53 protein-coding genes and 1 pseudogene (2 of these 54 only partly in view) are annotated in these 56,985 nt (G+C 64.4%); 38 read left to right on the forward strand and 16 right to left on the reverse strand.

The window, feature by feature from the left end:
- The 4 genes from DFR51_RS15405 to DFR51_RS15420 all read left to right on the forward strand — a co-directional run.
- Positions 1–5, forward strand: the 3' portion of a protein-coding gene (locus DFR51_RS15405) for an FAD binding domain-containing protein (protein ID WP_160119249.1). Its footprint begins 760 nt before the window's first position; 5 of the gene's 765 nt are visible here — the last part of the coding sequence; its start codon lies beyond the left edge, outside the window; the stop codon is at positions 3–5.
- Positions 2–472, forward strand: a complete 471-nt coding sequence (locus DFR51_RS15410; RefSeq protein ID WP_121052832.1) for a (2Fe-2S)-binding protein — start codon at positions 2–4, stop codon at positions 470–472. Before DFR51_RS15405 ends, DFR51_RS15410 begins: the two co-directional genes overlap by 4 nt.
- Entirely contained in the window at positions 469–2,775 is a 2,307-nt protein-coding gene (locus DFR51_RS15415) for a xanthine dehydrogenase family protein molybdopterin-binding subunit (protein WP_121052834.1), read from the forward strand. Before DFR51_RS15410 ends, DFR51_RS15415 begins: the two co-directional genes overlap by 4 nt.
- Before the next feature lie 101 nt (positions 2,776–2,876).
- Positions 2,877–4,643 carry a CocE/NonD family hydrolase gene (locus DFR51_RS15420; RefSeq protein WP_160119248.1) on the forward strand — a complete coding sequence of 589 codons (1,767 nt, stop codon included), beginning with the start codon at positions 2,877–2,879 and terminating at the stop codon, positions 4,641–4,643.
- A gap of 7 nt (positions 4,644–4,650) precedes the next feature.
- Here the strand turns inward: DFR51_RS15420 and DFR51_RS15425 are convergent, their stop codons facing one another.
- Positions 4,651–5,787, reverse strand: coding sequence for an aminotransferase class I/II-fold pyridoxal phosphate-dependent enzyme (locus tag DFR51_RS15425; protein ID WP_121052838.1), 1,137 nt, complete (start codon positions 5,785–5,787; stop codon positions 4,651–4,653).
- A gap of 113 nt (positions 5,788–5,900) precedes the next feature.
- Here DFR51_RS15425 and DFR51_RS15430 point away from each other — a divergent pair, with 113 nt between their 5' ends.
- Genes DFR51_RS15430 through ettA form a run of 4 tightly spaced genes read left to right on the forward strand, consistent with a single transcriptional unit; the run spans position 5,901 to position 11,342 of the window.
- Positions 5,901–7,421: an MBOAT family O-acyltransferase gene (locus tag DFR51_RS15430; RefSeq protein ID WP_121052841.1), complete on the forward strand. Its 1,521-nt coding sequence runs from the start codon at positions 5,901–5,903 to the stop codon at positions 7,419–7,421.
- An 11-nt stretch (positions 7,422–7,432) separates the two neighbouring features.
- Complete coding sequence (locus DFR51_RS15435; RefSeq protein ID WP_121052843.1) at positions 7,433–8,608, forward strand: hypothetical protein; 1,176 nt, start codon at positions 7,433–7,435, stop codon at positions 8,606–8,608.
- Entirely contained in the window at positions 8,605–9,615 is a 1,011-nt protein-coding gene (locus DFR51_RS15440) for a polysaccharide deacetylase family protein (protein ID WP_121052845.1), read from the forward strand. The genes DFR51_RS15435 and DFR51_RS15440 overlap by 4 nt, the downstream gene beginning before the upstream one ends.
- Positions 9,616–9,659: 44 nt before the next feature.
- Positions 9,660–11,342 (forward strand): energy-dependent translational throttle protein EttA, encoded by a 1,683-nt coding sequence (gene ettA, locus DFR51_RS15445; protein WP_121052848.1) that lies wholly within the window; start codon positions 9,660–9,662, stop codon positions 11,340–11,342.
- Positions 11,343–11,352: 10 nt separating this feature from the next.
- Here the strand turns inward: ettA and DFR51_RS15450 are convergent, their stop codons facing one another.
- The 3 genes from DFR51_RS15450 to DFR51_RS15460 are packed head-to-tail and all read right to left on the reverse strand — an operon-like array spanning position 11,353 to position 14,482.
- Entirely contained in the window at positions 11,353–12,015 is a 663-nt protein-coding gene (locus tag DFR51_RS15450; RefSeq protein ID WP_338068332.1) for a TadE/TadG family type IV pilus assembly protein, read from the reverse strand.
- Complete coding sequence (locus DFR51_RS15455; RefSeq protein WP_121052852.1) at positions 12,012–12,620, reverse strand: TadE/TadG family type IV pilus assembly protein; 609 nt, start codon at positions 12,618–12,620, stop codon at positions 12,012–12,014. Before DFR51_RS15455 ends, DFR51_RS15450 begins: the two co-directional genes overlap by 4 nt.
- Positions 12,621–12,628: 8 nt before the next feature.
- Positions 12,629–14,482: a pilus assembly protein TadG-related protein gene (locus DFR51_RS15460; RefSeq protein WP_121052854.1), complete on the reverse strand. Its 1,854-nt coding sequence runs from the start codon at positions 14,480–14,482 to the stop codon at positions 12,629–12,631.
- A 91-nt stretch (positions 14,483–14,573) separates the two neighbouring features.
- On the opposite strand from DFR51_RS15460, the gene DFR51_RS15465 reads away from it, so the two are divergent.
- Positions 14,574–15,224 (forward strand): squalene/phytoene synthase family protein, encoded by a 651-nt coding sequence (locus DFR51_RS15465; RefSeq protein ID WP_121052856.1) that lies wholly within the window; start codon positions 14,574–14,576, stop codon positions 15,222–15,224.
- A 57-nt stretch (positions 15,225–15,281) separates the two neighbouring features.
- Positions 15,282–15,728: an EF-hand domain-containing protein gene (locus DFR51_RS15470; protein WP_121052858.1), complete on the forward strand. Its 447-nt coding sequence runs from the start codon at positions 15,282–15,284 to the stop codon at positions 15,726–15,728.
- Here the strand turns inward: DFR51_RS15470 and trmFO are convergent.
- Entirely contained in the window at positions 15,725–17,053 is a 1,329-nt protein-coding gene (gene trmFO / locus DFR51_RS15475; protein ID WP_121052860.1) for a methylenetetrahydrofolate--tRNA-(uracil(54)-C(5))-methyltransferase (FADH(2)-oxidizing) TrmFO, read from the reverse strand. The two genes, DFR51_RS15470 and trmFO, sit on opposite strands and share 4 nt — an antisense overlap.
- A 77-nt stretch (positions 17,054–17,130) precedes the next feature.
- Between trmFO and DFR51_RS15480 the strand changes: the two genes are divergently transcribed.
- From DFR51_RS15480 to DFR51_RS15515, 8 genes are all read left to right on the forward strand, one after another.
- A complete protein-coding gene (locus tag DFR51_RS15480; protein ID WP_121052862.1) occupies positions 17,131–18,393 on the forward strand; it encodes a glycosyltransferase in 1,263 nt (420 codons plus the stop codon).
- A gap of 31 nt (positions 18,394–18,424) precedes the next feature.
- The gene (locus DFR51_RS15485) at positions 18,425–18,652 is read left to right on the forward strand and encodes an AbrB/MazE/SpoVT family DNA-binding domain-containing protein (protein ID WP_121052864.1); all 228 of its coding nucleotides are present in this window, start codon (positions 18,425–18,427) and stop codon (positions 18,650–18,652) included.
- Positions 18,649–19,056: a type II toxin-antitoxin system death-on-curing family toxin gene (locus DFR51_RS15490; RefSeq protein ID WP_121052866.1), complete on the forward strand. Its 408-nt coding sequence runs from the start codon at positions 18,649–18,651 to the stop codon at positions 19,054–19,056. The genes DFR51_RS15485 and DFR51_RS15490 overlap by 4 nt, the downstream gene beginning before the upstream one ends.
- Before the next feature lie 77 nt (positions 19,057–19,133).
- Complete coding sequence (gene gyrA / locus DFR51_RS15495) at positions 19,134–21,848, forward strand: DNA gyrase subunit A (RefSeq protein ID WP_170151794.1); 2,715 nt, start codon at positions 19,134–19,136, stop codon at positions 21,846–21,848.
- Positions 21,845–22,156, forward strand: coding sequence for a DUF952 domain-containing protein (locus tag DFR51_RS15500; protein ID WP_121052868.1), 312 nt, complete (start codon positions 21,845–21,847; stop codon positions 22,154–22,156). The genes gyrA and DFR51_RS15500 overlap by 4 nt, the downstream gene beginning before the upstream one ends.
- Positions 22,157–22,279: 123 nt before the next feature.
- Positions 22,280–22,831 (forward strand): GbsR/MarR family transcriptional regulator, encoded by a 552-nt coding sequence (locus DFR51_RS15505; protein ID WP_121052870.1) that lies wholly within the window; start codon positions 22,280–22,282, stop codon positions 22,829–22,831.
- Positions 22,832–22,916: 85 nt separating this feature from the next.
- Positions 22,917–23,288 carry a hypothetical protein gene (locus DFR51_RS15510; RefSeq protein ID WP_121052872.1) on the forward strand — a complete coding sequence of 124 codons (372 nt, stop codon included), beginning with the start codon at positions 22,917–22,919 and terminating at the stop codon, positions 23,286–23,288.
- A 53-nt stretch (positions 23,289–23,341) separates the two neighbouring features.
- Positions 23,342–23,752, forward strand: a complete 411-nt coding sequence (locus DFR51_RS15515) for a hypothetical protein (RefSeq protein ID WP_126494870.1) — start codon at positions 23,342–23,344, stop codon at positions 23,750–23,752.
- Here the strand turns inward: DFR51_RS15515 and DFR51_RS15520 are convergent.
- Positions 23,749–24,390, reverse strand: a complete 642-nt coding sequence (locus tag DFR51_RS15520) for a lysoplasmalogenase family protein (RefSeq protein WP_121052876.1) — start codon at positions 24,388–24,390, stop codon at positions 23,749–23,751. The two genes, DFR51_RS15515 and DFR51_RS15520, sit on opposite strands and share 4 nt — an antisense overlap.
- Before the next feature lie 217 nt (positions 24,391–24,607).
- Here DFR51_RS15520 and DFR51_RS15525 point away from each other — a divergent pair, with 217 nt between their 5' ends.
- From DFR51_RS15525 to DFR51_RS15565, 9 genes are all read left to right on the forward strand, one after another.
- Positions 24,608–25,891: a tetratricopeptide repeat protein gene (locus tag DFR51_RS15525; RefSeq protein ID WP_121052878.1), complete on the forward strand. Its 1,284-nt coding sequence runs from the start codon at positions 24,608–24,610 to the stop codon at positions 25,889–25,891.
- 94 nt (positions 25,892–25,985) lie between these two features.
- Positions 25,986–26,753 (forward strand): molybdate ABC transporter substrate-binding protein, encoded by a 768-nt coding sequence (gene modA, locus DFR51_RS15530; protein WP_121052880.1) that lies wholly within the window; start codon positions 25,986–25,988, stop codon positions 26,751–26,753.
- On the forward strand, positions 26,753–27,442 hold the full coding sequence (gene modB, locus DFR51_RS15535) for a molybdate ABC transporter permease subunit (RefSeq protein ID WP_121052882.1): 690 nt from the start codon (positions 26,753–26,755) through the stop codon (positions 27,440–27,442). The genes modA and modB overlap by 1 nt, the downstream gene beginning before the upstream one ends.
- On the forward strand, positions 27,432–28,049 hold the full coding sequence (locus tag DFR51_RS15540; protein WP_121052884.1) for an ATP-binding cassette domain-containing protein: 618 nt from the start codon (positions 27,432–27,434) through the stop codon (positions 28,047–28,049). The genes modB and DFR51_RS15540 overlap by 11 nt, the downstream gene beginning before the upstream one ends.
- Positions 28,050–28,113: 64 nt before the next feature.
- Complete coding sequence (locus DFR51_RS15545) at positions 28,114–28,536, forward strand: flagellar biosynthesis repressor FlbT (RefSeq protein WP_121052886.1); 423 nt, start codon at positions 28,114–28,116, stop codon at positions 28,534–28,536.
- A 99-nt stretch (positions 28,537–28,635) separates the two neighbouring features.
- A complete protein-coding gene (locus DFR51_RS15550) occupies positions 28,636–30,180 on the forward strand; it encodes a M28 family peptidase (RefSeq protein ID WP_121052888.1) in 1,545 nt (514 codons plus the stop codon).
- Positions 30,181–30,242: 62 nt separating this feature from the next.
- Positions 30,243–31,715 (forward strand): IMP dehydrogenase, encoded by a 1,473-nt coding sequence (guaB, locus tag DFR51_RS15555; RefSeq protein ID WP_121053162.1) that lies wholly within the window; start codon positions 30,243–30,245, stop codon positions 31,713–31,715.
- Between the two features lie 9 nt (positions 31,716–31,724).
- Complete coding sequence (locus DFR51_RS15560) at positions 31,725–32,891, forward strand: RsmB/NOP family class I SAM-dependent RNA methyltransferase (RefSeq protein ID WP_121052890.1); 1,167 nt, start codon at positions 31,725–31,727, stop codon at positions 32,889–32,891.
- Positions 32,892–32,929: 38 nt separating this feature from the next.
- On the forward strand, positions 32,930–33,430 hold the full coding sequence (locus tag DFR51_RS15565; RefSeq protein ID WP_121053164.1) for a tetratricopeptide repeat protein: 501 nt from the start codon (positions 32,930–32,932) through the stop codon (positions 33,428–33,430).
- Here DFR51_RS15565 and rsmA read toward each other — a convergent pair.
- The 4 genes from rsmA to DFR51_RS15585 form a co-directional block, all read right to left on the reverse strand.
- Complete coding sequence (gene rsmA, locus DFR51_RS15570) at positions 33,423–34,274, reverse strand: 16S rRNA (adenine(1518)-N(6)/adenine(1519)-N(6))-dimethyltransferase RsmA (RefSeq protein ID WP_243445437.1); 852 nt, start codon at positions 34,272–34,274, stop codon at positions 33,423–33,425. The genes DFR51_RS15565 and rsmA overlap by 8 nt on opposite strands.
- Positions 34,267–35,253 carry a 4-hydroxythreonine-4-phosphate dehydrogenase PdxA gene (gene pdxA / locus DFR51_RS15575; RefSeq protein WP_121052892.1) on the reverse strand — a complete coding sequence of 329 codons (987 nt, stop codon included), beginning with the start codon at positions 35,251–35,253 and terminating at the stop codon, positions 34,267–34,269. Before pdxA ends, rsmA begins: the two co-directional genes overlap by 8 nt.
- Positions 35,250–36,572, reverse strand: coding sequence for a peptidylprolyl isomerase (locus DFR51_RS15580; protein WP_121052894.1), 1,323 nt, complete (start codon positions 36,570–36,572; stop codon positions 35,250–35,252). The genes pdxA and DFR51_RS15580 overlap by 4 nt, the downstream gene beginning before the upstream one ends.
- 138 nt (positions 36,573–36,710) lie before the next feature.
- A complete protein-coding gene (locus DFR51_RS15585; protein ID WP_243445436.1) occupies positions 36,711–38,927 on the reverse strand; it encodes an LPS-assembly protein LptD in 2,217 nt (738 codons plus the stop codon).
- Positions 38,928–39,078: 151 nt separating this feature from the next.
- Between DFR51_RS15585 and DFR51_RS15590 the strand changes: the two genes are divergently transcribed.
- The 3 genes from DFR51_RS15590 to ndk all read left to right on the forward strand — a co-directional run bounded on the left by DFR51_RS15590 (position 39,079) and on the right by ndk (position 41,529).
- Positions 39,079–40,569 (forward strand): leucyl aminopeptidase, encoded by a 1,491-nt coding sequence (locus DFR51_RS15590; RefSeq protein ID WP_121052896.1) that lies wholly within the window; start codon positions 39,079–39,081, stop codon positions 40,567–40,569.
- Positions 40,566–41,021: a DNA polymerase III subunit chi gene (locus DFR51_RS15595; protein ID WP_160119246.1), complete on the forward strand. Its 456-nt coding sequence runs from the start codon at positions 40,566–40,568 to the stop codon at positions 41,019–41,021. Before DFR51_RS15590 ends, DFR51_RS15595 begins: the two co-directional genes overlap by 4 nt.
- Before the next feature lie 85 nt (positions 41,022–41,106).
- Entirely contained in the window at positions 41,107–41,529 is a 423-nt protein-coding gene (gene ndk / locus DFR51_RS15600) for a nucleoside-diphosphate kinase (RefSeq protein ID WP_121052901.1), read from the forward strand.
- On the opposite strand, the gene DFR51_RS15605 is transcribed toward ndk, so the two are convergent.
- The 3 genes and pseudogenes from DFR51_RS15605 to purM all read right to left on the reverse strand — a co-directional run bounded on the left by DFR51_RS15605 (position 41,526) and on the right by purM (position 44,144).
- A complete protein-coding gene (locus DFR51_RS15605) occupies positions 41,526–42,131 on the reverse strand; it encodes a hypothetical protein (RefSeq protein WP_121052902.1) in 606 nt (201 codons plus the stop codon). The two genes, ndk and DFR51_RS15605, sit on opposite strands and share 4 nt — an antisense overlap.
- Positions 42,121–43,060: pseudogene (gene purN / locus DFR51_RS19410) on the reverse strand (phosphoribosylglycinamide formyltransferase). Before purN ends, DFR51_RS15605 begins: the two are co-directional and overlap by 11 nt.
- On the reverse strand, positions 43,050–44,144 hold the full coding sequence (purM, locus tag DFR51_RS15615; protein ID WP_121053170.1) for a phosphoribosylformylglycinamidine cyclo-ligase: 1,095 nt from the start codon (positions 44,142–44,144) through the stop codon (positions 43,050–43,052). Before purM ends, purN begins: the two are co-directional and overlap by 11 nt.
- Before the next feature lie 70 nt (positions 44,145–44,214).
- On the opposite strand from purM, the gene DFR51_RS15620 reads away from it, so the two are divergent.
- The 5 genes from DFR51_RS15620 to DFR51_RS15640 all read left to right on the forward strand — a co-directional run bounded on the left by DFR51_RS15620 (position 44,215) and on the right by DFR51_RS15640 (position 50,969).
- A complete protein-coding gene (locus DFR51_RS15620; protein WP_121052904.1) occupies positions 44,215–45,516 on the forward strand; it encodes a heavy-metal-associated domain-containing protein in 1,302 nt (433 codons plus the stop codon).
- A complete protein-coding gene (locus DFR51_RS15625; RefSeq protein WP_121052906.1) occupies positions 45,513–46,607 on the forward strand; it encodes an AI-2E family transporter in 1,095 nt (364 codons plus the stop codon). The genes DFR51_RS15620 and DFR51_RS15625 overlap by 4 nt, the downstream gene beginning before the upstream one ends.
- Complete coding sequence (locus tag DFR51_RS15630) at positions 46,604–47,239, forward strand: HdaA/DnaA family protein (protein WP_121052908.1); 636 nt, start codon at positions 46,604–46,606, stop codon at positions 47,237–47,239. Before DFR51_RS15625 ends, DFR51_RS15630 begins: the two co-directional genes overlap by 4 nt.
- On the forward strand, positions 47,226–49,388 hold the full coding sequence (locus DFR51_RS15635; protein WP_121052910.1) for an RNA degradosome polyphosphate kinase: 2,163 nt from the start codon (positions 47,226–47,228) through the stop codon (positions 49,386–49,388). The genes DFR51_RS15630 and DFR51_RS15635 overlap by 14 nt, the downstream gene beginning before the upstream one ends.
- Positions 49,389–49,457: 69 nt before the next feature.
- Positions 49,458–50,969 (forward strand): Ppx/GppA family phosphatase, encoded by a 1,512-nt coding sequence (locus DFR51_RS15640; RefSeq protein ID WP_121052912.1) that lies wholly within the window; start codon positions 49,458–49,460, stop codon positions 50,967–50,969.
- On the opposite strand, the gene rnd is transcribed toward DFR51_RS15640, so the two are convergent.
- Positions 50,966–52,129 (reverse strand): ribonuclease D, encoded by a 1,164-nt coding sequence (gene rnd, locus DFR51_RS15645; protein ID WP_121052914.1) that lies wholly within the window; start codon positions 52,127–52,129, stop codon positions 50,966–50,968. The two genes, DFR51_RS15640 and rnd, sit on opposite strands and share 4 nt — an antisense overlap.
- Positions 52,130–52,231: 102 nt before the next feature.
- Here rnd and aspS point away from each other — a divergent pair, with 102 nt between their 5' ends.
- From aspS to DFR51_RS15660, 3 genes are all read left to right on the forward strand, one after another.
- Positions 52,232–54,019: an aspartate--tRNA ligase gene (aspS, locus tag DFR51_RS15650; RefSeq protein WP_121052916.1), complete on the forward strand. Its 1,788-nt coding sequence runs from the start codon at positions 52,232–52,234 to the stop codon at positions 54,017–54,019.
- Between the two features lie 4 nt (positions 54,020–54,023).
- Positions 54,024–54,818, forward strand: a complete 795-nt coding sequence (locus tag DFR51_RS15655; RefSeq protein ID WP_121052918.1) for a polyphosphate kinase 2 family protein — start codon at positions 54,024–54,026, stop codon at positions 54,816–54,818.
- Positions 54,819–54,888: 70 nt separating this feature from the next.
- Positions 54,889–55,905 (forward strand): hypothetical protein, encoded by a 1,017-nt coding sequence (locus DFR51_RS15660; protein ID WP_126494866.1) that lies wholly within the window; start codon positions 54,889–54,891, stop codon positions 55,903–55,905.
- Here the strand turns inward: DFR51_RS15660 and DFR51_RS15665 are convergent.
- Entirely contained in the window at positions 55,899–56,381 is a 483-nt protein-coding gene (locus DFR51_RS15665; protein WP_121052922.1) for a GreA/GreB family elongation factor, read from the reverse strand. The genes DFR51_RS15660 and DFR51_RS15665 overlap by 7 nt on opposite strands.
- Before the next feature lie 4 nt (positions 56,382–56,385).
- Positions 56,386–56,985: the 3' end of a lytic transglycosylase domain-containing protein gene (locus tag DFR51_RS15670; RefSeq protein ID WP_126494864.1), read on the reverse strand. The gene runs 1,458 nt beyond the window's last position; 600 of the gene's 2,058 nt are visible here — the last part of the coding sequence; its start codon lies beyond the right edge, outside the window — the gene reads right to left on this strand; the stop codon is at positions 56,386–56,388.

The following is a 56,985-nucleotide window of genomic DNA, read 5'->3' on the forward strand; positions in this document are numbered from 1 at the left end:
CGTGAACGACATTCCCATCAATCTGCGCATCAATGGTGCAGCCGTCGCGGCGCGTGTCGCGCCGGACCTCACGCTTGCGGATTTCCTGCGCGGCGATCAGGCGTTGAAGGGTACGCACGTCGGCTGCGAAGAGGGCGTTTGCGGAAGCTGCACGGTGCTTGTGAACGGAGAGACGCTGCGGTCCTGCCTGACGCTCGCCGCGCAGATGGATGGCGGCGATGTTACGACCGTCGAGGGTTTCGATGATCCGGCGGGCGCCCGGCTCCGCAAGGCGTTCGCCGAGAATTTCGCGGCGCAGTGCGGTTTCTGCACCGGGGGCATGATGGCAGTGGCACGCGAATTCCTTGCGGACGATACCATCGCTAATCACCGCGACGAGGCCGCGATCCGTTCCCGCCTCGATGCGGTCGTCTGCCGCTGCACGGGCTATCAGGCCATTGTCGCCGCCGTTCGCGCCTCGGTGCCGGAATGAGCGTGATCGGCCAATCGGTGCGCCGCACGGCGCTCGATCGCTTCGCGTCTGGGCGCGGCCGCTATGTGGGCGACATTGATCTGCCCGGCATGGCGACGGTCGCCTTCGTGCGCAGCCCCGTCGCGCACGCCGAACTGCTCGGTGTCGACACGGAAGCCGCACGCGCCATGCCCGGCGTTCTCGCCGTCATCACAGGCGATGACATTGCGAGCTTCGCGCCGCAGCCGTCGCTGTGGAATCCGCCCGGCCAGAATCATTCGGGCCTGAAGGCGCTGGCAACGGATCGGCTCCGCTACGTGGGCCAGCCTTTCGCGGCCGTTGTCGCCGTCGATCGCCGCACGGCCGAAGCGGCAGTCCGCGCGATCGTTCCCCAGTACCGCGCGCTCCCGATCATCGCAGACATGGATGCCGCGCTCCGCAGCGCCGCGCCGCGCCTCTACGATCACTGGTCCGACAACATCGTCGCTCGCCCCCGCTGGCAGGCAGGCGACATCGCCGCCGCGTTCGACAACGCCGCGCTCGTCGTCAGCGACCGCTTCACGACCCAGCGCGTGCATCCCTGTTCGCTCGAACCGCGCGGCGTTGTCGTTGCGCCCGATCTCGACGGGGAGAGCGTCACGGTGTGGCTCTCCACCCAGTCGATCCACCAGGTACGCGCCGGCATCTCCGAATGTCTCGGCCTCCCCGAGCACCGCATCCGCGTCATCGCGCCGGACGTAGGCGGATCGTTCGGGATGAAGGCCTGCATCTACGGCGAGGAAGTGATCCTCGCCTTCCTCACGCATCATGTCGGTCGTCCGCTTCGCTGGATCGAAACCCGCGCCGAAGCCTTCGTTGCCTCCACCCATGGCCGCGACGAACGCGTCGACCTCGCCGTTGCCTTCGGCCCCGACGGCCGCATCCGCGCCCTCCGTTCCACCATCGTGCTCGACAAGGGTGCCGATCCTTACGCGACCTCGATGGGCACCGCCTGGATCTCCGGCGCCGTCATGACCGGCCCATACAGGATCGACACGATCGACATCGAAGCCCTCGCCGTCGTCACCAACAAGACCCCGACTGGCGCCTATCGCGGCTTCGGCCAGCCGGAGGCGAACTTCGCGCTCGAACGCGCGCTCGACATGGCCGCGCCCCGCCTCGGCCTCGATCCTGCGGAGCTTCGCCGCCGCAACCTCGTCGCGCCTTCCGAAATGCCGTACCCCACGCCGACCGGCATCGTGCTCGATAGCGGGCGCTACGCCGATCTCCTTGATACGACCCTCGAAAGATTCGGCTATGGCGATGCGCGGCCTGCGCAGTCGTCGTCGCGCCGCCGCACCGGCGTCGGCATCGCCTGCTACGCCGAAACGACGAATTTCGGCCCATCGCCGCTTTGCAAGCTGATCGGCGTCGACAGCGGCGGGTTCGATATCACGGCGATCCGTATGGAGCCGAGCGGTCATGTGCGCGTCTTCGTCGGCCAGACGCCGATGGGGCAGGGCATCGAAACTGTGCTCATGCAGGTCGCCGCCGACGAACTCGGGCTCCCGATCGAGGACATCTCCATCGTCCACGGCGACACGGTTTCCTCCGCCTACACCGCTTATGCGAGCGGCGGCAGTCGCGGCGCGGGGGTCGCGGGCGGCTCGACCGCGCTTGCGGCGCGGCGACTGCGGGCGCGCATCCTCCGCTGGGGCGCGCATCTTCTGGACGCGCTGCCCGAAAGCGTCCGCTTCATGCAGGGCGGCGTCGAGGTGATCGACGTGCCGTCGCGCCGCGTCGGTATCGCGGAGATCGCAGCGGCGGCGTACAAGGCGTTCTCAACGCCCGAAGGTTTGGAGCCCGGTCTTGAGGACAGGGCTGCCTACGATCCGCCCGCGCTCGCCATCGCCTACGGCTGCGTCGTGGCAGAGGTCGCCGTCGATATCGATACGGGCAAGATCGCCGTGGAGCGTATCGTCTTCGGTCACGATTGCGGCGTGCAGATCAATCCCGCAATCGTGGAGGGACAGGTGATCGGCGGTCTCGCGCAGGCGCTTGGCGCGACCCTGTTCGAAGAGGTGCGCTACGATGCCGACGCGCGGCCGCTCACCCTGTCTCTACAGGATTATCTGCTGCCGCTGGCCTCGGACGTGCCGCACGTCGAGCTCGTGCATTTCGAAACGCCGTCTCCGTTCTCTCCCATCGGCGCAAAGGGGGTCGGCGAAAGCGGCACGATCGGTGTGCCTGCCGCCATCGCCAATGCAGTGCAGAATGCGCTCGGGGCGGCATCGCCGCTCGTGACGCTGCCACTCACCGGCGAGCGTGTTTTGGCTGCCCTGTAAGGCGACAGCGCGCCGTCACGCTCTCGCGGTTGACATATCCCGCCTGGAAAATGATGATCCTGATCAGGATTGTTTCCAGGGATGGGTCAGGGAGTCGCGCGATGAAGGCAGCACTGGTTTTGGGCGTGGCGCTTGCCGCCGGTTTCGCGCAGGTCGCCGCTGCAGAGGCGCCGACCGATGCCAGCAAGGTGGAGATGCGCTGGGGCGAACGCATTCCGCTGCGCGACGGCGTCAAGCTCAGCGCCACTGTCTACCTGCCGAAGGGGCAGGCGGCCCCCGCGCCCTGTATTTTCACGCTGACGCCCTACATCGCGCAGAGCTACCACGATCGCGGCGTCTATTTCGCGGCGCACGGCCTGCCGTTCCTCACCGTAGACGTGCGCGGGCGCGGCAACTCCGAAGGCGAATTCCGTCCCCTCATCCAGGAGGCGAAGGACGGCCACGACGTCGTCGAATGGCTCGCGAAGCAGCCCTATTGCAACGGCAAGGTTTCGATGTGGGGCGGATCTTACGCCGGGTACAACCAATGGGCGACGGCGAAGGAAGCGCCGCCGCACCTCGCCACGATCGTGCCCGTCGCCTCGCCCTATCCGGGCGCCGATTTCCCGTCGCGCAACAACATCTCCTATCCCTATCTGATGCAGTGGCTGACCTTCACGGATGGCAAGGCCTCGCAGGGTAACATTTTCGGCGATTCTGCCTTCTGGGCATCGATCGCCCGCGAACGCTTCGAAAAGGGTGAGGCATTCAGCACGCTGCCCCGCATCTTCGGCGGCGAGCAGAAGACGCTTGTGGAATGGATTTCGCATCCCGCCGTCGATGCGTGGTATGACAGTTACGCACCGACCCCCGAGCAATTCCGGGCGTTCGACATGCCGATCCTCTCCATCACCGGCAGCTACGATGGTGACCAGCCCGGCGCGTTCGAATTCTACAAGACGCACATGAAGCTGGGCTCGGAGAAGGCCCGCGCGAACCACTATCTGATCGTCGGACCGTGGGACCACGCGGGCACGCGCACGCCGCAGGCGAAGGTCGGCGGGCTGACCTTCGGCCCGGCGAGCCTCGTCGACCTGCCGAAGCTGCATGTAGAGTGGTACAACTGGACGATGGCGGGCGGCGCGAAGCCGGATTTCCTGCAAAAGCGCGTCGCTTATTACGTAATGGGCGCCGAACGCTGGCGCTACGCGGACACGCTGGAAGGTGTCACGGCCGAGGAAAAGCCGTTCTTCCTCGATTCCACCGCCAACGCCAACCGTGTGATGGCATCGGGATCGCTCTCGCCGGTATCAGCAGGCAAGGGCAGCGCCGACAGCTACGTCTACGATCCGCGCGACGTGTCGGGCGCCGCGCTCGAAGCCGACCTCGATCCAAGCCTCCTCACCGACCAGACGCTGGTGCTCGCGGCGGACGGCAAGCAACTCGTCTATCACAGCACGCCTTTCGACAAGCCAACCGAGGTTTCCGGCTTCTTCCGCCTGTCCGCGTGGATCTCGATCGATCGGCCGGATACGGACTTTCAGGCGTCGGTCTACGAGATCACGCCCGACGGCGGCAGCATCCTGCTGACGAACGACATCCTGCGCGCGCGCTACCGCGAGTCGCTGCGCGAAGCGAAGCTCGTCACCTCAAAGGCGCCGCTCCGTTATGATTTCAACCGCTTCACCTTCGTCTCGCGGCAGATCGCCAAGGGTAGCCGCTTGCGCCTCGTCGTCGGGCCGATAAATTCGATCAACACGCAGAAGAACTACAATTCTGGCGGCGTGGTCGCGGACGAAACCATGGCGGATGCGCGGCCGGTTACGGTAAAACTGCTCCACGACAAGGCGCACCCGAGCGCGCTCTACATCCCCTTCGGCCAGCCGTAAGGAGGGGTCAGCGCGCGTTTAGCTTTGCGAACCATGGTTCGAGGAGCGCGATTGCGCGTTCCACGCGGTCCGTGGAAACGGCGAAGCTGATGCGCATGAAGTGGTGGCCTTCCACCGGATCGAAATCGATGCCGGGCGCCGTGGCGATGCCCGTGTCTTCAAGGATGCGCATGCAGAAGGCCATGGCGTCGTCAGTCAGGTGGCTGATGTCGGCATAGATGTAGAAGGCCCCATCCGGCGGCGCGATGCGGCGCAGGCCCATTTTCGGCAGCGCCTCCAGCAACAGGTCGCGGTTCCGCGTGTAGGTGGCGATGTGCCCCTCCAGCTCGTCGCGGCACTCGAAGGCGGTGAGCCCGGCATGCTGCGCGAGCGACGGCGGTGTCAGGAACAGGTTGCCCATGCGCGCCCGCGCCGCGCCGATCAGCTCCGGCGGCACCACCAGCCAGCCGAGCCGCCAGCCCGCCATGCTGAAGTATTTGGAGAAGCTGTTGACCACCAGCGTGTCGGCCGAGAACTCTAGCATCGAGTGCGCCGGGCCCACGTAGCTGATGCCGTGGTAGATCTCGTCAGAGATGATGCGGATGCCGCGGCGGCGGCACACTTCGGTGATCGCTGCGAGTTCGTCCTTCGGGATGATCGTGCCGGTGGGATTGGCGGGGCTCGCGACGATCAGGCCTTCGGGCGCGGGCTCCAGCGCCTCTATCGCTGCGGCGGTGATCTGGTAGCGCTCCGCCTCGCCGCAGGGCAGCTCCACCGGCACCATGTGCAGCGCCTTCAGCGTGTTGCGGTAGGCGACATAGCCCGGCCGTGCGAGCGCGACGCGCGCGCCGGGGGCGAACAGGCAGGAAAGCGCCATAACGAACGCGGGCGATGCGCCGTTCGTCAGGATGATCTGCTCGGGGTCGAGCGCGATTCCGTAGGTTTCCTGATAGTGGCGGGCGATGCGCGTCTTGAGCGGAATACTCTCCCAATAGCCCATGCCGTCCGTATCGAGGATGCGGTGCGCCTCGGCGATGGCTTTGGCCGGCGCGCCGGTCGAAGGCTGGCCGAACTCCATGTGGATGACCTCGCGCCCCTCCGCCGAAAGGCGGTGCGCAAGGCGGCTGATGGCAAGGGCGTGAAAGGGATCGATTTCAGCAGTCATGGCTGCGGGTTAGAGAGGCGTGGAGATACGCGCAAGGGCGGTGAGCGCGGTCCGCGCTTGCAAAGTACATCTCTTGGCAGGACTTTCCGCGCTATAGAGGCGCGGACAAGACGATGCTTTTCAACAGCTACGAATTCATCCTGCTGTTCCTGCCGATCGCCGTGGCGGGCTTCTTCGTGCTTGCGGGCGCGAGCACGCGGGCGGCGATGGGCTGGCTCGTGGCTGTGTCGCTCTTCTTCTATGGGTGGTGGAACCCTGCTTATCTGCCGCTTCTCATCGGCATCGCGGCGTTCAACTACGTCGTCGGCCGCGCCTTGTCCCGCCGCCCGTCGCGCTGGCTGCTCGGGCTGGGCATCGCTGTCGATCTCGGAACGCTCGGCTATTTCAAATATGCCGGTTTCTTCGTGTCGACGGTCGATTCGCTCACCGGCGCGGATTGGGCGATCGGCCCCATCGTCCTGCCGCTCGCCATCTCCTTTTTCACCTTCCAGAAGATCGCCTTCCTCGTGGACAGCCACCGTGGCCTCGCGCGCGATGTGGGTCCGCTCGAATACGCCTTGTTCGTGGCGTTCTTCCCGCAGCTCATTGCCGGGCCGATCGTCCACTACCGCGATGTGGTGCCGCAGTTCCGGTTGTCGGAAACGTTCCGGCCCATCGCCGAAAACTTCGCGGTGGGCATCACCATCTTCGCGATCGGCCTGTTCAAGAAGGCGGTGCTGGCAGATGGCATCGCGGTCTACGCAACGCCGGTGTTCGATGCAGCGGAGGCTGGCCGCTCGCCCGACCTCCTCACCGCGTGGAGCGCGGCGCTCGCCTACACGTTCCAGCTCTACTTCGACTTTTCGGGCTACTCGGACATGGCGATCGGCGCCGCGCGCCTGTTCGGCATCCGGCTGCCGCTCAACTTCAATTCGCCATACAAGGCGGCAAACATCATCGATTTCTGGCGCCGCTGGCACATGACGCTGTCGCGGTTCCTGCGCGATTATCTCTACGTTCCGCTCGGCGGCAACCGGAAGGGACGGGCGCGCCGCCATGCCAATCTGCTCGCGACGATGCTCCTCGGCGGCCTCTGGCATGGCGCGGGTTGGACCTTCGTTGTCTGGGGCGCACTGCATGGCGCGTTCCTCATCGTGAACCATGCGTGGCGGCGGTTTGTGCCCGCCGCGCTCGCCGGCGCGCGCCTGTATCCGGCGGCGGCGTGGCTGCTGACCTTCCTTGTCGTGGTCGCCGCGTGGGTGCCATTCCGCGCGCCGACGCTGGACGGTGCCGTGCGAATCCTCGCCGGGATGGCGGGGCTGAACGGTGTGTCATTGCCCGCAGCCCTCTTCGCGCGCCTCGGCCCGCTGCGCAGCGGGCTGGAGACCCTTGGGGTGGAGGCTTCGGTCGGCGGGGGCGGAGTGTTCGTGGCAACATGGCTCTGGATCATCATCCTGTTCGCGCTCGCGCGCTTTGCGCCGAGCACGCAGCAGATCATGGGCAGATACCGTCCGGGTCTCGGCTTCGAGGCCGCGGTCGCTGTGCGGTTGTCGTGGCGGCCCGCGGTGCGTTGGGCCATGTTTACAGGGGCGCTTGCGGCTGCAGGACTGCTCGCGCTCAACCAGGTTTCCGAATTCCTCTATTTCCAGTTCTGAAGGCAGCGCCCGTGAAACGCTATCTCGCCATTCTTGCCGCAACGGTGCTGGTGATCGTCGTAGGCGTCGCGGGCCTTGCATGGCTCGTCGATCCCTATGCCTATTGGAACGCGCCTGTCATCGATGGCGTCAATCGCTATCGTCCTGCGTCCGGAAAGCACATGCTCGCCGTGAAACTGCGGCAGTATGAACGGATGCAGCCAAACACGCTGGTTGCCGGAAACAGTCGCGTCTACGTCGGGATCGACCCCGGATCGGCCAGCTGGCCGTCCGAAATGCAGCCCGTCTACAACCTCGGTCTGCCTGGCGTCGGTATGCGCAACCTCGTCCAGGCTGTCGAAACCGCGCTCTTCACCCACCAGCCCCGCGCGCTCTTCGTTGGCCTCGATTTCATCAACTTCACGGTCGATAAGGCCGATTGGGATAAAGGCGGACCTGTTGCGTTGCCGCCCAAGCCGGATTACGAAGCGCGCGCAGCGCTTGCCGCGAAGCTGCTGCTATCGCTCGATGCGCTGGGAGATACCGCCGCTGCGCTCGCGGAGCAGCACAGCGCTTCGCCTGAGACGATTTCGCCCGCCGGTTTCTACGGCACCGGCATCTATCCCGCCACGATAGCGTCGGAAGGGCATGCCGCGCTCTTTCGCCAGCGCAACCTGGAAAACCTCGAATATTTCCTGGCAGGTCCCAAGCGCGTGCGGTGGGGTCCCGAACAGAATCCCGAGTTCGATGCGCTCGACGATCTTGTGCAGACGGCGAAGACCCGCCGGATTTCACTCACGTTCTTCACCTACCCATATCATGCTGACCTGCTGCTCAGCTACCAGAAGGCCGGGCTTTGGCCCGCTTACGAGGACTGGCTTCGCGATCTGGCGGCGTTTTCGGCGCGTACGGGCATCCTCACCTACATATTCACGCGCGTCGACGAGGTGACGGGAGAGACCGTGCCCGAAGATGGGGATACGAAAACGCGAATGCGGTGGTATTGGGAGGCCGGTCACTTCAAACCCGCACTTGGAGACCGAATGGTCCTCATCATGAACAGCTCGCTCGACGATCGACTGGTGCTGACACCCGACAATGTCGAGGCACGGATTCGCGAGCTGCGCGAAGGCCTTGCCGCCTATGGCGAGCAGCATCCGGAAGCAGTCCGGCGCATCGACGAGGCGTTTGAGGACGCGGCACGGTGAAGCAGGCATTGCTTGGGTCCCTCCGCGCGCTGGGCGGTTTTGCGACGGCGCGCGCGCTCACGGCGGGGAAGCTGCGTATCCTTTGCTACCATGGCCTGTGGACCCTGGACGCGGCGCCGTTCGGGAACCGCCTGTTCATGCCGCATCGGCAGTTTGCAGATCGGATGAAGTGGCTTGCGGCGTCGCCCTATCCCGTGCTGCCGCTCGGCGAAGCGGTCGACATGCTCGCGGAAGACAGGCTACCGAAGGGCGCCACCGTCATCACGATCGATGATGGCTGGGCCTCCACCTATACGCACATGCTCCCCGCGCTTGAAGCCTGCGGCCTTCCGGCGACCGTCTATGTTTCCACCTACTATGTCGAAAACGATGGCCCGGTCGCGAATGTCGTCGCGAACTACCTCGCCGAGCGCGCGCTTGCCGGCACCTATGACCTCGCCGGCGTCCTGCCCGGCCTCGAAGCGCCGCTCGTTCTCGGCGATGCCGCGAGCCGCGACAGGGCAGGGGACCGGCTGCGCACGGCGGTCGACGATGTCGGTTTCCAGCCGCGCATGGTCGGCCTCGCGGAAGTGGCGAACCGGCTCGGTATGGGCACGGAGCCGTGGTGGTCGGGGCGTCAGTTCCACCTGATGCGCCCTGAAGAGGTGGCGGATGCCGCCCGCCGCGGCCTCGATATCCAGCTCCACACCCACCGCCACAAGGGCCTGCACCGCTACATCGATGCCCTGCCGCAGGAACTCGCCGATAACCGCGCTTCGCTCGGCGCCATGCTTGGCGGCGCGCGTCAGGATCATTTCTGCTACCCGAGCGGAGGTTTCGACCCGCGGGGAGAGGCGATGCTCGCCGAGGCAGGCATCAAATCCGCGACGCTTGTCAGCGAAGGCTTGAACGCGCCGGGTACGAACCCATATCGCTTGCGGCGGTTCCTGGACGGCCGGACAGTGAGCGAAGCGAGCATCGACGCCTATCTCTCCGGCATCCTCGACATCGCCGAGCGGCTGCGCTAGACGCGCGGCAAATCCGAAAGATCACGTGAGAAGGCGGCGGCGGCATGGCGTCCTACCAGTATAGTTTTGTAATGAAGGGTCTCACGAAGACCTTCCCCGGCGCGCCGAAGCCGGTTCTGAACAACATTCACCTGCAGTTCCTGCCCGGTACCAAGATCGCCATCATCGGCGTCAACGGTGCCGGCAAGTCGACGCTGATGAAGATCATGGCGGGCTACGACAAGGACTATCAGGGCGAGGCATGGGCCGCAGACGGCGTCCGCGTCGGCTATCTTTCGCAGGAGCCGCAGCTCGATCCGACGAAGACCGTGAAGGAAAACGTCATGGACGGCGTCCGCGCGGTCGCCGACATGATGGACCGCTTCAACGAAATCTCGACCATCATGGCCGATCCGCCGGAAGACGCGGATTTTGACGCGCTGATGACCGAGATGGGCGAGCTGCAGGAGAAGATCGACGCCGTCGACGGCTGGACGCTCGACAACCAGCTCGAAATCGCCATGGATGCGCTGCGCTGCCCGCCGGGCGACGCCAGTGTCGAGAATCTGTCAGGCGGTGAGAAGCGCCGCGTGGCGCTCTGCCGACTGCTGCTCGAAAAGCCCGAAGTCCTGCTCCTCGACGAGCCGACCAACCACCTCGATGCCGAAAGCGTCCAGTGGCTGGAAAAGCACCTGATCGACTACGCAGGCAACGTCATCCTCGTCACCCACGACCGCTACTTCCTCGACAACGTCGTCGGCTGGGTGCTGGAGCTGGACCGCGGCCGCGGTCTGCCCTTCGAGGGCAACTACTCCAAGTGGCTTGAGGCGAAAGCCAAGCGCATGGAGCAGGAAGACCGCGAGGAAGAGGGTCGCCAGAAGGCGATCAAGGAAGAGCTGGAGTGGATCCGGCAGTCGCCGAAGGCCCGCCAGTCCAAGTCCAAGGCGCGTATCAAGGCGTTCGATGAGCTCGTCGAAAAGCAGAACGACCGCCGGCCGGGTGCAGCGCAGATCCTCATCCAGGTGCCCGAGCGTCTCGGCAGCACGGTGATCGAGGCGAAAGGGCTCACCAAGGCCTACGGCGACAAGCTGCTGTTCGAAAACCTGGAATTCACGCTGCCGCCGGGCGGTATCGTCGGTGTCATCGGGCCTAACGGTGCCGGTAAGTCGACGCTCTTCAAGCTCATCACCGGGCAGGAGACGCCCGACAGCGGATCGATCAAGATCGGCGACACGGTGAAGCTCGGCTACGTCGACCAGAGCCGCGATCACCTCGATTCGAACAAGAACGTCTGGGAAGAGGTCTCGGGCGGCAACGAGCGTTTCTACTTCGGCAAGCACGACATATCGACGCGCGCTTACGTCGGCGCCTTCAACTTCAAGGGCGTTGATCAGCAGAAGAAGGTCGGCCAGCTTTCAGGCGGTGAGCGCAACCGCGTTCACATGGCGAAGATGCTGCAGAAGGGCGGCAACGTGCTGCTGCTCGACGAGCCCACGAACGACCTCGACGTCGAAACGCTGCGCGCGCTCGAAGAGGCTCTGGAGAATTTCGCGGGCTGCGCCGTGGTCATCAGCCACGATCGCTTCTTCCTCGATCGCCTTGCCACGCATATCCTCGCGTTCGAAGGCGACAGCCATGTCGAATGGTTCGAAGGCAACTTCGAAAGCTACGAGGAAGACAAACGCCGCCGCCTCGGCGACGAAGCCGACCGCCCCCACCGCATGAGCTACAAGAAGCTCACGCGTTAGGAGCCGATCGTCAGTCGCAGAGCCTCCGCTCTCCATCGCTGAGACCCGTAGTGTTCGTGATGTTTCGGAGCGTCAGTTCGCGCGCGATGAACGCTGACGTGTAGGTGATGTCGCGTTCGGTGAAGATCGGCGCGATGCTGCTCAATATGCTGCTTCTCACCGGGAAAAACCACGGCGTGTACCGATAGGTCACTTCGGCAACGAGCACGTTGTTGGGGTCCGTGACGATCATGCCGTTTACTTCGTCTATCGACGCATCGTCCTTGCCATCGCCTTCCTCGCCGATTTCGCTTGCCCGCGCGAGATTGCCTTCGCATCGTTGCCATCGAATCCAGTGCCCGTCGTCGGCCGCGTTGCGCGTGACGGAACTAAGGACGAGGCGGCCGTTCGCGTCGAAATCGTCGAACGATGCCGACATCTGCGAGCCCATGAACAGCGTGTTGACGTCCACTTCGTCGATGCTTGCCCGATATCGTGCAGCGAGATCGGCGGCCGAGGTCGCGATGCGCGAAAGCTGCTGGTGCGTCAGCGCGAGGTGAACAAGCTCAAGCCCACCCAGCAATGCAACCATCAGAAACGGCAATGCAAACGCGAACTCCATGAACGCGACACCGGACTCGTTTTTATGTAGCGAGGTCCGAACCTTTGGGAGACGAATCCGTTTCATTGTCATGAAGGAATGCACTCCTCCTCGGGATCGGGCACCTCGATATTGCTGAACGGCTCGTTTTTGATGACGGCGTTGGCCTCGATCGTCATATCGTTATTGCCGCCGTTGATGACGCTTGAGGTAAGCTTGAAGATCATCGGGTAGGTAACCGTCACGCCGTAATAAAGAATGTCTTCGGCATTGCCGAGATCATCGCTGCCGCGATCTGCATCCCACTGCTCGTTCCCGTTGATGTCGAGGTAACAGTCGCCGGGCCCTGGTTCGCCGCCCAAAGGCTCGACGTCGGAAGTAAGCGGTTCTGGCTGACCCACGGCTCCGAAGCTAGAGTAGCTCCTGCGATCGATTTCCGCGTGGGCGCCTTTGATCTGCCCGATTTTCGCGTCGAGGATCGCGTCGAGTTCCTCTGCGGTCGAGCCGCCCGTCGCAGCGAGGCGCGAGACTTCGCGCAGCGCACCTTCCACGTTCGATTTCGCATAGGCCAGATAGCCGAGCTCGATGCCGCCCATCAGCAACGTCATCATCGGCAGGCTTAGCAAGGCGAACTCGATGATATAGCTGCCGCGTTCATCCCCGTGGAGACGAGATAGTGGGTTGCGGAGACGTTTCATTGTGATGCCTACTTCGACACGCGCAGATAACCGATATTCTGCGCGATCTTTTCGAAAGCCTTGTTCAGATCGTCGGCCGTTTCCGCGACGTAATAATCGTCTTCGGAACTTGCGCACTGCTCGATCGCGGTCTTGTCCGTTGAGCCGATCGAGGTGGAAAATGCTACAGTTGAAACCTTGATGCCCTGCTTCTTCGCCGCTTCGCAGATCATCCGGAAACGCGCGCGATGTTCTGGCTTGGGTTCAGTCGTGTTAGACCGCGTTCGGTGATCCCACAGATACTGGCCATAGGCTGAATAGCTGATACCGGGATCGATTTCACCGTCGGACATGAAGACGATATAGCGGTTGATACCGCGTTCCTCACCGGTATGCCCGGGAGCAAGGTAGGTGCTTTCATTGGGGAACGGCGCACCAGGGCTGATAAGCGCCAGACCCCAGTACATGCCGAGTTCATGATAAGTGCCGCCCGCGGGTTGGAGTGCGTCGATATAGCTCCCCAGCGTCGTCACGCCGTCCGCATCGATTTGCGTAAGCAGCTTTGCCTCGTTTGGGCAACTCTTGTTGGGCCCGGTCGAGGCCACGCCGTCCGCGTAGTGGCTCCCCGTTGTCAAGCTCGCGTAGCTCGTATCATAACGCACCGCTTTGCTCGAGTACGTGTTGCTATCGTTTTGCATGCGCCAGTTAAGGCTGGCCCAGGGCTCCTTCGTGATGTCCATGTATGTCGAATTCGGGCGGTACTTGTTGCCGGTTACACTGACACCGCCGACCGATGAGCTCGCCCAAGGTGGCGCGAAATAAGGCCGCCATTTCGGCGCGATCTGGCCCTCGACTTCGGTGCCGGGCGCGGCGTCGATAACGTCCCACGCACCCACCGGGATGGTCGTGTAGGGTGAACTGGATGCATCGATGGTCGTGACAGTGCTTCGCGCCTCGACACAGCCTTTCCACGCATAGGGATTGGAAGGCGTCGTCTCGGCGAGGCCCAGGGAAACGAACTGGTCTAGGTCTAGATTTTCGTCATCGTAAGTGCCCGTCACGGAATAATTCTTCCAGGCGTATTTCCCACTCACGGTTGCCATGTACGGCTCGCCAATATTCGTAGAATAAGGCTCACCTGTGTAATCGATGTAATCGGCGTTTTCATTGTGGAGCAGCTTGCCGACGTTCACGCCCTGCGAATAGGGAACGATGCCGACTCGTACACGTAGTCCGCTGCTGCTCAGCTGGTCCTGAAGATCTTTAAGGATGTCGAGAAATTTCTTGGAAGCGCTCTGCAGTGCGATCATGCGCTCGTTGTCGCTTCCGCTGTTGCTGTTCACATCCCACCGCATCGATCCGGTCACGTCAACGACCAGAACGACGTCGACATTCACGCCCGCCCGACGCGCGGAGCACTCGGCATTGATGTCCATCGACTGGATACCCGCAATCCGCAGCAGCTGCGTGGAGATTGTCGTTGCCAGCGTGACCGTGAGTTCGCCCTGCTCGTCGACCTGCGCGGTGCGCGTAATCTCACCCGTATCGAACTTGCCTTCGGGGAAATTGTAATCGAGGAACTTTTGGATTTCCTGATCGGCAGTGGTGTTGCTGAGTACGGTGCCGCCGCTGTCCACGTCGTCCTTGGTCATCACCTTGCGACCCGCCAGCGCCGCCGCATCGCAGGCCTGTGCCAGTCGTGCCTCGGCCATGTAGGCGCGCGTCAGGTCGACACCGCCGCCGATGGCGCCGACGAGCGGAATGACGGATGCTGCTACGATGGCGAGCGCGTTGCCCTTCTGGTCGCGTCTCAGGCGTGAAAGAAAGGTCGACGACTGCATGGCTTTCATGCGATGGCCCGGCGTATTGCTGCCCAGCGACATAGTGTTCACCCCCGTGCACCGCCTGCGAACAGGCGCATGATCAAGGATGCATAAGGGGAAATGCCTAAGAAGCTGTTGAGGTGACTGGTTAATGAGAGACGGGATCGGCGGAATTCCGGGCGTTGCCGAAACGATTTCCGAAACGGAAGCTTTTGTGCGGGCCGAAGACCGGGACCGCTACGTCGCGACGCTGTTCGCGCCGCCCGCCGCAAGGCCGCGTCTTTTTGCGCTCCACGCTTTCGATCTGTCGCTCGCCGATGTGGTCCGCACGACAACCGAGCCGCAGATCGGCATGATCCGGCTCGCATGGTGGCGCGATAGTGTCGAAGGCGCGCGCGAAAAGTCGGTGGCGGGCCAGCCCGTTCTGGCTGCGGTCGCAGCTGCAGCGCTGGATCCGGTACAACTCGCGGCGCTCGCGGAGGCGCACATGGATGTGCTCGACGGTGCCGAGATCGGCGAGAGCGGCGCGCAGCTTTTCCGTTGCGCTGCTACCGTTCTGGGGGCCGAGGAACCCATGGGACTCGCCGATGCCGGCCGGTTCTGGGCGATGGCGTCGGCGCGCCGCCGGGGCGCTGAGGGGACCGTGCCGGAGCTTGGCCGCATGCGCTTCCCGCCCGCCGTTCGTCCCGTCACCGCGCTTGCCGCCGTCGCCCGGCGCGACGCTGCCGGCAAGCACGAGCCGCGCGGCGCGGCAGGGCGGCAGTTCGCCATCCTGCGCCACGTGCTGACAGGGAAAGCGTGACACTGCCGGAACGAACTCGTTAGGCTCTATCCCGCGAGTCGCATCGAAAGGGTAGAGATGACAATGGTTTGGCGCTGGGCGGTCGGCGGCATTGCGGTAACATTGCTCGTGGCGGCAGCCGTCGTGGTGAGCGTGGACGACGAGCCGGAAACTGCCCCGCTACCGGAGCCGCCGCCGCCCGTCGCTGCTCCCGCCGCGCTGCCGGAGCCGCCGCAGGCGAGCGAGGCGACGCGCGAGGAAAAGCGCTTCCGCCGTTACGATCGCGACCGCAACGCCAGTGTCAGCCGTGAAGAGTATCTGCGCTCGCGCCGGCAGTCGTTTGACAGGTTCGATACGGACGGAAACGGCGTGCTCAGCTTCGCGGAATATGCTGTGAAGCAGAATGCGCGCTTCGATGATGCCGATGCCGACAGGTCAGGCGAACTCACGGCGGCGGAGTTCGAAAAGACTCGGACAGTCCGGACCGCTGCAAAGCCGAAGGTGGATTGCAGCTGCGCGGATTAATCGGCTTTGTCGGCGATCCAGCGATCGAGATCGGCGAGCGCCCGTTCCGCATAGGCGGCTTTCCGCGATTTTTTGGCAACGCGTTCGTCAAACGGAGGGAACAGACCGAAGTTCACGTTCATCGGCTGATAGGTCTCCGCCACTGCCTCGCCCGTGATATGCGCGAGGAGCGCGCCGAGCGCCGTCGTGCGCGGCGGCAGGTTGGGGGCGGTGCCGTGCGCATCGGCGGCCGCGAAACGCCCGGCCATCAGGCCGACGGCGGCGCTCTCGATATAGCCTTCGCAGCCGGTGATCTGCCCGGCGAAGCGGATGCGCGGCTCGGACTTCAGGCGCAGGCTGCCGTCCAGCAGCACCGGCGATTTGATGAACGTGTTGCGGTGCAGCCCGCCCAGCCGCGCGAACTCGGCGTTCTCCAGGCCGGGGATGCTGCGGAAGATGCGCACCTGCTCGGCGTGGCGCAGCTTCGTCTGGAAGCCGACCATGTTCCAGAGCGTGCCCGAAGCGTTGTCCTGACGTAGCTGGACGACCGCATAGGCCTTCTTTCCCGTACGTGGGTTGGTGAGGCCGACGGGCTTCATCGGCCCGAAGCGCAGCGTTTGGGGGCCGCGCTCGGCCATCACCTCAATGGGCATGCAGCCTTCGAAATAGGGGGTGTTCGCCTCCCATTCCTTGAACACGGTCTTCTCGCCGGTCATCAGCGCGTCGATGAAGACGCCGTACTGCGCTTCGTCCATCGGGCAGTTGATGTAGTCCTTGCCGTCGCCCTTGTCGTAGCGGGACTGGAACCACGCGGTTTCCATGTCGATGCTCTCGCGGTGGACGATGGGCGCGATGGCATCGAAGAAGGCGAGGGCGTCTTCGCCCGTTTCTGCGCGGATCGCTTCGGCGAGCGGCGCGGCGGTCAGGGGGCCGGTGGCGATGATCGTCTGGCCCCATTCGGCCGGCGGCAGGCCCTCCACGCACTCGCGGCGGATTTCGATCAGTGGTTCGGCTTCGATGGCGGCGGTTACGCGCGCGGAGAAGTCGTCGCGGTCCACGGCGAGCGCGGAGCCTGCGGGCACCCGCGCCGCGTCGCCGCAACGGAGGATCAGCGAGCCCAGCCGCCGCATTTCTTCGTGGAGGACGCCAACGGCACTGGCATTCGGATCATCGGACCGGAAGCTGTTGGAGCAGACGAGTTCGGCAAGCCCGTCCGTATGGTGCGCATCCGTGCCTTGCACGGGGCGCATTTCGTGCAAAACAACGGGAACGCCCGCGCGCGCGAGCTGCCAGGCGGCTTCCGAACCGGCGAGGCCGCCGCCTATGACGTGGACAGGTGTCTTCATGCGCGCGGAGATATGGGGAAGGGGTGCTCGCGTCCAGTGTTGCATGGTCGCCCGCTCTTTGCGATGAGCCTTGCCGAATGTCGCGCCGCATCCTGATCGTCACGGGGCTTTACCCGCCGAACGCCCCCACGGCGACTGTGCGTGCACCGAAGTTCGCGCGCTTCCTGATGGATCGCGGCCACGACGTTCGCGTGCTTTCGGGGCAGAATCTTCAGTTCCCCGCCGCCGTTGACCCCGAGATTCCCGCCGAGCGCATCACCGCCGTGCCCTATGTGCGGCGCGGGCGGACAGCACCCATGACGGAGGCGGATCAGCCGAAGCCCGGCGCGAAGGCGAGCGTGGAAACCGCCGCGCAGCCGGGCGGGCTCAGGCGCCTGATCTGGCAGCTCTCCTACCTCCCCGATCCGCACGTCACCTGGATCGACCCGGCGGTTGAGACGGCCCTGGCGTGGGACTGGAAGCCGGACGTGATCTTCTCGACCGGCCCGCCGCATTCAAGCCATATGGCGGCAGCGCGGCTGTCGCGTGCGTGGGGCGTGCCCTTCGTCGCTGAACTCCGCGACCTCTGGGCGGACAATATCTACCAGAACGAAAGCCTCATCGCGAATGGCGTCAACCGCTGGATGGAGCGGCGCGCGCTTTCGAAGGCTGCGGCGCTGGTGGCGGTGACCGAAGGCAGCACTGAAATCCTCGCGCGGCGCTCCGGAAAGCCAGTCGTGTGCGCGGCGAACGGCTACGATCCGGCCGATTTCGTCGGCCTGGAAGACGTGTCGGCGCTCGATGCAGATCGGCTCAGCATCGTGCACGCGGGGTCCACCTACAACGGCGGCCGCTCACCCGAGCCGCTGCTCGCGGCGCTTGCGCTCCTGAAGCCTGATCCGGCGAAGCTCGTCGTGCATTTCTGGGGCGAGGACAGCCACGTGCCGATGGCGATGGCCGAGCGTGCGGGCGTTGCCCATCTGGTGCAGGCGCACCCCCCGATTGGGCGCAGCGAGGTGCTGCGCATCGAGCGCGCGGCGGACATCCTGCTGTTGCTGCGCTTTTCCACCGAGGGCGAAAAGCACGTCGTCGCCGGCAAGCTTTACGAATATGTCGGCGCGCGGCGGCCGATCCTCTGCCACGGCCAGCAGGAAGGCGAGGCGGCGGACCTCATCCGGCGCACAGGCATCGGCCTTGTCAGCAACGACCCGGCCACGGTCGCGGACTGGCTTTCGCAAAAGCTCGCCGAGCGCGCGAGTGGCCGCCTCCCGGATCTCCCGGCGGGCGCGGCAGACGGGCTGACGCGCGCGGCGCAGTTCGAAAAGGTTGAGGCGGTGCTCACCGGCCTCTTCACCCGTTGATATTTGCGGCCATCGCCGTTATAACGTGCGTATGAACGCATCGCTCAAACTCGTGAAGATCGGCAATTCGACAGGCGTGATCCTGCCGAAGGAGCTGCTTGCGCGTCTGCGTGTCGAGCTTGGCGATACGCTTTACGCATCGGAATCGCCCGATGGCGTGCGCCTCACGGCATCCAATCCCGATTTCGAGGCGAAGATGAAGCTCGCCGAGAAGATCATGCGTGAGGATCGCGATATTCTGCGCGTTCTGGCGCAATGACGGTCGATCAGCGGATCGAGCCAAACTGGCTCGATCCAAAGGATGCCATCGCGATTCATGATCGCCAGCTTGCCGAACATGGCGGAGGGGCCGGAGTACGCGATTCCGGGCTTCTGGATTCGGCCTTGGCCCGGCCCGTCAACCGCTGGACCTATGGCGAAGACGATCCCGCCGCACTTGCCGCCGCCTATGCGTTCGGCATTGCCCGCAATCACCCGTTCATCGACGGCAACAAGCGCACCGCGTGGGTGATCGCGCGCCTGTTCCTTGCACTGAACGGCCATGAACTGCGGTTCAGCGCCGCGGATGCGATCGCCATGATGCTCGATCTGGCGGCGGGCACGCTCCCCGAGGATGCGGCTGCCGACTGGTTCCGTTCGCGGCTTCCCGTCACCCAATCGTAACGCTGGCCTTCACGCGCGCGCGCATGTAGAGACGAACGCACAACCATAAAAATCCCCAAGAGCGTACAGGAAACCGAGTGGACGCCCCAGAGACCAGCGGCGCCGAGCCGTCCGATATCCGCCCCATCTCCATCGTCGAGGAGATGAAGACGAGCTATCTCGATTACGCGATGAGCGTGATCGTGGCGCGTGCGCTGCCCGATGTTCGCGATGGTCTGAAGCCCGTTCACCGCCGTATTCTCTACACCGCCTACGAAAACGGCTTCACGTCGAACAAGCCTTATCGCAAGTCCGCGCGCATCGTCGGTGACGTGATGGGTAAGTACCACCCGCACGGCGACAGCGCGATCTACGACGCGTTGGTCCGCATGGCGCAGGATTGGTCGATGCGCGTTCCGCTCATCGATGGTCAGGGCAACTTCGGCTCGATGGACCCGGATGCCGCCGCGGCGATGCGCTACACCGAATCGCGCCTCGCCAAGGTGACCGACGAGCTGCTGACCGATCTCGACAAGGACACTGTCGATTTCGTGCCGAACTACGACGGCTCAGAGAGCGAGCCTTCAGTGCTTCCGGCGCGCTTCCCGAATCTGCTGGTGAACGGCGCGGGCGGCATCGCGGTCGGCATGGCGACGAACATCCCGCCGCACAACCTCGGCGAGGTCGTGGCGGCGGCTGTCGCGTTCATCGACAATCCAGCGATCACGGTCGAGGAGCTCATGGAGTTCGTGCCGGCGCCGGACTTTCCCACGGGCGCGATGGTGATGGGCAAGGGCGGCCTGCTCAGCGCCTACACCACCGGGCGCGGCTCGGTCATCATGCGCGCGCGCAGCATCGTCGAGGACCGGCGCGGTGATCGCCGCCAGATCGTCCTCACCGAAATTCCGTTTCAGGTCGGCAAGGCGGGCCTTGTCGAGAAGATCGCCGAGGCGGTGAAGGACAAGCGCATCGAGGGCGTGTCCGACATTCGCGATGAATCGAACCGCGAAGGCGTGCGCGTCGTCATCGAGCTGAAGCGCGATGCGACGCCCGAAGTCGTCCTGAACCAAGTCTACCGCTTCACCCCCGCGCAGACGAGCTTCGCCTTCAACATGCTGGCGATCCGCGGCGGCCGCCCGGAACTGCTGAACCTGCGCGACATCATCGCGGCGTTCATCACCTTCCGCGAGGAAGTGATCACCCGCCGCTCGAAGTTCGAGCTGAACAAGGCGCGCGACCGCGCCCACATCCTGCTTGGCCTCGTCGTGGCCGTGTCGAACCTCGATGAGGTCGTGCGCATCATCCGCGGCAGCTCCAACCCTGCCGAAGCCCGCGAAACCCTGATGGCGCGCGAGTGGGCGATTGGCGAGATCCGGCCCTATCTCGAACTCGTCGAGGCTGTGGAAGGCGCCGTCTACGGCGATTCCTACAAGATGAGCGAAATCCAGGTTCGCGCCATTCTCGATCTCCGCCTCCACCGCCTCACCCAGCTCGGTCGCGAAGAGATCGGCGGCGAGCTCAAGGAGTTGGCGGTTTCGATTGCCGAACTGCTCGCCATCCTCGGGGATCGTGCGAAGCTTTACGCCGTGATGCGCGAGGAGCTCGTCGCCGTTTCGGAAGGCTATGCGACGCCCCGGCGTACCGAAATCGTGCCCTACCTCGACGATATCGATGATGAAGACCTCATCGAGCGCGAGGAGATGGTCGTCACCGTCACCATGGGTGGCTACATCAAGCGCACGCCGCTCGATAGCTTCCGCGCGCAGCGGCGCGGCGGCAAGGGCCGCTCGGGCATGAACACGAAGGATGAGGATGCGATCACGAACCTGTTCGTGACGCTGACCCACACGCCCGTTCTGTTCTTCTCCACGGCGGGCAAAGTCTACCGCATGAAGGTGTGGAAGCTCCCCGAAGGCGCGCCGCAGGCGCGTGGCCGGGCGATGGCGAACCTGCTGCCTCTCGCGGACGGAGAGGTCATCTCGACCGTGCTGCCGCTCCCCGAAGACGAGGCGGAGTGGGGCAAGCTCCACGTGATGTTCGCCACCGCGAAGGGCACCGTGCGCCGCAACTCGATGGATGCGTTCACCAACGTCCCCTCGAACGGCAAAATCGCCATGCGCTTCGATGAAGACAGCGACGACCGCCTGATCGGCGTCGCGCTGCTCACGGAGGACGACGACGTTCTGCTCGCCACGCGGCAGGGCAAGGCGATCCGCTTCTCCGCGACCGACGTGCGCGAGTTCCAGAGCCGCACCTCCACGGGCGTGCGCGGTATGACCCTGAAGGGCGATGACGAGGTGATCTCGCTCTCCATCCTGCGCGGCTTCGCGGCGACGCCGGACGAGCGCGAGGCATACCTCCGCGCCGCGCCGTGGAAGGACAACGAAAACGAACCGACGCTTTCGCCCGAACGCATGGCCGAGTTCACGGCGGCTGAGGAGTTCATCCTCACCGTGTGCGCGAACGGCTACGGCAAGCGCACATCGGCCTACGAATACCGCCGCACGAACCGGGGCGGGCAGGGCATCGGCAACATCGACAATATCGCCCGCAACGGCCCGGTGGTGGCGAGCTTCCCGGCGCACGACGGCGAGCAGCTCATGCTCGTCACCGATCAGGCGAAGATGATCCGCCTCGGCCTCGATACGCTCCGCGTCATCGGCCGCAACAGCGCGGGCGTGCGCCTGTTCAACGTCGCCGACAATGAACACGTCGTATCTGCCGCGAAGATCGCAACCGACGGCGAGGACGAAGGTGAAGACGAGGGCGCAGACGCCGCCGAGGAAGTAGAAGCCGCACCCGCCACGGAATGACCGTCACAGCCTACAAGATACTCACGCGCGGCGAGTGGGAAAGCCTGAAAGCTGAAGGCACGTTCGCCGGCGCCCCGGTCGATCTGGCGGACGGCTACATCCACCTCTCCGCACCCGATCAGGTGGCGGAAACTGCGGCGAAACACTTCGCGGGCCGAGACGATCTCGTGCTCGCCGAAGTCGATCTCAGGAAGCTGGAAGGCGTGAAGTGGGAACCCTCACGCGGCGGGCAACTGTTTCCCCACATTTACGGGGTCCTGCCTCTCGCCGCCGTGGTAAGAACAGAACCGCTGCAGACCAAAAAATAACCTCCCTCGCTCCACCGAGGAGAGGGGCAAACAACCCTTCTAAACCCCACAGGCAGTATCGTCTTTCCCTCCTTGACGGACTTGGTTTTGTCGTTTATTTCTGAAAATACAGAAAGAACGGACATGGCGATAACGGAACATCCCGACGCAAAAGCCTTCATCCTTCATTGGGGTGAAATGGGCACGCAATGGGGCGTCAACCGCTCAGTTTCGCAGGTTCACGCGCTTCTCTACCTCTCCGCCCGTCCGCTGCCTGCTGACGATATCGTCGAGCAACTGGTATTAGCCCGGTCCAATGTTTCCACGGCGCTCAAGGAACTCCAGGGTTACGGCATCGTCCGGCGTGTCCATGTGGAAGGCGACCGGCGGGATCACTTCGTCGCTGAAACCGATCTTTGGGAAATGCTCATGCGCATTGCTGCGGAGCGCAAACGTCGCGAGATCGATCCGACCATAAAGTTGCTGGATGAACTGTCCAAGCGCATGGCGGACGACAACAGCGTTCCCGCGCACGTGCGGGAACGGATCACGCGAATGCACGAGTTTATCTCGACGCTCGGCAACTGGTACGAGCAGGTCAAGGTGCTGCCGAAGTCCACGCTTGTCACACTTATGAAGCTTGGTGGCAAAGTGGCTCGTTTCGTGAGTCCCATGCGCAAATCAGACACACATTGAGAAAGGAGAGGGGCCGGCTTTAACCGTCAAACTGTGCCCAGATATTTCAGTTTTTTCAGAAATTACGGAATAGAAAGGATGTTGTATGGTTGAAACCGCATATGGGCTTTATCTGCTCATCACCATCGCGATAACCATCTGGGTCGCGCGGACCTTGTCCAAGAACGGTGAGGTGTTCCTCATCCAGTGTTTTGGCCACAATGCTGAGCTGGCGCGATCCACCAACCACTTGCTGGTGGTTGGCTTTTATCTCGTAAATATTGGCTTCATCACGCTGACACTCAGCCTTGGCGCCGAGCCAAAGACCATGCCGGATGCCATTCGCTTTCTCAGTGGAAAAGTCGGCATCGCGGTCATCGTGCTGGGCGCCATGCATTTTTTCAACATGGGTGCGATCTCGCACTTTGGTCGCAAGGTGAACGGCTGGCTGTTCGATCAGAAGGTAGTCGTGGCTTGACGAGGCGAGGCGGGCGCTGAAGCGCCCGTCATGCCCTTCTCAGGAGAATGGCAATGGAAAGAAGCGGTTCACTAATTCCTGGTGTAATTGCGGCCACTCTGCTGGCTGGTCCATTGTTTGTCGTGTTCTTTGCTGTCGCGAACATCTTTCAGCAGTTTCCAGAACATATATCTATAGACTCAAAAGACGCACAGGTCCTCTTTTTGATGCTGCCGGCAGTCGTCGTCGGTGCATGTATATCGCTCATACCCAATATCATCGGCGCAAACATCATGGCGGATCTGGCTGATGAGTATCCGTTTGCAAGGTCCTCATTTGTTTGGGCAATTGTTGGCGCATCTACTGCATTTGTTTGGATATGCATCATCCCTGGATTGTTTGATGCGCGGCCCGAAGGTTTCGCGCTTGTCGCTACATCGGCGATGTGCGCTGTCATATGCAGGGTTTACGTCAACTGGTCCTAACGCCCCTCCGTCCCTAATCGCTGCCGAACCCCCACGAAAATCAGAATCTGTCCCGCCGTGTAGAGCGGCCAGATGAAGAGCGCGGCCTCATGCGGGTCCATGCGGCCGCCGATGCGGGCGAAGATGAAGGCGTCGGAGGCGAGGAAGAGGATCGCGCCGATGCCTGTCCGGTAGCGGGAAAAGCGGCTCGTCCACGCTGCGGCCGCCATCGCTGCGAGCAGAGCGCTATAGAGCGCGATCCCCGCGTTCGCGGCTGGCCCCGCGATCAGGTAGAGGAATGGGGCGGAGAGAAGCAGGGCGAGCGCTGCGCCGCGCTGGCTGACAGGCATCGGCCCGGCGCGCCGGTTGCGCAGGTAGAGCCAGATCGCGGTGACATGGCCGAGGGCGAATGCGCCCGCGCCGACCATCATGTCGTATTCGAGCAGCATGTCGCCGAGCGCGCCCAGCGCCATCACGCCCGCAAGCAGCCAGCCGTCGGTGCGGCGCGCGGCGATGGCGGCGGCGATGGCAAGGATGGTAACGCACGCGCCTTTCAGCGCGACATGCGCCGCGAAAGGCAGCCCCGCGTTCATGGCGAGGAAGTAGGCGATCGCCGCGATTGCGGCGAGGCTTGCGGGAAGCGCGATGCGTTGAGCCATGGCAGGATCACCCCCGGGGATCGAGTCGTGCTATGGATTTAGCAGATTATCGCGCGCTTACACGCCTGAACGAGGTTCAAGCGCGGTTCACCATGGCTGTGCCATCCATGCATCGCATCAAGGCTTGACGCAGACCGTCACGGACGCGACATGCTGCGGCGGCATATTCGGCTTTTCCCGGCGATTTACGGGAACTTGCACTGGGGAGACTGGACGAATGAAGATGGTTTCACGCACGGCGCTCGGCTTCGCGCTGGCTCTCGGCATCGCGAGCGGTGCCATGGTTGCACCCGCTGTCGCCAAGGAGAAGGACAAGAAGGAAGCCGCGCCTGAGGCGCGCAAGTTCAAGTTCTCCAAAAAGGCGCAGAAGGCGCTCGGCGAGGCGCAGGCCCTGCAGCAGAAGGGTGACAACGACGCGGCGCTCGTCAAGATCCGCGAGGCCGAAGCGCTCGCCGAGACGCCGGACGACAAGTACATGGCGAATGCGCTCAAGATCAACATCGCGCTTGCGAAGCAGGACAATGCGATGCTTGCCGAAGGGCTTCAGGGCTCGATCGATAGCGGCAGCTCGACGCCTGAGGAGAAGTTGAAGTTCCAGCGCAGCCTCGCAGCGCTTGCCGTGCAGAAGAACGACGTGCCGGCCGCCATCAAGGTGTATGAGGCGATGGTTGCGGAGCACCCGAACGATGCCGACCTCGTTGTCGGACTCGGCGAGATGTACAACCGCGCCGGACGCACGCCCGAAGCCGTCGCCACGATCGACAAGGCGATCAAGGCGAAGCAGGCCGCGGGTCAGGCCGTTGAGGAAAGCTGGTACAAGCGCGCGCTCGCGCTCGCTTACGACGGCAAGCTTGCGAACCAGGTGACGCCGGCGTCGATCGCGCTCGTGCAGGCCTACCCGACGCCGACGAACTGGCGCGACGTGCTGGTGATCTTCCGCGAAACTTCGGGTCTAGACGATCAGGGCAACCTCGATGTCATGCGCCTGATGTACGACACGAACGCGCTTACTGGCGAACGCGACTACTTCGAATATGCCGAAACCGCCGACAAGCGCGGTCTTGCCGGTGAGGCCAAGAGCGTCATCGACGCCGGCACCTCGAAGGGCGCGCTTTCCACGAGCAAGGCATACGTGAAGGAACTCGTGAGCATCGTCACGCCGAAGGTTAAGGGTGACCGCGGTTCGCTGCCGTCTCTTGAAAAGGAAGCGCGCGCTGACAAGACCGGCCGTATGGCGAAGGCCACGGCGGACGGTTACCTCGGCTATGGTGAGAACGCCAAGGCCGTTGAACTGTACCGTCTGGCGCTCCAGAAGGGCGGCGTCGACGCGGCCGAGGTCAACACCCGCATCGGCATCGCGCTCGCCCGCAGCGGTGACAAGGCGGGCGCGGAGGCGGCCTTCAACGCGGTGCAGGGCGGCAAGCGCGCCGACATCGCGAAGTTCTGGCTCGCGCACCTCAACAGCAAGGGCGGCACGCAGACGGCGTCGACCGTGAACTGATCCGCCAGCGGATACGTATGAAAAGGGCGGTGCCGCGGCGCCGCCCTTTTTGTTTGCGGCGGCGGTCAGGGCTATATAAGCCCGAATACAGCAAATGATCCACGCAGCACGCATCGTCTCACTCGTCTTGCTCGCCCTCTTCGGCGCCCTCCCGGCACGCGCGCAAAGCGCCGCCCCCGTTGTCCTCGCCGCAGCCTCGCTGCAGGAAGCGCTGGGCGATGCCGCCGATGCCTGGGCCCGGCAGCGCCACCCGCGCCCGATACTCTCCTTCGCAGGCTCATCGGCCCTCGCGCGGCAGATCGAGGCGGGCGCGCCCGCCGACCTCTTCATCTCCGCCGACGAAACGTGGATGAACCATCTCGACCAGCGCGGCCTGCTGGGGCCCGGCAGTCGCCGGGTCATCGCGGGCAACCGACTGGTGCTGGTCGCACCCTCGGATTCCCCTGTGCGGCTCAGAATTTCAAAGAGCTTCCCACTCGTCCGCGTACTCGGTGCCGGGCGGCTGGCGATGGCCGATCCCGCCGGCGTTCCCGCCGGACGGTACGGCCGCGCCGCGCTTGAGACGCTCGGCGTCTGGGCGGCGGTCGAACCGCGCGTGGTGCGTTCGGAAAATGTGCGCGCCGCGCTTGCCCTCGTGGAGCGCGGCGAGGCGCCGCTCGGCATCGTCTACGCGACCGACGCCGCAGCATCGAGCAAGGTTCGCGTGGTCGGCGTGTTTCCGGCATCGAGCCATCCGCCGATCCGCTATCCCGCCGCACGGCTGAAGACGGCGAAGGCGAAGGACGCTTCGGCCTTCCTCGCGTTTCTCGGCTCGCGTCAGGCCCGGGCCATTTTCGCCCGTCACGGTTTTTCCGCACCCTGATGCTCTCGCCCGCTGAGCTTGAGATCCTGCTGCTGACACTCAAGGTCGGCATCACGGCAGTGCTGGTCACGCTGCCCATCGCCTTCACGTTCGCGTGGCTTCTCGCCCGCGCGACCTTCCCCGGCAAGGTGCTGCTCGATGGCGTTGTGCACTTGCCGCTTGTGCTGCCTCCCGTCGTCACCGGTTGGCTGCTGCTGCTTGCGTTCGGGCGCAATGGGCCGGTCGGCGCGTGGCTGCAAGACTGGTTCGGGATGACCGTGATGTTCCGCTGGACCGGCGCTGCTATCGCTGCTGCGGTCATGGCGCTCCCTCTGATGGTGCGTGCGCTGAGGCTCTCCATCGAAAATGTCGATCGCGGCCTCGAAAGCGCCGCGCGCACGCTCGGTGCGACCCGGACGCGCGTGTTTTTCTCGGTCACGCTACCGCTGTCCGTCCCCGGCGTCCTCGTCGCCTCAGTGCTTGGCTTTGCCCGCTCGATCGGGGAGTTCGGCGCCACGATCACGTTCGTGTCGAACGTACCGGGCCAAACGCAAACCTTGCCGCTTGCTATCTACAGTGCGCTCCAGCTCCCGGGCGGGGAGGGGCAGGTGCTGCGCCTTGCCGTCATCGCCATCGTGCTGTCGCTTGCGGCGCTCGTCTTCTCCGAAATCCTGGCGCGTCGTGCCGCACGGGGGCGCCATGTCCTTTGACGTCGATGTCACACGCCGCGTCGGCGAAACGCAGGTTTCCGCCCGTTTTTCCGGAAGCGGGCTCATCGTGCTGTTCGGCCCCTCGGGCGCGGGCAAGACGTCGGTGCTCAACATGGTGGCCGGCCTGCTCACGCCCGAGCGGGGCCATGTCCGCATCGGCGCGGAGACGCTGTTCGACGCCGCGGCCATCAATGTCCCGCCGGAGCGCCGCCGGCTGGGTTACGTGTTTCAGGATTCCCGGCTTTTCCCGCATCTCCGGGTTCGAGAGAACCTGCGCTATGGCCATCGCCTCGCTCGGTCGGAGGACCGCTGGATGGACTACGACGATACGGTTCGCCTGCTCGATATCGCGCATCTGCTCGACCGTTGGCCAAAGGGGCTTTCGGGCGGCGAAGCACGCCGCGTCGCCATCGGCCGCGCTCTGCTTTCGGGGCCGCGCGCGCTGCTGCTGGACGAACCGCTTTCGTTCCTCGATCGCGCGCGCCGCGAGGAGGTGCTCCATGTAATCGAACGCATCCGCGATACGCTGAAGCTGCCCATCCTTTACGTCACGCACGATGAGCGCGAGGTGGAGCGATTGGCGACACAGATCATAGAAGTCGGCTGACGCCGTTAAGAAGTTGTTTCCAGTATGAAAGTAGATTGCCGCTGATTTCCAGGGGGAACTGGCTGTGGCTTTTAAACTGTCGCTCGATCCGGGCGAGAAATTTGCCGTCAACGGTGCTGTCATCGTCAATGGTGATAAGCACGCCGTGCTGACGGTCGATAATCAAGCCGGTGTGCTTCGCGACAGCGACGTCATTCGCGAAGATGAAGCGCGCACGCCGGCCACGCGCCTGTATTTCGTGTGTATGCTTTCCTATCTCGATGCCGACGCGGCGGACAGCCACTATCCGCGTTTCAGCGAGCATATGGATGCGTTCATGGACGTAGTGGAAAACCCGCGCGTGCGCCTCATCTGCGCGCAGGTCAGCCTCGCGATGATGAACCGCGAATATTACCGTGCGCTCACGGGATGCCGCGAACTCATCGCGTATGAAACGCTGATCCTCGGCGACATCAATGCCGAACTGCGGTTGCAAAGCCGGGCGTAAGGCTATGCCTCGACGCTTGTCGACGCTCATTGTGCAGTGATGGAAAGACCTGCCGGCTAGGCTTGGCAGGCTGTGCTTCGGCCACTAGCGTGTTATCGCATGCTGAAATCACGCTTTTTTCTGCCGCTTTTCGCTCTTCTTTCGGCAGCCGCGTGCGCGACTGCGCCGAGAAGCAATCCCGCCGTCACGCCCGAGGGCATTGCCGCGCACGTCACTGAACTCGCGTCCGACGCCTATGAAGGGCGTGAGCCCGGCACGGCGGGGGAAGCGAAGACCCTTGCCTACATCGAAGCTGCGTATCGCCGCATCGGGTTGCTGCCGGTTTCAGGTGATACCTATCGCCTCGCCGTACCCTTGTTGAAATCCGAAGTGGGAGCCGGACGCATCACAGCCGGATCGGTGACGATCGAAAGCGGCGAGACAGCGACGGTTCGCGCGCCGATGACGGAGACGGGCGCGACGGCAAAGGGTGATATCGTTTTCGTGGGCTATGGCATCGCGCTTCCTGAAGAGGGGCGCGATGATTTTGGCGGCCTCGACCTCGGCGGCAAGATCGCGCTCGTTTTCGCGGGGCTTCCCGATGGAAATGCTGAACCGTCAGAGGCCATGCGAAGGCAATCCCTGCGCACGGTGAAGCTGGAGAACGCCGCACGCGCAGGCGCGGCCGGAGCCATACTGATCTATGATCTTGCCCCCGGAGAGGACGAGTGGCGGCGCGTGCGAGCTTTCGCCGGGCGCGCCGAGGTACAGATCGACGCTGGTACACCTGTAAAAACACCGCTTTATGCCCTTGTCGGCCGTGAGGCTGGATCAGCGCTGGCAAGGGGCCTCGGCGTAGACCTTGCGATGCTGAAAAGTGAAGCCGCCGGGGCAGGCTTCAAACCGAGGACGCTCGGCTCCGGCGCGCTTGCCGCCGAAAATCGGGTTACGCGCTTCACCTCTTACAACCTGGCAGGCGTGCTCCCCGGCCGGAAACGGCCCAATGAGTACGTCGTCTATCTCGCGCACTGGGACCACCTTGGGCACTGCGGAACCGGGATCGACACGATTTGCAACGGTGCGGTCGACAATGCGAGCGGTGTCGGCGGTCTCGTCGAACTTGCCGAAGCGTTCGCGAAGGGGCGGCGTCCGGAGCGTTCCTTGCTCTTCCTCGCGACGACCGCTGAGGAAAGCGGGCTTCTTGGCGGCAAGCACTTCGCTGTATCCGGTCCCATCGATCCAGGCCGCATGGTCGCCGCGTTCGGCCTTGATACCATTGCAGCGAATGGGCCATCCGAAGATGTGATTGTACTCGGACAGGGGCTCACCACCCTCGACGCGCGGCTGGCCGATGCCGCGAAGGCGCAAGGCCGCCGGATCAAGGTGATGCCCGACGTTCAGAGTTTCTACGCGCGCTCCGACCATTTCGCCTTCGCCGAGGTCGGCGTGCCCGCCGTTATCGCGACCGGTATTTTCTCCGGGAGCGGTTTCGGTGACTACATGAGCAATCACTATCACCAGCCTTCGGACGCGGTGACGCTTCCGATCGATTATCGCGGGGCTGCCGATGATGTGAACTTATTACTCGCGGTCGGTCAGGGTCTTGCGAACAGCCGCGAATGGCCCACATGGACGAAATCGTCTCCATATCAGCGGCGACCGTAGCAATTCCCGAAAACCGGTGGCATAAGCCCCGCCACCTCAAAATCGGCGACAAGGAAAACGGCATGGACATCCGGCTCGGACTCACTTTCGATGATGTCCTGCTGGTGCCCGGCGAGTCCGAAGTCCTGCCGAGCGAGACCGATCTCTCGACGCGCGTGACGCGCGAAATTTCCCTGAATATTCCGATACTTTCCTCGGCCATGGACACGGTGACCGAGGCTGACATGGCGATCGTGATGGCGCAGGTCGGCGGCCTTGGCGTGCTGCACCGCAACCTCACGATCGAGGAGCAGGCGCAGGCGGTGCGCCAGGTGAAGCGCTTCGAATCGGGCATGGTGGTGAATCCGGTGACGATGCACGCGGATGAAACGCTCGGCGAAGCGCTCGACCTGATGAAGCGCCACCGCATCAGCGGCATCCCGGTTGTCGAGCGTAGCCCGAGTGGCCAGCCCGGCAAGCTCATCGGCATCGTAACCAACCGCGACGTCCGCTTCGCCGAGCATCCCGAGCAGCCGATCAGCGAACTGATGACGAAGGACAACCTCGCAACAGTGCGCCCCGGCGTGACCCACGAGGAGGCGCGGCGGCTTCTGCACCAACGCCGCATTGAAAAGCTACTCGTCGTCGATGACGCCTATCGCTGCATCGGTCTCATCACCGTGAAGGATATCGAGAAGGCGGTCACATTCCCCACGGCGACCAAGGATGCCGCAGGCCGCCTTCGTGTCGCAGCGGCGACAACCACGGGCGATGCGGGTTTCGAGCGCACCGAGGCGCTGATCGATGCCGAATGCGACCTCATCGTGGTCGATACGGCGCACGGCCATTCCGTGCGTGTCGCCGAGGCGGTGAACCGCATTCGCAAGCTTTCGAACACCGTCCAGATCATTGCAGGGAACGTCGCGACGGCAGAGGCAACGCGTGCCCTCATCGATGCGGGTGCGGACGGTATCAAGGTCGGCATCGGGCCGGGTTCGATCTGCACCACGCGTGTGGTTGCGGGCGTCGGTGTTCCGCAGTTTACCGCGATTCAGGACGCCGCTGAAGAGGCGATGAAGTCGGGCGTCCCGGTGATCGCGGACGGCGGCCTGCGCACGTCGGGCGACATCGCCAAGGCCATTGCGGGCGGAGCCTCCGCCGTCATGGTCGGCTCGCTGCTGGCAGGGACGCAGGAAGCGCCGGGCGAGACGTTCCTGTATCAGGGCCGCAGCTACAAGGCGTACCGCGGCATGGGGTCGGTGGCGGCGATGGCGCGCGGTTCTGCGGACCGTTACTTCCAGCAGGATATCAAGGACCAGATGAAGCTGGTCCCCGAAGGCATCGAGGGGCAAGTGCCTTACAAGGGGCCGGCGAAGGACATCATCCACCAGCTCGCAGGCGGTCTCAAGGCGGCGATGGGCTACACCGGCGCGCGCACGATCGCCGATCTGCAGAAGCGCGCGCGGTTCGTGCGGATCACCAATGCTGGGCTGCGCGAAAGCCACGTCCACGACGTGACGATCACGCGTGAGGCGCCCAATTATCCGACGCGTTAAGGCAAGCCAGTGACACCCGCCGCGCGCGTAGAGGCGGCGATAACGCTGCTTGATGAGATCATCGACGCTGCCGCTGGTGGTGGCGCGGCGGCTGATACGCTCATCCAACGCTACTTCAAGACACGGCGCTATGCGGGCTCGAAAGACCGCCGCGCCGTGCGCGACCTCGTCTATCGGGTCATTCGCTCGCTCGGTGAACGTCCGGAAAGTGGCCGTGCCGCGATGATGGGCTATGCCCGCGCCGAAGCTCCGGACATGCTTGCGCTGTTCGGCACCGACCCGCACGGGCCGGCCGCATTCGTGGAGGGAGAGCCTGCCGCTGCGCCGGGTTTGGCGCCCGAATGGCTCACAGCGAAGCTCGCTGCGGAATACGGGGATGCCGATAGTCTGCTGCATGCGCTCGCCGAGCGTGCACCGCTCGATCTGCGGGTCAACCGTCTGAAAACTACGCGCGGCGCCGTGTTGCCGCTCATTCCGGGCGCCGTGCCGACCGCGCGCGCGCAAGATGGCCTCCGCCTCGTGGATGCGCTCAATGTCGAGGATCTGCCCGCTTACAACGACGGCCGTGTCGAGGTGCAGGACGAAGGGAGCCAGCTCATCGCCGCTGCCTGCCGCGCGCAGCCGGGCATGACAGTTGTCGATCTTTGCGCGGGCGCGGGCGGCAAGACGCTCGCGTTGGCCGCGGACATGGAAAACCGTGGGCGCCTTTTCGCCTGCGATACTGATCGTTCACGACTATCGCGCCTTGGCCCCCGCGCGGTGCGTGCGGGCGCCGCGAACATCGAAACGCGCCTTCTCGATCCGGGCCGCGAAGCCGAAGCGCTTGGCGATCTCCTGGGCGCCGCCGACGTGGTGCTCATCGATGCCCCGTGCAGCGGAACGGGCACATGGCGGCGCAATCCGGAAGCGCGTTGGCGTCTCACCCCGCAGCGGCTCGCGCGGCTCACGGCGCTGCAGGCCCATCTCGCCGATCTTGGCGCGCGTCTGCTGAAGCCGGGTGGCAGGCTGGTCTATGCCGTGTGCTCGCTGCTTCCCGAGGAAGGGCGGCTTCAGGCAGAGGCGCTCAGCAAGACGCATTCCGACCTGGCGCTTGATGTCGGCGGCGCGCAAACCCTGCGTCCTGATCGCGACGGAACGGATGGTTTCTTCATCGCAGGTTATGAAAAGTCATGCTAAAGCGGGCCTCTGGGGGAGTGACGTTAAGGGAAGTGTTCATGCAGTCCAGGATCATGCTCGCCGGAATTGCTGTCGCCATCGCCACGGCGTCCAGCGTTGCCTATTGCAAGACGGCGGAGCCGAGCATCGCTCCGCTTTCGATGCAACTGACGCGCAGCGGTGAAACGCTCCTCAACGGGCATAAGGCGCAGGCCGCGATTGATCAGTTTGAAACCGCGCTCGCCGTCGACCCCCGCAACACGCGTGCCTACATTGGCATCGCACGCTCTTACGATCGGCTTGGTCTTCCCGGCCGCGCTGTAAAGTTCTACCGCGAGGCGCTCGCGATCGATCCTAACGATCTCACCGCGCTTTCGGAACAGGGCGAGGCCTATATGGCGCGTGGAGCCGTAGCGCTCGCGAAGGATAACCTGGAGCGAATCCGCAAGCTTTGCCAAAGCGAATGCCAGAATGCGGTGACACTCGCGGCAGCTATTGAGAAAGGTCCCCCGGCGACCGTAACGGCCGCCGCTGAAAAGCCTGCGCCCAAGATCAACTAAGCTTTGACCAGCAGCGCGCGAGCGCGACGAATTCATCGACTGTCAGAGTTTCTGCGCGTCGCGCACCGTCGATACCGCTTGCTGAAAGCGCTTCGAGCCCGCCGGACAGCGCCTTGAGGCTGGCGCGGAGCATTTTGCGGCGCTGGCCGAACGCTGCTGCTGTGACCCGCTCCACGGCCTTAACCGGCACGCCTTCCGGCGCTTGAGTGGGCACAATGTGGACCACTGCAGAATCCACCTTTGGCGGAGGAATGAACGCACGCGGCGGCAGCGACAAGGCAATGCGCGGCCGCGAACGCCACTGCGCGAGGACAGAAAGGCGCCCGTAGGCATCGGAATCCGGCGCCGCGATGATGCGTTCCGCGACCTCTTTCTGAAACATCAGGCTGAGGCTCAGCCACCACGGCGGCCACGGATCTGCAGTGAGCCAGCGCACAAGAAGTGCGGTGCCGACATTGTAAGGCAGGTTCGCGACGATGTGAGCGGGGGCGCCGAGCACTGCGGGCTCGTCGATCCGCATGGCATCGCCCTCGATCAGGGTAAGACGTCCTGCCGCCGCGTCGCCGAGTTCGGCAAGCGCAGGAAGGCAGCGTTTGTCCATCTCCACGGCTGTCACGTCAGCACCGGCGCGTAGCAGCGCTCGCGTCAGTCCGCCGGGGCCGGGGCCGACCTCGTAGACGCGTGCGCCGGAAAGCGGTCCCGGAACCCTGGCGAGCTTGTCGAGGAGGTTGGAATCGAACAGGAAATTCTGGCCGAAAGCCTTCTTCGCGGTGAGCCCGTGACGCGCAATCACCTCGCGCAGCGGCGGCAGCGCGGTCAGGCCGGACGGCAGCGCGTCAGTCAATCGCGCGTTGGACGGCACAGGCGTGCGCCGTCCTGATCGCTGCGGCCATGGCGTGGTGGCTTGCGATTCCCTTGCCGGCGATGTCGAACGCGGTGCCGTGATCCGGCGCGGTGCGCACGATCGGCAGGCCGAGCGTCAGGTTCACGCCCTCGTCAAAATGCAGCGTCTTCAGCGGCACCAGCGCCTGGTCGTGGTACATGCAAAGCGCGGCGTCATAGCTTTTGCGGGCATGTTCATGGAACATCGCGTCTGCGGAAAGCGGCCCGAACGCATCGATACCCTCAGCCTGCAGTTCTGCAATCGCCGGGGCGATCACGTCGATCTCCTCGCGTCCAAGGAGGCCGCTCTCTCCCGCATGCGGGTTGAGCCCGGCGACGGCGAGACGCGGGCTTGCGATGCCGAAGTTGCGGGTCAGCCCCTTTGCCGCCGCACGTCCGCGGCTGACGATGAGCTCGGTGGTGAGCCGCTGCGGCACGTCTGCGAGTGCGATGTGGATCGTAACGGGTACGGTGCGGAGCGTTGGTCCGACCAGCATCATTGCGAGATTGGCGGCGAATACACCGCAGCGCTCGCCCACGAATTCCGTTTGCCCAGGATGCGTGAAGCCAATTGCTTGAAGCTGGGCCTTCGAAACCGGCCCCGTGACGAGCGCGCCTGCCGCGCTGCTGCGGGTGAGGCCCGTTGCGATTTCGAGCGCATCGAGCGCACAGCGCGCGCCGATTAGCGTCGGCTTGCCGGGTTCAACCACCTCGCTGTCGGCGACCTCGATGAGTGGCAGCGCGTCACTGCATACGCCGACCTCCTCAGGGTGCGCGATCTGACAGACCGGGCCTTTCCACACGCCGGCGAGCGAATCTCGATTGCCGACCCCAAAGAAAGGCGGAAGTCCTAGCGCTTCGCGTTGTTCCCAGCAGCGCCCGATGATCTCCGGACCTATGCCTGCAGGGTCGCCCAGCGTAACGGCGATCGGCGGGATCATCGGTAATCGATAACGGCATCGCGGCGAAGGTCGCGCAGGTAGCGGCGGGCGGCCATGGCGACCTTGCTCTCTTCCATCTGCGCGTAGAGTTGATCGAACGACGGTGCGCCAGCGGCAGGCGGGTCTTCGCGGCCGCAGAGGACGAGCACACGGATGCCGTCCTCACGGGTTCCGAAGGGCGGCGTGCTCTGGCCGATCTGCATCGGTTCCATGATCTGTTGAAGCTGCGGCGGCAGATCGCCGAGGCGGACCTGATCGTTGGCGACGACGTTGCCGCCGAAACTCTCGGCCAGTGCTTCGGCACCGCCGCAGCCGCCCATGCTCTGCGTCCCGGCCTGCAGCCGTTGCACGATTCCCGACGCCTGCTGCTGTGTCGCGTCCGCCGCCAGCGGCACCGTGATCTGCTTCACGGCGAGCACCGCGTCTTTCGGATCGGCGGCGAGCACCTGCCGCTTGTCGACAAGCGCGATGATCGCGAAGCCGCCGGGAATCTGGATGGGATTGGAGACGTCGCCGCGTGGCAGGCTCTCCACCACCGGGGCGAGTTCGGGCGAGAGCTGCGCGGGTCGCACCCAGCCCAGATCACCGCCTACCGCCGCTGTGGAGGCTTCGGAGAACTGGCGCGCATAAGCTATGAACGAACCGCCCTGCCGAACCTGATCTACGATGCGCTGCGCGTTTTCGCGCACCTGCTCGGCGTTTTCCGCCGTCGCGGTCAGGAAGATTTCGGCGATGCGAAACTCTTCGGTGCCCTTGGCGGCGTTCAGCCGGTCGATGAGCGCCTGCACCTCGTCGTCACCGACGTTCACAAACGGTTCGACCTTGCGCCGCAGCAGGCGGCTCCACGCGAGTTCGGCATGAATTTGCTGCTTCAGCGAATTCTGGGACGTGCCGCGTGTTTTCAGGAACTCGTCGAACTGGTCGCTGCTCATACGGAAGTTGGAGGCGACGCGTGTGAAGGCCTGACTGATTTCTTCCTGCGCGATCGTGACTTCCTGCGCTGTCGCTTCCTGAATCTGGAGCTTCTCGTCGATCAGATTGCGCACCACCTGAAGCCGCAAGCGCGTGCGCTCTTCATCGGAAATTTGGCCCTGGTTCGCAGCAAGCACGAGATTGAGACGCTGGTCGATGTCCGTATCGGTGATCACGTCGCCGTTGACGATCGCGGTCGCTTTACGGACCGTTGGATCGACAGGCTGACCGAGAATCTCGATATCCGGATCGGAGAGGCCCGAAAGCGGGGAATTCTGAGCCAGCGTGGCCCCTGCAGCAAGAACTGCGACACTGGCAGCAAGCCAGCGCAGCGTCGAAAACCTCATCAATCTCTCCCCCGTCCCGGCGGCGCCGGAGCGGTCTTGTAGCCTCTCAGGTGATGCCGCCTAGCACGCGCGGACCTGAATGTCAGCGTATCGTTTACGCTTGCCGAAATGGCTAAACCCCCGCGGCTGAACCGCCGATTACCGGCCAAGGTTCTTGAGGCTGATCGAGAACAGGAAAGCGTTGCCGCGTCGGAAGTCGCGGTCCTCCACATAATCGCGCCGCCACGTCACGCCAAACTCGAAACAATCGTCTTGATAGGCGATGCCGAGCCGGTGGCGAACCATCTCGAATCCGTCGGAGGTGTTAAGTGGATCTTCGGCGCGCGAAGTCAGATCCACGATCACCGAGCCGATCACCGACCAGTAGCGCGCGAAGCTGATACGACCGCCGGCGCGCACCTCTTCGCGGTCTTCCAGATCCTCGATGCCGATATCACGGTCGAGCTTCACGTAGCCGATCGTCGCATAGGTGCGCTTGTTGCCTACCGTGACGTCGATTTCATTGCGGCGTAGCTTCAGGCTGCTCTTGTCGAGGCGGAAGCGGTGTGTGACGTCGAAGCCGCTGCCGATGCGCAGCGTGTTGCGGCCAACGAAGTCGGAGAAGTTGCCGGAAAGGCCTGTGCCTTGCGGGAACGTCGCCGGCGCGTTGTCGAAGCGGTAGCTTTGGCCGAATTCGCTCTCGATCTGCCAGCGCGGGCGATCAAGCCGCCACGTTGCGCCGTAAGTCACGCGTTGCCCGCCCTCCCAGCGGTCCGCGCCCGGAAAGCGGTTGAGATCGAAGAGGTTGGTGTCGTCGAGGTCGACGGCGCGCGAATCCTCATTGGGAATGTGGTTGTTGACGTCGCTAGGTGAGACGGAGACCTGCACGCGGGGTGTGAGTGTCTGTGTTCCGCCAAAGGCGGGGCCGGCGAGCGGCCATTCGACGTCGAGCGCGGCAGCAGGCAGGATGCGCCCCTCCCAACCGTCGCGCCCGGCGTAGATGGGTAGTTCGGCAAAGGCACTGTCTGTGATGTGATAGATGTCGCCCCGGACGAGCGCTGTCGCCGTAACGCGCTGCCCCCACGGCGTGATCGCGCTGCGCTTCCATTCGGCGGAGGCGGAGGCGCGCTGGGTGTCCATGCCGTCGGTGCGGGTGATCGCTGCCGTGTCTGCTGCAAGTTTCAGTCGGCCGCCGCCGATCGTCTCGCTGGGCGACCACATATAGTTGATAAGGGGCAGTGCGACGGGGGTCAGCCCCGCGTCGTCCGTTTGCCGCAAACCCTGGAAAGCCCAGCCTTCGATCGCGAAGTAGCTCTCCACGCCGAAGCGTTCGAGCTGGTAGAAATTCCGCAGGGTGTCGTCGCGCGAGATGTCATAGCGGCGCAGGAACGTGTCGTCAGTGGCGAGACGAAGGCCGAACGTCGAGCGCCAGTTGCGGCCGTGCTGGAGGCGGCCGTTGCCGTAGACATAGCCGCGGAACTGCTTGTTCGCGATGCCGGTGCTGGCAGGGTCGGGAAAGTCCAGTTCCGACGAATACGTACCGATACCACCGAAACGCAGCGGGCCTGATGCGGTTTGGTGTCGGTACTCGACCTGAAGCGCCGGGTTCACCTCGGTGTAGAGGATCGGCGCGATGGTGAGGTCGTTGCTTTCGGAGAAGCTGAGGAAATACGGCAGTTCGACCGAGACGCCCAGCGAGCGGTCGATGGTGACGGACGGGACGAGGATACCGCTCGCGTTGCGGCCCGGGCCGTCGGGGTGCGACAGACTTGGCGTGTAGAAGATGGGGATGCCCAGGAATTCGAGGCTGGCATCCTTGTAGTAGACGCGCTTCCGATCGGGATCGTGGCGCACGCGCAACGCCTTTACCTGCCAAAGCGGCTCCTTGGGGCAGCCGTTTTCGCCGATAATGTCGCAAGGTGAGTAGACCGCGCGGTTCACCGTCGTGCGCCCGTCTTCGCGGCGGCCATCGTGCGCGGCAAGCCGCCCACCGTCTCGCAGCACAAGCAGGATGTTCTCAACCGCACCGTCGCGGAGTGTTTCGTCTAGTTCAACCCGCTCGCCGAAGGCCTCGTTGCCGTCGGGGTCGATCACCTTCACCGCGCCCCGCGCCTCGACCTTGCCGGTCTTGCGGTCGTATTCGACCTCGTTCGCGGTGAGGCGATAGCCGTCTCGCGTGACCACGACATTGCCGCGCGCCGTCACCAGCTGCGTGTCGTCGTCGTATTCCATCGTATCCGCAGCGAATTCGATCGCATCGCCGGGTTTCAGCGCCGGACCGGCATCCACGGCGGCAGCGTCCGTCTGCGCCAACGCAGGCGCGGCGAATCCCGCTAGCGCGGTGGACAGCAGAAAGGCGGCAAGGCAACGGGACAAGAAAGCGCTCCCCGGACAGGCGGATAGCGCCTCTTACCCGCGCTGCACCCGCGGCGGCAAGGCGCGCGCTTCGATACGCCGTGAATTGCGGTCCGCCCGCCGGGCGGCTAGAACGCCCCCGATCGTTTTGTCTTCCAGGAGAGTCCTTCCGATGCGCATCGAGTTCGGGGTTACGTCGCACACGCCGGGCACCGCCCTTGTGGTTTTCGCGGCGAAAGACGCGGTGCTTTCGGGGGCGGCGCAGGCGCTGGACGCCGCACTTGGCGGCGCGCTCGCCACTGCCGCGAAGACGGCGCGATTCGAGGGCGACGCCGCGCAGATCGTAGAGCTTCTGGCGCCCTCGGGCACCGATGCCTCGCGCGTGCTCGTGGTCGGTACAGGGAAGCCCGGCCATGCCGACGCAGCGGTGTTCGAGCGGATCGGCGGCGCCATCGCCGCGCGACTGCTGACTTCGGGCGAAACGAAGGCCACGGTCGATTTCGGCGGGCTCAACGATCTCGCGCTCGATACGCCCAAGGCGGCTGCACATCTCGCGCTCGGCGCGTCGCTCCGCGCGTGGCGGTTCGACAAGTACCGCACCAAGCTGCCCGAAAAGCAGAAGCCGACGCTCACCGAAATCGCCATCGCCAACGCCGGTAGCGCAGGGCAGGAATGGGCGCGACTGGAGCCTCTCGTCGAGGCTGTGGGCTTCACGCGCAGCCTCGTCACCGAGCCCGGAAACGTCATCTACCCGGAAAGCTTCGTGGAGCGCTGCCGTCCGCTCGCTGACCTCGGGATCAAGATCGAAGTGCTCGACGAAAGTGAGATGCGCGCGGCGGGCATGGGCGCGCTGCTCGGCGTCGCGCAGGGCTCAGCGAAGCCGCCGCGTCTGCTGGTGATGGAGTGGGACGGCACCGGCGGGAAGGCGAAGACGTCCACCGTCTTCGTCGGCAAGGGCGTCACTTTCGATACGGGCGGCATCTCGATCAAGCCTGCCGCGGGCATGGAAGACATGAAGTGGGACATGGGCGGCGCGGGCGCGGTCGCCGGTGCGATGAAGGCGCTTGCGCTGCGTCGTGCCAAGGCGCGCGTCGTCGGCATCTGCGGCCTTGTCGAAAACATGCCCGACGGCAACGCCCAGCGCCCCGGCGACGTCGTGACGACGATGTCCGGCCAGACGGTCGAGGTGATCAACACCGACGCCGAAGGCCGCCTGGTGCTCTGCGACGCGATCACCTGGGTGCAGAAGCGCTTCAACCCGGAGGTCATCGTCGATCTCGCGACGCTGACCGGCGCGATCATTATCAGCCTCGGCCACGAATATGCGGGTCTCTTCTCGAACAGCGACGAACTTGCGAAGCAGCTCGTCACCGCCGGCATCGCGACCGGGGACAAGCTGTGGCGGTTCCCGCTCGGCAGCGCCTACGACAAGATGATCGATTCGCCGATCGCCGACATGAAAAACGTCGGCTCGCGCGATGCGGGATCGATCACGGCCGCGCAGTTCATCGGCCGCTTCGTGAACGACGGCGTGAAATGGGCCCACCTCGACATTGCGGGCATGGCGTGGTCCGCGAAGGCCGGCGCGACATGGGAGAAGGGCGCAACCGGCTACGGCGTGCGCCTGCTCGACCGCTTCGTCGAGGATACGCTGGAGGCGTGAGCGAGGCGCCCACACCGGTCGGCTTCTATCACTGCACGCGGTCGCGACCGTTCGACGTCGTGCCCGTTCTCGCGAGTAAGGCGATCGAGGCAGGGCACCGCGTGCTCGTCCATTCAGCGGACGGCGGCGAGCTCGATGCACTGGACAGCCACCTGTGGACCTACGATCCCGGCAGCTTCCTGCCGCACGGCCGCGACAATCCTGCCGAGCAGCCCGTCCTCCTGTCAGACGATTTTGCGCCCGCGAACGGCGCTGATCTGCTGATTTCGCTGGGCGGCAAGCTGCCCGGCGACCCGGCAGCGTTTGCCCGCCTCCTCTACCTCTTCGACGGCAACGACGAAGACTCGCTCGCTGCAGCGCGTGCGCACTGGCGGGCCCTGAAGGCGCGCGAGGGTGTTCAGCCGGTTTACTGGACCCAGGGAGAGAAGGGGGGCTGGCAGAAGGCAGGGTAGGCGCCGCTTGCAATCGGACCCGCGCCCGGATATTGGGCGCGCGACTTCCTGAAACGACACAACAAGCCCTATCTGGAGACCTCCCATGGCGCTGCAGCGTACCTTTTCGATCATCAAGCCCGACGCGACGCGTCGCAACCTCACGGGCGCCGTCACCAAGATGCTTGAGGAAGCGGGCCTCCGCGTCGTCGCTTCGAAGCGCATCCACATGACGAAGGAGCAGGCCGAAGGTTTCTACGGCGTGCACCGCGAGCGTCCGTTCTTCGGCGATCTCGTCGCGTTCATGACCTCCGGCCCCGTCGTCGTGCAGGTTCTTGAAGGCGAAGACGCAGTCGCGAAGAACCGCGAAGTGATGGGCGCCACGAACCCGGCGAACGCCGACGAGGGCACCATCCGCAAGGCGCTCGCAGAATCGATCGAGGCGAACACGGTGCACGGCTCCGACAGCCTTGAAAACGCGAAGATCGAGATCGACTTCTTCTTCAAGCCCGAAGAAATTGTCGGCTAAGGATTCCAGAGTTTGTCGAGGCGGGCGGCAGCAGTGTCGCCCGCCACGCTTTCGCGGCGTACCAGCCCGCGAAGCTTGACCGTGCGGCCCAGAATGACGCGCGGTTCAATGTGGTACACGATATCGTAGATGGCGGTTTCGGTGCGCGGGCCATCGGCTGCTTCGCAGCTGCTGGCGATCACGACCGGCAGACGCCCGTCGCGCGCGGCCTTGTCCACCGCTTTCAGGAGCGCGCTTTCGAACCAGTCCGCTTCGATGCGATGATCGAGAACGGTGCTTTCGGGCTCGACTCCAAGCGCGCTTGGGAAGCGGATGTCGGTGCTTTGCAGCGCGCAGTCCGCCGCTTTGAACGCAAGGCCCGCACCCCCTGCATCGGTTGCGATCAACCCGATTGATTTCGGCCGGGAGCCGGCTTTTTCTGCACGCCGTTCGGCCTCCGCCGATTTGCGTTCGTCGTAGTTGTTCCACAGCGTCAGCGCCGAGATCACGACGGCAATGACCGCCACGGTTTCGCCGAGCGAGAGCCAGCGCCGACGGATACGCGCCGTTTCGGCGGCCTTCTCCGCGTGCGTTTCAGGAATTTCGGGTACGTCAGAAGACATCGGCGAGCTTCCTTGGCGCAGACATACGCCAGCTTTTCACGAGCCAGTCGTTTACATGTTCCCAATCCGGCTGGCCCTGGTCGAGGCGGATGCCGATCCAACCGTAAGGGCCGAGATAGGGCGGGCGGTAATAGAGGGCAGGGTTTGCCTCGATCAGCATCGCCTGTTCTTCAAGGCCGCTGGTCTTCACCAGCAGCGCGGTGATGCCGCAGCCATGGTGATCGTCGCTGAAATAGGCGAAGAACTTGCCCTTTTCGACGTAAAAGCCGGGCGCGCCGTGCGAGAGCTTCTCGGCGGCGGCGGGCAAAGCGAGCGCCCGCGCGCGGACCTTTTCAAGCAAGGCTTCGGGATTTGAGGACATCGGCGGCACACTTCGCAAGCGCTGCAGGATACAGGTGATGTTCCTCTTTCAGCACACGCTCCGCAAGCGTTTCCGGCGTGTCCCCCGCAAGTATGGGAACGCGTACCTGCGCCACCACAGGCCCATCATCCAGCTCCGGCGTCACGACGTGTACCGAGCAGCCGGCCTCAGCGTCGCCAGCCTCGATTGCCCGGGCGTGCGTATCGAGCCCCTTGTATTTGGGGAGCAGCGAGGGGTGGATATTGAGGATTCGGCCCTGCCAGCCTTCGACGAATTCGGACGAAAGCAACCGCATATAGCCTGCAAGCGCGATCATCTCGACGTTCGCGGCACGCAGCGCCGCATCGATCAACCGGTCGAACTCGGCGCGCTTCATGCCGCGATGGTCGTGCGCCCAAATCGCCACGCCGCGCGCGTCAGCGAAGGCCAGGCCAGCGGCGTCCGGATTGTTGGATGCGACAAGCACCACCTCGTAAGGGCAATCCGGCGCCTCTGCGGCGGCAAGGATCGAAGCCATGTTGCTGCCGCGGCCGGAGATCATCACCCCGACGCGGAGTTTAGGCGACATGCACGGCTTCCCAAGCCTCGCGACTGCCCCAGGTTTCGGCGTCGCCAACCACCGTGCAGCCGGTGTCGCCCGCATCAATGGCACCGATCACGTATGGGGTTTCTCCCGCGGCGGCGAGTGCGCCCAGCGTCGCTTCGACGTCGCCCGGTGCCACCACGACGACCATGCCGATGCCGCAGTTGAACGTGCGCGCCATCTCTCCCGCGGCGATGTTGCCCTCATGCTGAAGCCACGCAAACGCGGGCGGGAGCGCCCATGCACCCGTGTCGATGCGGGCGTGCGCGCCCTTCGGCAGCACGCGCGGCACGTTTTCAAGCAGCCCGCCGCCGGTGATATGCGCGAGCGCCTTGATGCGACCTGCACGGATTTCCGGCAGCAGCGGCTTCACATAGATGCGTGTCGGCGCGAGCAGCGCTTCGCCGAGCGGGCGCGATGTATCGAACGGGGCAGGGGCATCGAGCGCGTGGCCCTTGTCTGCAACGATGCGGCGCACGAGCGAATAGCCGTTCGAATGGAAGCCCGATGAAGCGATGCCGAGCAGCACATCGCCCTGCGCGACACGTTCGCCGGTCAACTGCTGGCCGCGCTCGACGGCGCCGACCGAAAAGCCTGCGAGATCAAAGTCGCCCGCACCGTACATGCCCGGCATTTCGGCGGTCTCGCCGCCGATGAGCGCGCAGCCCGCGATGCGGCAGCCTTCGGCTATCCCTGCGACGACCGCGGAGGCAACGCCTTGCTCCAGCTTGCCGGTTGCGAAATAATCGAGGAAAAACAGCGGCTCTGCACCCTGCACGACGAGGTCGTTCACGCACATGGCGACAAGATCGATGCCGACCGTGTCGTGGCGTCCGGTGTCGATGGCGAGTTTCAGCTTGGTGCCGACGCCGTCGGTTGCCGCAACCAGCAGCGGATCGTTGAACCCCGCAGCCTTCGGATCGAAGAACGCGCCGAAGCCGCCGATCTCGGCGTCCGCGCCGGGACGTGCGGTCGCTTTCACCAGCGAAGAGATCGCCTTCACGAAGGTGTTTCCGGCGGCGATGGAGACGCCTGCGTCGGCGTAGCTGTACGATTTGCCCGTGGTCATCGCGCGGCCATAGCGCCGAAGCGAGAAATATTCGACTCCCAATTCGCGCCGCGTTTGGCATAGAGGCGCCGTGACCTTCAAACGCAAGCTCAACGGATGGATGGCCGCCGCACTCGCGGCGCTCGCGGCGGCAGTCGCGGTGCCGCTGCTGGCGCAGGACGGCAATCGCACGGAACCGCCCGCAGAAGCCCCCGCAGCCGGGGGGAGCGCATTCCTCGTCAGTGACATTGATGTCGACGTCGTGGCGGGGTCTGCTGAAGCGGCGCGCGTCGCCGCGTTTCGAGAGGCGGCGCGGCAGGCGTGGCCGCAGCTTTATGCGCGGATGACGGGCGTTGCAGCCTCGGGCGCGCCCAAGCTCCCCGACAGCGCGATCGAGGGGATGGTGAGCGGCGTCGAAGTTCAGAGCGAGCATTTTTCAGACAAGCGCTATGTCGGCAAGCTTGGCGTGGTGTTCGATCGTGTTCGGGCCGGGGAGCGGTTGCCCGCGAACGCGCGTGTACTTCAATCTGCGCCGATGCTGCTGCTGCCCGTGCTCGCGGACGGCGGTGTGACCTCCGTTTACGAGGGGCGTTCGCCGTGGCTGCAGGCGTGGTCGCGCTTCGGAACGGATTCGAGCCCGATTTCCTATGTGCGTGCGGGCGGCAACGCGTCCGATGCACTGCTGCTCACCGGGTGGCAGGCGCGGCGCGACAATCGCGGCCTCTGGCGCTCGATCCTGTCACGCTACGGCGCCGAGAATGTTCTGGTCGCTGAGGCTTGGCTCGATCGTACCTACCCGGGCGGGCCGATTGTCGGCACGTTCCTTGCCCGGCATGGTCCGGATTCAGCCGTTTTAACGCGGTTTCGCCTGCGTGCGGGGGCGGCGGGCGAACTCGATGCAATGCTCGACACAGCTGTGCGCCGGATCGATTCCGCTTATGCGCGCGCGCTCCAGTCCGGTGTGCTGCGCGCCGACCCGACGTTGACGCTGGCACTGGAACCGGTTTCGGTCTCGCCGATGCTTGATCCGGCAGAATCGATGGGTTCGATGGGCACGACCGTCAGCGTCGCGACGCCCGATGCGGCGAGCTGGAATGCGATCGAGGCCGCGCTCGGCGGCGTGCCCGAGGTGGACGGCGTTACGCTGCTCGGGCTTTCGATCGGCGGCATGTCGCAGATTCGCATCAATCACGCGGTCGATTACGCGATGCTCCGCTATGCGCTCGATCAGCGTGGCTGGCGCCTTGATGGCAGCCTGCTTCGCCGCCGCGCAGAGGGCGAGGTGCCGCTGCCCCGCCCGGTGGTCACACTGCCGTCGCTGCCGGTTGCGGACGATGCCGTTACCGAAAGCGGTGGGCCGCGCGATCTGATGCCCTCAGAGAACGAACGGTGAGTGAAGCCGCCGTCCTGGACGGTCGGCGGCGAATCCCGATCCGGTGGATTCTCGTCGCGGCGATCATCCTGTGGTTCGCGTATGCGACGCGCGGCGTGCTCGGACCGTTCATTGCCGGGCTTATCATCGCCTATCTGCTCGATCCTGTGGCAGACAAGCTCGAGAAACGCGGTGTTCCGCGCTGGGCGGCGGCAATGTTGATTCTCGTGGGTTTCTTCGGCGTGTTTGCGCTGCTGATCCTCGCGATGGCGCCACTTGTCGCAGCGCAGTTCCAGCAACTTGTGCAGAACCTGCCTCAACTCATTCAGTCTCTTGGGCCTTTGGTCGAGCGTCTTTCGGATGCGGCCGGCGATGTCGTGGCGATCGAAACGCTGAGCAACGACCTCATGCACCGCGCCGCTGCGTGGCTCAGCACGATTGCGACCGGCATTTTGAGCCGCGGCCTTGCGGTCTTCAATCTGCTCGCGCTGTTCGTGATGATGCCAGTGGTCGCCTTCTATGCACTGCGCGACTACGACGCGCTGACGACACGCATCAACGCGTGGTGGCCGTCGCGCTACGCGGCGACGATTCGGCGTTTGCTCGGCGAATCGGATGCTGCGCTCGCCGGCTTCGTGCGCGGCCAGTCGCTCGTGTGCCTCTCGCTTGCGATCTTCTATTCGGTCGGCTGGAGCCTGATCGGCCTCAATTACGCGCTCGTGCTCGGTACGCTCGCGGGCGTTCTGGGCTTCGTGCCCTATCTCGGCGTCGTCATCTCGGTCGGGCTCGGGCTGCTCGTCGGGCTCGGCCAGTGGGGACCCGATGTGCTGAACCTCGGGCTCATCGTAGGCATTTTCTTCATCGGGCAGCTTCTGGAAAGCACGGTGCTGACGCCCAACCTCATCGGGAACCGCATCGGCCTGCATCCCCTGTGGGTCCTGTTCGCCGTGTTCGCGGGCGGTGAGCTGCTGGGCATCCTCGGCGTGTTCCTCGCGGTGCCCGTCGCCGCGGTTCTCGGCGTCGTCATGCGCTGGCTGCTCGGTGAATATCTGAAGAGCCCGCTTTTCGTTGACGAAGAGCCGCCGCCAGAGGACGTGACCGTCTCCGCATGAGCCAGTTTGCGCTGCCGCTCGAATACCGGTCGGCCGACGGGGAAGCGGATTTCTACATCTCGGAGGCGAACGCTGCCGCGGTCGCAATGCTCGACCGCTGGCCGGACTGGCCGTCGCACACGCTGATCGTCGTCGGCCCTGAAGGCTCGGGCAAGAGCCACCTGTTGCGGCTGTTCGCAGGTCGGCATCCCGGTGCCGTGCGCATTTACGACGAGGCCGATGCGCCAGACCGCGACGAAAACGCGATGTTCCATGCGTGGAACGCCGCGCAGGCCGGAGGTCCCGCGCTGCTCGTCGCCGCGCGGACATCCCCCGGCGAATGGCATGTGCGACTGCCCGATCTTGCCTCTCGCCTCGGTGCGGCGGGTGTCATCCATATCGATGCCCCCGACGATGCGCTGCTTGCCGAAATCGTTGCAAAATCTTTTCGCGCACGTGGCCTGCGCGTTTCACCAATTGTCATAGAGTATATGATACAAAGGATTGAACGCAGCTTTGCCGCCGCCGCATCCGCTGTCGCCGCGATCGACGCCGCCGCTCTTGCGGGGCAACGCGCCGTGACCGTGCCGCTGGTGCGCGCGGCGCTGTTGCTCGGCGATACGGCGGACGGAAGCGAAAGTGGCGAAACGTAACATCAAATCGATCGGGAACGGCAACACGCGGTACTTCAACCGCGAGCTTTCATGGCTGGCGTTCAACGCCCGCGTGCTCGAAGAGGCGGAAAACGTCCGCCACCCGCTCCTTGAACGGCTGCGCTTCCTGTCGATCTCCGGCGCCAATCTCGATGAATTCTACATGGTCCGCGTTGCGGGCCTGCACGGCCAGGTGGAAGAGGGGGTCGAGCTTCGCAGCCCTGACGGCGCGACGCCCGCGCAGCAGCTTGCTGCCGTCACGGAGCGTGCGGATGCGCTGATGCGCCAGCAGCAGAACGTGTGGCGCGCGCTATCGGACGAGCTTGCGGTCGCCGGCTTCCACGTTCTCAAGGGCCCGGAGCTATCGCCAGAGGACGAGAGCTGGCTCGAAACCTATTTCCGTGAGCAGATCTTCCCGGTGCTGACGCCACAGGCGATCGATCCGGCGCACCCGTTCCCGTTCATCCCCAACCGCGGCCTTGCGCTCACCATGGAACTGAAGCGCGAATCGGACGGCGAGGAGCTGCTTGCGCTCGTGATGATCCCGGCGCCGCTGGCCCGCTTCGTCCGTTTGCCGGGACCGCAGGCGCGCTACATCGCGCTCGAGAATGTGGTGCGCATCTTCGCGGACGACCTGTTCCCGAACTTCAAGATCATGGGCGACGGTGTGTTCCGCGTGATCCGCGACAGCGACATCGAGGTTGAGGAAGAGGCCGAAGACCTCGTTCGCTTCTTCCAGACTGCGATCAAGCGCCGCCGTCGGGGCCGTGTGATCCGCCTGAAGATCGAGGTCGGGACGCCGCCGCGTCTTCACCAGATGGTGCAGCACGCACTCCATATCGACGATCGGGACGTGACACCGGTTACGGGTATCATCGGTGTGGCCGACCTGGCCCAGTTGGTCGAAGAGGATCGCCCGGACCTCAAGTTCGAGCCTTACACGCCGCGCTTCCCCGAGCGCATCCGCGACTACGGCGGCGATTGCTTCGCGGCGATCCGCGCCAAGGACATCGTCGTCCATCACCCCTACGAGAGCTTCGACGTGGTGCTGGCCTTCCTGCGGCAGGCCGCGGCGGATCCGGACGTTGTTGCGATCAAACAGACACTCTACCGGGCCGGCAAACAGTCCGCCGTGGTGCGTGCGCTCGTCGATGCGGCGGAGGCGGGCAAGTCGGTGACGGCGGTCGTGGAGCTGAAGGCACGCTTCGACGAGGAGCAGAACCTCGTTTGGGCCGCGGCGCTCGAACGCGCGGGCGTACAGGTCGTCTACGGCTTCATCGACTGGAAGACGCACGCCAAGATCTCGCTCGTTGTGCGCCGCGAAAACGGCAGCCTTCGCACCTACTGCCACCTCGGCACGGGCAATTATCACCCGGTGACCGCCCGCATCTACACCGACCTCAGCTTCTTTACCGCCGATCCCAAGCTCGGCCGCGATGCCGCGCAGATTTTCAACTACGTGACGAGCTACGTGGAGCCGCGCTCACTTGAAGCGATGACCATTTCGCCCTCGGGGATGCGCCAGAAGCTCACCGCGCTTATCGACGCGGAAATCGCCAATGCCGAAGCCGGACAACCGAGCGGTATCTGGGCAAAAATGAATTCGCTCGTCGATCCCGCGATCATCGACAAGCTCTACGAGGCGAGCGCGGCGGGCGTGCCGATTGAGCTCGTGATCCGCGGCATTTGCTGCCTGCGCCCCGGGGTACGCGGGCTTTCGGAGAACATACGCGTCCGCTCCATCATTGGGCGTTTTCTCGAACACAGCCGTATCGTCGCCTTTGCAAACGGAAGTGCGCTGCCTTCGCGCAAGGCGCGGCTCTTCACCTCTTCGGCGGACTGGATGCCACGCAATTTTGATCGCCGCGTCGAACTGCTCGTGCCGATCGAGAACCCTACGGTGCACGCGCAGATTCTCGATCAGGTGATGCTCGCGAACCTCAAGGACACGGAGCAATCCTGGGAACTGCACCCGGATGGGACATATGAGCGCATCGCGTCGCCCGGAGAATCGTTCAACCTGCACCGCTATTTCATGACAAATCCGTCGCTTTCGGGTCGCGGTGCCGCCATCAAGGCAGCTGCCCCGGTGCCCCGGCTCTACCTGTCTGACACGGACACGGGGCTTCCGGCTGCCGCCGCTGAATAGACTCGTGTGAAGCCAGCCGTTATTGCCGACCGCATTGCGGCAACCGGGTGTGGCGACAGGGGCAAGCGAATGGCGCTGAGCACGACGAAAGACCGCCGCCGGGCCGGGGATATTCCGGTCAATGCCGTCGTAGACATCGGCTCCAACTCGATTCGCCTTGTCGCGTTCCGCGGCGACCGGCGGACGCCGCTGGTGTTGTTCAACGAAAAGGTAATGGCCGGGCTCGGTCGGGGTGTCGCCGATACCGGTGCAATCACGCCGGAGGGCCTGGAAATTGCGCGCGCCGCGCTCACGCGTTTTCGCCTGCTGTGCGATGACATGAACGTCGATCGCCTTCATGCCTTCGCGACTGCGGCGGTGCGCGACGCCAAGAATCGCGATGCCTTCCTTGAAATGGCGAAGAAGCGCTGCGCGCTAAATGTACGCATACTGAGCGGTGCGGAGGAGGCACGGCTCGCCGCTTACGGCGTGATCGCCGGTATCCCGAACGCCGATGGCGTCGTTGGCGATCTCGGCGGCGGGAGCTTGGAACTTGTCCGGGTGAAGAAAGGCAAGCCGCACAGCCACCTTTCGCTGCCGATCGGCGCGCTGAAGCTTGATGCCGCGCGCAAGGTGGGTGGGCGCTCGCTGGCGGACCTGGTGAAGAAGGCGCTCGCCGAGGTGAAGTGGGCAGGCCAGGGGAAGGGGCTTCCCTTCTACATGGTCGGCGGATCATGGCGCGCGCTGGCGCAGCTTCACATGCATCTCACCGACTATCCGCTGCCGGTCGTTCATCAGTATGCGATGGATGTCGCTGCGATCGATCATCTGGCGCGCGCGCTGCCCAATCTCAGCCCCAAGCGCCTGCGGGGGATTCCGCGTCTCTCCTCGGCGCGTATCCCGCAGCTTCCAGGTGCCGCGCTCCTGCTGCGCGCCGTCGTGAAGCGGCTTGGCAGCAGCGGCGTCATCGCCTCGTCCTATGGCATTCGCGAAGGGATACTTTACGCGGACCTGCCGAAGGACATTCAGAAGGAAGACCCTCTCGTCTCCGCTGCGAAGCAGGAAGCCGCGATTCAGGGGCGTTTTCCGCTCCATGCCGAAGCGCTGATGGAATGGATGAACGGCATGTTCGCGCCCGAGATGCCGGACCATACCCGGCTGCGTCTCGTAGCCTGCGTGCTTGCTGACACAGCATGGCGCGCGCACCCGGATTTCCGCGCGGAGCGGGGTCTTGAGCTGGCACTCCACGGCAACTGGGTCGGGATCGACGGGCGCGAGCGCGCGTTGCTGGGGGCAGCGCTGTTCGCGGCCTACGGCGGCTCGATGAACGACCCGGCAATCGCCGACCTGCCGCGACTCGCGGCGCGCGAGGAACTGACGCGCGCTTTCAAGTGGGGACTCGCACTGAGGCTTGGCCAGCGGCTGACGGCGGGAACGGCACGGCCGCTCGAAAAGAGCCGTGTGTACCGCGAGGGCGGTCGCCTCGTTCTTACACTGACACCGCGCTATCAACCGCTCTACGCCGAGGCTGTGGCCCGGCGTCACGAAGCGCTCGCGGCGGCGATGGGTCTTGTCGCCGTCTTCGACGTGGAGAGGGGCTAGTCGATCTCGGTCATGCGCAGCTTGCCGTTCTGTACGGCAAAGCTGAGCCGGCCTTCGACCAACGCGAGCGCATCACGGCCGAAGACCTCGTAGCGCCAGCCGTTTAGGAGCGGTAACCCCTCGCGGACACCTGCAGCGAGAGCTTCGAGATGGTCTGCCTTGCCGATAAGTTTCGGTGCGACGTCAGCCTCTTTGCAGCGAATCTTCAGAAGGAGCTTTAGGAGGTCTGCGACAAGGACGGAGTCTGAGCCGAGGCGCGGCTTGCCCGCGTCGCGTTCCGGCATTTCGCTTTCGGGCAGCGGGACGGCGGCTTCCAGCGCCTCCATCAGCCGCGCACCCATGTCGTTCGTCGTCCACGTCTTCGAAAGTCCGCGAACGCGGCCCAGCGCTTCTTGGTCGCCGGGCGGATGCGCTGCGAGGTCGGCGAGGGTTTCGTCTTTCACGATGCGCCCGCGCGGCAGATCGCGGCGCTGCGCTTCCAGCTCGCGCCACGCGGCGAGCGCCTTCAGGCGGCCGAGAGCTTCGGCTTTCCGGCTCGGCAGGCGGATGCGCTGCCAGGCCGTCCACGGATCGTTGACGTAATTTTCCGGCGTCGTCAGTCGCGCCATCTCCTCGTCCAGCCAATCACCGCGCCCGGTTTTCTTCAAGCGACCAAGCAACTTCGGAAACAGCTGGATAAGGTGTGTCACGTCGCCGATCGCATAGTCGAGCTGGCGCTTGTCGAGCGGACGGCGTGCCCAGTCCGTGAAGCGGGCGCCCTTGTCGAGATTGGCGCCGGTGAACGACGCGACGAGGTTGATGTAGCTGACCTGCTCTCCCATGCCGAGCGCCATCGCCGCCACCTGTGTATCGAACACGGGCGAGGGTGTCTTTCCGGTCATGTTGTGGATGATCTCGATATCCTGACCCCCCGCGTGGAAAATCTTGAGCACATCAGCTTCAACGAGAAGGTCGAGCATCGGGGCGAGATCGAGCCCGCTGGCCTTCGGATCGACAGCCGCGGCCTCGTCAGGCGAGGCGAGCTGGATCAGGCAGAGGTCGGCCCAATACGTATTCTCGCGCATGAACTCGGTGTCGACGGCGATATAGTCGGCGGTGGCGAGGCGGGCACAGAAGGCGGCGAGCGTTTCCGTATCGGTAATCAGCGGATGGATTTTCATGGACGGTTCTATTAGGGCGGTCGGCGCTTCCATGCCAGCGCCTTGACAAACAAGCGTGCGGGTATGTGTCTGGCCCGCCACAAACACCGGAATCGAGTGAGAATGCACGTCTATCGTACGCACCATTGCAGCGCCCTTCGCAAGTCCGATGTTGGCAATACCGCCCGCATCTCGGGCTGGGTCCACCGGAAGCGGGACCACGGCGGGCTGCTGTTTGTCGATCTTCGCGACCATTATGGGCTCACGCAGGTCGTTTGTGATACCGATTCTCCGGCGTTTCCGGTGCTGGACGGCGCGCGGGCCGAGAGCGTGCTCACTGTGACCGGCAAGGTCGTCGCGCGTTCGGACGCGACCGTAAACCCGAACCTGCCGACCGGCGAGATCGAGCTGTGGGCAGCCGAGGTTTCCGTGCAGTCCGCCGCCTCCGAGCTGCCGATGCCGGTGGCGGGTGATACTGAGTACCCAGAGGATATCCGCCTCAAGTACCGCTATCTCGACCTGCGCCGCGACCGTCTGCACCGCAACATCGTGCTGCGCTCCAACGTCATCGCGTCGCTGCGCCGCCGCATGATCGATCAGGGCTTCACCGAGTTCCAGACGCCGATCCTGACCGCTTCGTCACCCGAAGGCGCGCGGGACTTCCTGGTGCCGAGCCGGATGCACCCGGGCAAATTCTATGCGTTGCCGCAGGCGCCGCAGATGTTCAAGCAGCTGCTGATGGTCGCGGGCTTCGACCGTTATTTCCAGATCGCGCCCTGCTTCCGCGATGAGGACGCTCGCGCCGACCGGAGCCCGGGCGAGTTCTACCAGCTCGACTTCGAGATGAGCTTCGTGACGCAGGACGACGTGTTCAACGCGATCGAGCCTGTGCTCGCGGGGGTGTTCGAGGAGTTCGCGAACGGGAAGTCAGTGACGCCGGCGGGTTCGTTTCCGCGCATTCCTTACCGCGAGTCGATGCTGAAGTATGGCAACGACAAGCCGGACCTTCGGAACCCGATCGAAATAGTCGATGTAACCGAGCACTTCAGGGGTTCGGGGTTCGGGATCTTCGCGAAGATGGTGGAAGGTGGAAACTTCGTGCGCGCCATCCCCGCGCCGAAGGCGGGCGAGCGTAGCCGGAAGTTCTTCGACGACATGAACGACTGGGCGCGGAGCGAAGGTTTCGCGGGGCTCGGCTACATCAACATCAAGGACGGCGTGCCTGCAGGCCCGATCGCCAAGAACCACGGTGAGGAAGCCACCGCGAAGCTGATCGCGGCGCTCGGCCTCGGCCCGGACGACGGCGTGTTCTTCGCGGCCGGCAAGGAAGCCGATGCGGCGAAGCTCGCGGGCAAGGCGCGGACCAAGGTTGGCGAAGATCTCGGCCTTATCGAAGAAGGCGCCTTCAAGTTCTGCTGGATCGTCGATTTTCCGATGTTCGAGTACGACGAGGAGGCCAAGCAGGTCATCTTCTCGCACAACCCGTTCTCGATGCCGCAGGGCGAGCTTGAGGCGCTGGAGACCAAGAACCCGCTCGAAATCCTCGCGTGGCAGTACGACATCGTCTGCAACGGCATCGAGCTGTCTTCGGGCGCGATCCGGAACCACAAGCCCGAGATCATGTACAAGGCGTTCGAGATCGCCGGTTACAGCCAGGAACAGGTCGACACGAACTTCTCGGGCATGATCAACGCCTTCAAGTTCGGCGCGCCGCCGCACGGCGGTTCCGCGCCGGGCGTGGACCGCATCGTCATGCTGCTCGCGGACGAGCCGAACCTCCGCGAAGTGGTGCTGTTCCCGATGAACCAGAAGGCCGAGGATCTGATGATGAACGCCCCGGCCAGCGTCTCCGACCGGCAGCTGAAGGAGCTTTCGATCAAGCTCGACCTGCCGAAGCCGAAGGCGGGGTAAGCCGATGAAAGCGCCGTCGCTGCACCGCCTGCCGAAGTTCGAAAAAGTCTCGAACGGGGACTATGAGGCGGCGCTGAAGACGGTTCAGGAGCGGCTCGCAGCGGTGCAGGCGAGCTGCATCGGCCGCAGCCGCCGCGCTATCGTCGCGGTCGAAGGCCTCGACGCAGCGGGCAAGGGCGGCTTCATCCAGCGGTTGACCGCGCCGTGGGACCCGCGATTCTTCGATGTGCAGCCGATCAAGGCGCCGGACGCCGAAGAAAAGGCGCACCACTATCTCTGGCGCTTCTGGCAGAAGTTGCCCGCTCAGGGCGAAGTGAACATCTTCGATCGCACCTGGTACGGGCGCGTCCTCGTGGAACGTGTCGAGGGTTTCGCAACCGAAGCCGAATGGCGCCGCGCCTATGACGAGATCAATGCCTTCGAGAAGACGCTCGCCGATGATGGCACCATCATCATCAAGCTGTTCTTCACGGTGAGCCAGAAGGAACAGGACGAGCGACTGGTCGAGCGGCTGGAGACGCCCGAGAAGCGCTGGAAAGTGTCGGCCGAGGACTTCCGCAACCGGATGAAGCGAGATGCCTATGTCGAAGCGGCCGAAGACATGTTTGCCCGTACGCATACGGCCCATGCGCCGTGGACGATCATCGACGGCGAGCACAAGAAGACGGCGCGCATCACGGCGCTGAACCTGGTGGCGGATCGGCTTGCGGATGGGCTCGACCTTTCGCCCCCGGCGCTTTCGCCCGATATCGTGAGGCTGGCGAAGGCCGCGTTCGGCAAGAAGCTGAACCTCGGCTAACGTCGGCCTTCAGCCGCGGTTCAACGAGCGAGTCGCAATCTCCCTGACACTTGGGTCAGGAGTGCTCAAAATGCGTGTTTATAAGACAGGTTTGTTGGCGGGTACGCTGGTTGCGGCGATCCTGGCCGGTCCGGCGATGGCACAGGACCGCGACCGTGACGGGCCTCGCCCGCAGCGTGAACGCGGAATGCAGGTCAATCGCGAGGCGCAGCGTGCGCCGGAGGCAAGGCCGCAGCGGGTCGCACCGCCTGAACGCGATCAGGTTCGCAGGATCGAGACACCTGAACCCCGCCAACCGCGTTTGGAAACGCGGCAGGCGGAGACCGTGCAGCAGCGCATGAACGGCGTGATCGGTCGCGATGATCAGCGCTATGGTGATAAAAACCGCAATCCGGGCCGCGACTGGAACAATCGCGACCGAGACGGCCGCGACGGTGATCGCCGGGATTGGGACCGGAACCGTGACAGGAACGATAGCCGCAACTGGGACCGAAACCGTGACAGGAACGATAGCGGCAACTGGGACCGGAACCGCGACAGGAACGATAGCCGCAACTGGGATCGGAACCGCGACCGCGATCGCAAGGACGACTGGCGCGACCGCAACTGGGACCGCGATCACGATCGTGATCGCTGGCGAGACCACGACCGCAACCGCGACAGGGATCGTGACCGCTGGCGCGATCACAATCGACGCCCGGTTGTGATCGTGCGCCCCAGCCCCAACTATCGTTACCGTCCGCACTGGTGGGGTTCGAGCGCGTTCTACTTCGATAACCGCTATTACGGTCACTACGACTATGGCTCCTGGTATCGCCCCGGCTACGGCTTCTACGGTTCGCAATATGGAAGCGGGTGGGCGGTGCTTGATCCCTGGCTCAGGCAAGATCCGGCTGCGAAGCACTGGGTGATGTGGAACTTCGATCGCAACCGCAACGGCCAGCTTTCGAAGGACGAGGCTCGGCGCGCCAACCGCGAGTTCGCCCGGCTCGCAGACCGTGATCGCGACGGTTATCTGAACGACAGGGAGATACGGTTCGGTGTTGAAGAGCTGCGCGACGAGTACCGCTACAGCTTCAACTATTGAGGGTAGGCGATCGCGACGACCTCAAGCTCCTGCACGCCCCCCGGCAGGCGGACGCTTCTGAGGTCTCCGATCGCCGCGCCCTTCAGCGCCGTGGCGAGCGGCGCCCGCCATGAAATGTGGCCGCGGGGCGTATCCGTCTCATCTTCCCCCACGATTGTGATCGTGCGCTGCCGGTCGTCTTCATCCGCGACGGTGACGGTGGCGCCGAAGAATACGCGCGACTTGTCTGGCTGCTTTGCCGGATCGATGACGCGGGCGTTTTTCAGTCGCTTCGAAATACGCGTCAGCTCACGGTCAATCTCGCGCAGCCGCTTGCGGCCATAGAGATAGTCGCCGTTTTCGGAGCGGTCGCCATTCCCCGCCGCCCACGAGACGATTTCAACGATCTTAGGCCGCTCCACCTCGAAGAGCGCGCGGTGTGCCTCGATGAGCGACTTCATGCCTGCTGGCGTAATGTAGTTGGGGGTATCGCCCATCGGCTCAACCGGGACGGTTCTTGCCCATCCACGCCGAGAGCGTGTTGGTGGAGGGCTGCCCCGCGCGGGTTGGATTGAGCCGATCGTACACCACGGCATTCTCCAGCACGGCGCGCACATAGCCGCGCGTTTCCGTGAACGGGATGTCTTCCACCCAGCGCACGGCATCGACGCTGGGCAGGCGGGGGTCGCCGTTTGCGGCGATCCACTTCCGGACATTGCCCGCACCGGCGTTGTAGGAGGCGATCGCGAGCATGTGGTTGCCGCCCCACTGATCGACGAGATTGAGGTAGTAGGTCGATCCGAGCTGGACGTTGTAGTTCGGATCGCCGGTGAGCGCCTCGGGGCGATAGCTCGTGCCCATCTTGCCCGCGGTCTCCCGCGCCGTGCCGGGCATCAGCTGCATCAGGCCGCGCGCGCCGGCACGGCTGACGGCGGTAGGATCAAAGCGGCTTTCCTGGCGGGTGATCGCGTGGATCATCGTCCAGTTGCTCGTCAGCACACCGCCGACAGGCAGCTGCGGATACGCAAAACGCAGGATCGCGGGCGGTCCATCGACCAGTTCGCCCCGACTTGCGATGAGTGCATAGTCCTGCCGACCAAG

This window comes from Sphingosinicella microcystinivorans (genome assembly GCF_003634215.1).
GTDB lineage: Bacteria > Pseudomonadota > Alphaproteobacteria > Sphingomonadales > Sphingomonadaceae > Sphingosinicella > Sphingosinicella microcystinivorans.

Bases quoted from the DNA above. Each gene is read 5' to 3' on its own strand.
- aspS (WP_121052916.1), top strand. From the start codon at position 52,232: ATGCACGTCTATCGTACGCACCATTGCAGCGCCCTTCGCAAGTCCGAT.
- DFR51_RS15540 (WP_121052884.1), top strand. From the start codon at position 27,432: ATGTCCTTTGACGTCGATGTCACACGCCGCGTCGGCGAAACGCAGGTT.
- modB (WP_121052882.1), top strand. From the start codon at position 26,753: ATGCTCTCGCCCGCTGAGCTTGAGATCCTGCTGCTGACACTCAAGGTC.
- DFR51_RS15425 (WP_121052838.1), bottom strand. From the start codon at position 5,787: ATGACTGCTGAAATCGATCCCTTTCACGCCCTTGCCATCAGCCGCCTT.
- DFR51_RS15415 (WP_121052834.1), top strand. From the start codon at position 469: ATGAGCGTGATCGGCCAATCGGTGCGCCGCACGGCGCTCGATCGCTTC.
- DFR51_RS15550 (WP_121052888.1), top strand. From the start codon at position 28,636: ATGCTGAAATCACGCTTTTTTCTGCCGCTTTTCGCTCTTCTTTCGGCA.
- DFR51_RS15520 (WP_121052876.1), bottom strand. From the start codon at position 24,390: ATGGCTCAACGCATCGCGCTTCCCGCAAGCCTCGCCGCAATCGCGGCG.
- DFR51_RS15580 (WP_121052894.1), bottom strand. From the start codon at position 36,572: ATGAGGTTTTCGACGCTGCGCTGGCTTGCTGCCAGTGTCGCAGTTCTT.
- DFR51_RS15420 (WP_160119248.1), top strand. From the start codon at position 2,877: ATGAAGGCAGCACTGGTTTTGGGCGTGGCGCTTGCCGCCGGTTTCGCG.
- modA (WP_121052880.1), top strand. From the start codon at position 25,986: ATGATCCACGCAGCACGCATCGTCTCACTCGTCTTGCTCGCCCTCTTC.
- DFR51_RS15660 (WP_126494866.1), top strand. From the start codon at position 54,889: ATGCGTGTTTATAAGACAGGTTTGTTGGCGGGTACGCTGGTTGCGGCG.
- DFR51_RS15480 (WP_121052862.1), top strand. From the start codon at position 17,131: ATGTCGCGCCGCATCCTGATCGTCACGGGGCTTTACCCGCCGAACGCC.
- purM (WP_121053170.1), bottom strand. From the start codon at position 44,144: ATGACCACGGGCAAATCGTACAGCTACGCCGACGCAGGCGTCTCCATC.
- DFR51_RS15430 (WP_121052841.1), top strand. From the start codon at position 5,901: ATGCTTTTCAACAGCTACGAATTCATCCTGCTGTTCCTGCCGATCGCC.
- DFR51_RS15505 (WP_121052870.1), top strand. From the start codon at position 22,280: ATGGCGATAACGGAACATCCCGACGCAAAAGCCTTCATCCTTCATTGG.
- DFR51_RS15515 (WP_126494870.1), top strand. From the start codon at position 23,342: ATGGAAAGAAGCGGTTCACTAATTCCTGGTGTAATTGCGGCCACTCTG.
- guaB (WP_121053162.1), top strand. From the start codon at position 30,243: ATGGACATCCGGCTCGGACTCACTTTCGATGATGTCCTGCTGGTGCCC.
- trmFO (WP_121052860.1), bottom strand. From the start codon at position 17,053: ATGAAGACACCTGTCCACGTCATAGGCGGCGGCCTCGCCGGTTCGGAA.
- DFR51_RS15450 (WP_338068332.1), bottom strand. From the start codon at position 12,015: ATGACAATGAAACGGATTCGTCTCCCAAAGGTTCGGACCTCGCTACAT.
- ettA (WP_121052848.1), top strand. From the start codon at position 9,660: ATGGCGTCCTACCAGTATAGTTTTGTAATGAAGGGTCTCACGAAGACC.
- DFR51_RS15470 (WP_121052858.1), top strand. From the start codon at position 15,282: ATGACAATGGTTTGGCGCTGGGCGGTCGGCGGCATTGCGGTAACATTG.
- DFR51_RS15605 (WP_121052902.1), bottom strand. From the start codon at position 42,131: ATGTCTTCTGACGTACCCGAAATTCCTGAAACGCACGCGGAGAAGGCC.
- DFR51_RS15630 (WP_121052908.1), top strand. From the start codon at position 46,604: ATGAGCCAGTTTGCGCTGCCGCTCGAATACCGGTCGGCCGACGGGGAA.
- DFR51_RS15655 (WP_121052918.1), top strand. From the start codon at position 54,024: ATGAAAGCGCCGTCGCTGCACCGCCTGCCGAAGTTCGAAAAAGTCTCG.
- DFR51_RS15590 (WP_121052896.1), top strand. From the start codon at position 39,079: ATGCGCATCGAGTTCGGGGTTACGTCGCACACGCCGGGCACCGCCCTT.
- DFR51_RS15500 (WP_121052868.1), top strand. From the start codon at position 21,845: ATGACCGTCACAGCCTACAAGATACTCACGCGCGGCGAGTGGGAAAGC.
- DFR51_RS15455 (WP_121052852.1), bottom strand. From the start codon at position 12,620: ATGAAACGTCTCCGCAACCCACTATCTCGTCTCCACGGGGATGAACGC.
- DFR51_RS15510 (WP_121052872.1), top strand. From the start codon at position 22,917: ATGGTTGAAACCGCATATGGGCTTTATCTGCTCATCACCATCGCGATA.
- DFR51_RS15485 (WP_121052864.1), top strand. From the start codon at position 18,425: ATGAACGCATCGCTCAAACTCGTGAAGATCGGCAATTCGACAGGCGTG.
- DFR51_RS15525 (WP_121052878.1), top strand. From the start codon at position 24,608: ATGAAGATGGTTTCACGCACGGCGCTCGGCTTCGCGCTGGCTCTCGGC.
- DFR51_RS15460 (WP_121052854.1), bottom strand. From the start codon at position 14,482: ATGTCGCTGGGCAGCAATACGCCGGGCCATCGCATGAAAGCCATGCAG.
- pdxA (WP_121052892.1), bottom strand. From the start codon at position 35,253: ATGATCCCGCCGATCGCCGTTACGCTGGGCGACCCTGCAGGCATAGGT.
- rnd (WP_121052914.1), bottom strand. From the start codon at position 52,129: ATGAAAATCCATCCGCTGATTACCGATACGGAAACGCTCGCCGCCTTC.
- DFR51_RS15490 (WP_121052866.1), top strand. From the start codon at position 18,649: ATGACGGTCGATCAGCGGATCGAGCCAAACTGGCTCGATCCAAAGGAT.
- DFR51_RS15665 (WP_121052922.1), bottom strand. From the start codon at position 56,381: ATGGGCGATACCCCCAACTACATTACGCCAGCAGGCATGAAGTCGCTC.
- DFR51_RS15465 (WP_121052856.1), top strand. From the start codon at position 14,574: ATGAGAGACGGGATCGGCGGAATTCCGGGCGTTGCCGAAACGATTTCC.
- ndk (WP_121052901.1), top strand. From the start codon at position 41,107: ATGGCGCTGCAGCGTACCTTTTCGATCATCAAGCCCGACGCGACGCGT.
- DFR51_RS15640 (WP_121052912.1), top strand. From the start codon at position 49,458: ATGGCGCTGAGCACGACGAAAGACCGCCGCCGGGCCGGGGATATTCCG.
- DFR51_RS15565 (WP_121053164.1), top strand. From the start codon at position 32,930: ATGCAGTCCAGGATCATGCTCGCCGGAATTGCTGTCGCCATCGCCACG.